Origin of the sequence: Ramlibacter sp., assembly GCF_028291745.1 — a bacterium.
Classification (GTDB): domain Bacteria; phylum Pseudomonadota; class Gammaproteobacteria; order Burkholderiales; family Burkholderiaceae_C; genus Ramlibacter.
The window spans coordinates 57,672-115,342 of the sequence record NZ_JAQGNQ010000086.1 but is presented as its reverse complement, the minus strand read 5'-3'; the positions used below and the strand labels follow the sequence as shown (position 1 = coordinate 115,342).

The following is a 57,671-nucleotide window of genomic DNA, read 5'->3' as shown; positions in this document are numbered from 1 at the left end:
TGCGGTGAGGGCCTGGCGCTGCTGGGCCTGATGAAGTTCGGCCACCAGCCGATCGCCTTCATGACCTTCGCCGCGCTCGTGTTCCTGTTCTGGGGCGAGATCTACTCGATCTTCCCCGCCCTGGTTGCCGACACCTTCGGCATCAAGTACGCAGCGGCCAACGCCGGCACGATGTACACCGCCAAGGGCACCGCCTCGCTGCTGGTGCCGCTGTCGGCCGCGCTGTCCGCCGGCGGCAACTGGGACCGCGTGTTCATCTTCTCGGCCGTGATCTCCATCGCGGCCGGCGTGCTCGCCCTGCTGGTGCTCAAGCCGATGCGCCAGAAGACGATCGACCGCGCCAACGCCGCCGGGCACCCGCTGGTCTGAGCGCGCTGCGCACCACGAGTCCGCCACACGGCCCGTCCCTCTCCCTCGCGGGAGACGGACGGGCCGAATTGTTTTCGTGAACTGCGCGATCCGATGGGTAGGGTGGGTTGCCGAAGGCAAGCCACCACGCCGGCGCCGGAACGGTGGGGTGCCTTCGGCAACCCCCCCTGCGAGGTGACCACCAGCCTCAGATCTTCCCGCGCGATTTCAACCGGCTGAGCGTTTCGGCCGAAAGGTTGAGATAGGACGCGAGCTCCTTCTTCGGCAGGCGCTCTTCCAGTTCCGGGTGCTTGCGCAGGAAACGCTTCACGCGGCCGGGCGCATCCAGCAGGTGCAGCGTGATGGTGTGCGCCATGATTTCGCTCATCACGTGCATCACGTCGTACTCGAACGCCTGCTTCATCCCCGGATGGCACTCGATGAAAGCCACCCAGTCGCGCAAGGACAGCTTGGCCACCCGGGCGCGCGTGACACACACGATGCTGTAGGGAGCGGGCGTGCCCAGCCGCCATGCGGCATAGCTGGTTTCCATCTGCCCTTCTTCGGCGAAGCGCAGGATCATCTCCTTGGCCTCGCGGTCGGAGACCACGCGCTTGAGGATGCCTTCGAGGATGAAGTACTGCTCCATCTCATGCACGCCCTGGTTCAGCAGCGCCTCGCCCTTCTGGCAATCCACCACCTGCAGCATGGGTTCGAGTTCCTCCATCTGCGCCAGCGTGATTCCCTTCAGCCCCACGTTATGTGCAAGCTGCACACGGATGACGTTGCGTTCGGGATGCTGGGCTATCGAGGACATGAGCAGGGGGATCCGGGGAATTGCGCTGACGGCAGCCGGCAATTCTTCGAAAATTGACTACGGTCAAGAGGGTTTGCCGAGAGCGGCTCCTACCATTCTCGCACTCCGCAACCAGGACCCTGACCCATGACCACCGGAACCCACGATAGCGAACAGACCGACGGCTTCCACCTCGTCATCGATGCCCTGAAGCTGAACGAGATCGACACGATCTTCGCCCTTCCCGGGATTCCGATCACCGACTTCCTGCGCATGGCGCAAGCCGATGGCCTGAAGGTCATCTCCTTCCGCCACGAGCAGCACGCCGGCAATGCCGCCGCCGCCGCCGGCTTCATCACGGGCAAGCCGGGCATCTGCTTCACGGTCTCCGCGCCTGGCTTCCTGAACGGCCTGACCGCGGTGGCCAACGCCACCACCAACTGCTTCCCCATGATCCTGATCTCCGGCTCGAGCGAGCGCGAGATCGTCGACCTGCAGCAGGGCGACTACGAGGAGATGGACCAGCTCGCCATCGCCAAGCCGCTGTGCAAGGCCGCCTTCCGCGTGCTGCACGCCGAAGACATCGGCGTGGGCATTGCGCGTGCCATTCGCGCTGCCGTCTCGGGCCGTCCGGGCGGCGTGTACCTCGACCTGCCGGCGAAGCTGTTCGCGCAGAGCATGGACAAGGAAGCGGGCCGGAAGTCGCTGATCAAGGTGGTCGATGCGGCTCCGAAGCAGATCCCCGCTCCCGATGCCGTCAAGCGCGCCGTCGACCTGCTCAAGGGCGCCAAGAAGCCCCTCGTGATCCTGGGCAAGGGCGCCGCGTACGCGCAGGCCGATGCCGAGATCAAGAACTTCATCGAGAAGAGCGGCATCCCCTACCTGCCGATGTCCATGGCCAAGGGCCTGCTGCCGGACAACCACACCCAGTCCGCCTCCGCCGCACGCTCCTACGTGCTGGCCGAAGCCGACGTGGTGATGCTGGTGGGCGCGCGCCTGAACTGGCTGCTGTCGCACGGCAAGGGCAAGACCTGGGGCGGCGCTTCGTCCAAGGACGCGGGCAAGCAGCAGTTCATCCAGGTCGACATCTCGCCGACCGAAGCGGACAGCAACGTCGCCATTGCCGCCCCGGTGATCGGTGACATCGGCTCCTGCATCTCCGCCTTCAACCAGGCGATGGGCTCCGGCTGGAACAAGCCGCCGGCCGACTGGACGGGCGCGATCGCCGAGCGCAAGGACAAGAACCTCACCAAGATGGCGGAAACGCTCGGCAAGAACCCGCCGGTGATGAACTTCCACAGCGCGCTGAACGTGATCCGCAACACGGTCAAGGAGAACCCGAAGGCCTACCTGGTGAACGAGGGCGCCAACGCGCTGGACTTCACCCGTTCGATCGTCGACATGTACGAGCCGCGCCGTCGCCTCGACGTGGGCACGTGGGGCATCATGGGCATCGGCATGGGCTTTGCCGTCGCCGCCGCCGTCGTGACCGGCGAGCAGGTGATCGCGGTGGAAGGCGACAGCGCCTTCGGCTTCAGCGGCATGGAAGTGGAAACGATCTGCCGCTACAACCTGCCGATCGCCATCGTGGTGATGAACAACAACGGCATCTACAAGGGCACCGACGTCAACCCGCGCGGCGACGCGATGGCCCCGACGCAGTTCGTCAAGAAGGCGCGCTACGACCTGATGATGCAGGCCTTCGGCGGCGTGGGCGTCACGGCCAACAACCCCGAGGAACTGAAGAAAGCTCTCGACGAGGCAGTCGCCAGCCGCCGGCCGACGCTGATCAACGCGCTGATCGACGAGAACGCGGGCACCGAGTCGGGCCGCATCACGTTGCTCAATCCGGCGGCGGCGAAGAAGAAGACGGCGTAAGGACCCCTGGATGTTCCGGATGTCATTGCGGGCCTGACCCGCAATCCATGCGGCGCGCAAACCACCGCCGCGTGGATCCCGGGGCAAGCCCGGGATGACATCCAAAGGCAGGGGCAAGAGTTTCCACATTCAAATCGATAGGAAGACAAATGGGCAAAGCACTCGACGGCGTCAAGATCCTCGATTTCACCCACGTGCAATCCGGGCCCACCTGCACCCAGCTGCTGGCGTGGTTCGGCGCCGACGTGATCAAGGTGGAGAAAGCCGGTGAAGGCGATGCGACGCGCGGCCAGCTGCGCGACATCCCCGACGTGGACAGCCTCTACTTCACGATGCTGAACCACAACAAGCGCTCCATCACCCTGGACACCAAGAATCCCAAGGGCAAGGAAGTGCTGATCGAGCTGATCAAGCAATGTGACGTGCTGGTCGAGAACTTTGCCCCCGGTGCGCTCGATCGCATGGGCTTCTCCTGGGAACGCATCCAGGAGATCAACCCGCGCATGATCATGGCCTCGGTCAAGGGTTTCGGCCCCGGCCCGTACGAGGACTGCAAGGTGTACGAGAACGTCGCCCAGTGCGCGGGCGGCGCGGCCTCCACCACCGGCTTCGACGACGGCCCGCCGCTGGTGACCGGCGCCCAGATCGGCGATTCGGGCACCGGCGTGCACCTGGCCCTGGGCATCGTCACCGCCCTGTTCCAGCGCGAGCAGACCGGCCGCGGCCAGAAGGTGCTGACCGCCATGCAGGACGCCGTGCTGAACCTGTGCCGCGTGAAGCTGCGCGACCAGCAGCGCCTGGCGCGCACGGGCGTCATGCAGGAGTACCCGCAGTACCCCGACAAGGAATTCGGCGATGCCGTGCCGCGCGCGGGCAACGCCTCGGGCGGTGGCCAGCCGGGCTGGATCCTCAAGTGCAAGGGCTGGCAAACCGACCCCAACGCCTACATCTACTTCATCACGCAGGCCCCGGTGTGGGCGAGCATCTGCAAGGTGATCGGCGAGGAGACGTGGATCACCGATCCCGGCTACGCCACGCCCAAGGCGCGCCTGCCGCACCTGAAGACCATCTTCTCGCGCATCGAGGAGTGGACCAAGACCAAGACCAAGTTCGAGGCGATGGAGATCCTGAACAAGTACGACATCCCCTGCGGCCCGATCCTGTCGATGAAGGAAATCGCCGAGGAGCCCGCGCTGCGCGCCACCGGCACCGTGGTCGAAGTGGACCACCCCAAGCGCGGCAAGTACCTGTCCGTCGGCAACCCGATCAAGATGTCCGACAGCGAGACCGAGGTGACCCGCTCTCCCCTGCTGGGCGAGCACACCGAGGAAGTGCTGGCCATGCTCGGGTATGGCAAGGACCAGATCGAAGAACTGCGCACGGCCAAGGTCATCTGACCCGCCACGTTCCGCAAAACCATCACAAGACATTTCAAGGGGCACCACATGGCCAAGTTCCAAGGCGACAAGCAAAAAGTCCGCGCGATCCTCGACGCGGTGAGAAAAGACGGTCGTGACTCGCTCACCGCCCCCGAAGGCAAGCTGATCTGCGACGCCTATGGCATCAACGTGCCCAAGGAAGGCGTCGTGGCGAGCGCCAAGGAGGCCTCCACCCTCGCCGCTTCCATGGGCTTCCCGGTGGTGATGAAGATCGTCTCGCCGGACATCCTGCACAAGACCGAAGCCGGCGGCGTGATCGTCGGCGTCAAGAGCGCCGACGAGGCCTCGAGCGCGTATGAGCAGATCATCGGCAACGCCAAGAAGTACAAGGCCGACGCCAAGATCGTCGGCGTGCAGATCCAGCAGATGATCAAGGGCGGCCTGGAAACCATCATCGGCGCGATGACCGACGACAGCTTCGGCAAGCTGGTCGCCTTCGGCATGGGCGGCGTGCTGGTCGAAGTGCTCAAGGACGTGACCTTCCGCCTGGCTCCCGCCACCGCGGAAGAAGCCGGCTCGATGCTCGATGGCATCCAGGCCGCCGAAGTGCTCAAGGGTGTGCGCGGTGCCAAGCCGGTGAACCGCGAGGCGCTGCAGGACACCATCGTGCGCGTGTCGCAACTGGTCTCCGACTTCCCGGAAATCTCCGAGCTGGATCTGAACCCGGTGTTCGCCTCGGAACACGGCGCGATCGCCGCCGACGTGCGCATCGTGCTGAACTTCAACCAGAAGCCGGCGCGCTTCCGTCCGGAAGAAAAGGACGTCGTCGCGTCCATGAACCGGATCATGAAGCCGAAGGCGGTGGCGGTGATCGGTGCATCGAACGAGGCCGGCAAGATCGGCAACTCGGTGATGAAGAACCTGATCAACGGCGGCTACAAGGGCCAGATCTACCCGATCCACCCGAAGGAAGCCGAGGTCATGGGGATCAAGGCCTTCAAGAGCGTCAAGGACGTCCCCGGCGAGATCGACACCGCGGTGTTCGCCATCCCCGCCAAGCTGGTGGCCGGCGCGCTGAAGGAATGCGGCGAGAAGAAGATCGCCGGCGCGATCCTGATCCCCTCGGGCTTCGGTGAAACGGGCAACGTCGAAGGCCAGGAAGAACTGCAGCGCATCGGCCGCGAGTACAACATCCGCCTGATGGGGCCGAACATCTACGGCTTCTACTACACGCCCGCCGACCTGTGCGCCACCTTCTGCACGGCCTACGACGTCAAGGGCTCCACCGCCCTGTCCTCGCAGTCCGGCGGCATCGGCATGGCCATCATCGGCTTCTCGCGCTCCGCCAAGATGGGCGTGTCCGCGATCGTGGGCCTGGGCAACAAGTCGGACATCGACGAAGACGACCTGCTCCTGTTCTTCGAACAGGACGACAACACCAAGGTGATCGCGCAGCACTGCGAAGACCTGAAGGACGGCCGCGCCTTCGCCGAAGTCGCCAAGCGCGTCTCGAAGAAGAAGCCGGTGATCATGCTCAAGGCCGGCCGCACCGAGATGGGCGCCGCCGCCGCCGCGTCGCACACCGGCGCCGTCGCCGGCACCGACAAGATCTATGACGACATCCTGCGCAGCGCCGGCGTGATCCGCGCCAACAGCCTGCGCCAGATGCTGGAACTGTCGCGTGGCGTGCCGATCCTGCCGACGCCCAAGGGCGAGAACGTGGTGATCATCACCGGCGCCGGCGGCTCCGGCGTGCTGCTGTCCGACTCCTGCGTCGACAACGGCCTGAAGCTGCTCAAGCCGATGCCCGACGACCTGGACGCGGCCTTCCGCAAGTTCATCCCGCCGTTCGGCGCGGCCGGCAACCCGGTGGACATCACCGGTGGCGAGCCCCCGATCACGTACGTGAACACCGTGCGCCTGGGCCTGGAGGACGACCGCATCCACGCGCTGATCCTGGGCTACTGGCACACGATCGTGACGCCGCCCATGGTCTTCGCGCGCAACATGGTCGAGGTCGTCAAGGAGATGAAGGCCAAGGGCAAGTCCAAGCCGGTGGTGGTCTCCCTCGCCGGCGACGTCGAAGTCGAAGAGGCCGCCCAGTACCTGTACGAGAACGGCATCCCCGCCTATGCCTACTCCACCGAACTGCCGGTGGAAGTGCTGGGCGCCAAGTACAAGTGGGCCCGCGCGGCCGGCCTGCTGTAAGGAGAGCAAGAAGCATGTCCGGACCACGCGTCATTCCGATCGTTGCGGCTTCCTCGCCCGCCATGCGCGAGCGCAGGCGCCAGGGTCCCCGCGGCCGCAAGCCGGGGGAACAGGCCCTGGCGGAAGTGCGGCAGTTGCTCGGGGACGCGTCGCGCCAGAGCGACCTGCTGATCGAGCACCTGCACAAGCTGCAGGACCACTTCGGCCACCTCTCCGCCGCCCATCTCGCCGCGCTTGCGCAGGAGATGCGGCTGGCGCAGTCCGAGGTGTACGAGGTGGCGTCCTTCTATCACCACTTCGACATCGTCAAGGAAGGCGAGGACGCGCCGCAGGCGCTGACCGTGCGCGTCTGCGACGGCCTCTCGTGCGAACTGGCGGGCGCGCAGCAACTGCTGGAGAAGCTGCCCGCCCTCCTGGGGCGCGAGGTACGGGTGATCCCCGCCCCTTGCATCGGCCGGTGCGAACAGGCGCCGGCAGCAGTGGTCGGGCAAAACCCGGTGCCCTGCGCCACCCCCGAGAAGGTCGCCGAGAAGGTCAGGGAAGGCGCCGTCGTCCACGAACCCGAGGGCTACACGGGCCTGTCGCAGTACCGGGCCGCCGGCGGCTACCAGCTGCTGGAACAGTGCCTCTCGGGCGAGCGCGACGTCGAATCCATCATCAAGGTCATGGAGGCTTCGGGCCTGCGTGGCCTGGGCGGCGCCGGCTTTCCGGCCGGCCGCAAGTGGCGCATCGTGCGGGCCGAAGCGGCTCCGCGCCTGATGGCCGTCAACATCGACGAGGGCGAGCCCGGCACCTTCAAGGACCGGGTCTACCTCGAACGCGATCCGCACCGTTTCCTCGAAGGCATGCTGATTGCCGCGTGGGCGGTGGGCATCGCCAAGATCTTCATCTACCTGCGCGACGAGTACCACGGCTGCCGCACGCTGCTGCAGCAGGAACTCGCGCGCCTGAAGGCCGACCGCCTGGGCACCAAGCTGCCGGAGATCGAACTGCGCCGCGGCGCCGGGGCCTACATCTGCGGCGAAGAGTCCGCGATGATCGAGTCGATCGAAGGCAAGCGCGGCATGCCGCGGCTGCGGCCGCCCTACGTGGCGCAGGTGGGCCTGTTCGGCCGGCCGACGCTGGAACACAATTTCGAGACGCTGTACTGGGTGCGCGACCTCGTCGACCATGGCCCCGAGTGGTTCGCCTCCAAGGGCGCCAACGGCCGCAAGGGCCTGCGCTCGTTCTCGGTGTCGGGCCGCGTGCGCGAGCCGGGCGTGAAGCTGGCACCGGCCGGCGTCACGATCCAGGAGTTGATCGATGAACACTGCGGCGGCATGGCCGAAGGGCACCAGTTCTACGCCTACCTGCCGGGTGGCGCCTCGGGCGGCATCCTGCCGGCCAGCATGAACCACATCCCGCTGGATTTCGACACGCTGCAGCCCTATGGGTGCTTCATCGGTTCGGCCGCCGTGATGGTGCTGTCCGAGCACGACACGGCCATGGGCGCGGCACGCAACCTGATGCGCTTCTTCCGTGACGAATCGTGCGGCCAGTGCACGCCGTGCCGGGCCGGAACCGCCAAGGCGCTCGCGCTGATCGCGCAACCGAAGTGGGACGTGCCGCTGCTGGCGGAGCTTTCCCAGGTGATGCGCGATGCCTCTATCTGCGGCCTGGGGCAGGCGGCGCCGAATCCGGTAGATTGCGTGGTCAAGTATTTCCCGCATGAACTGGGCTAGTGCCAAAACGCTGGGGTGGCCTGCGGCCAGCCCAGCCTACCAATGCGCGCGCCCTGTAGGCTGGGCTGCGCGCAGCGCACCCCAGCGATGTCCGCACCGCTTCCGGAGAACAATGCAATGAACGCCGTCACCCGCGCCGAACTGGCGCAGCTCGAAAGCCCCGTCGTCAGCTTCACGCTGAACGGCAAGCCGGTCGAGGCGCGCGCCGACGAGACCGTCCTGCAGGTCGCAGACCGCGAGGGCGTGGAGATCCCGCGGCTTTGCTACAAGCCCGGCCTGGACACCGCGGGCAACTGCCGCGCCTGCATGGTGGAGATCAAGGGCGAGCGCGTGCTCGCTCCGAGCTGCTGCCGCACGCCCACCGCCGGCATGGAAGTCACCAGCGACAGCGAACGCGCCGTCGCGGCGCAGAAGATGGTGCTGGAGCTGCTGCAGGCCGACATGCCGGAGACCGAGTACACCCGGCACAACGAGGTGGACCAGTGGTCCGCCAAGCTGAATGTCGGCAAGCCCCGCTTCGCCTCGCGCGGCCAGGTCAGCGCCGACGTCTCGCATCCCGCCATCGCCGTCAACCTCGACGCCTGCATCCAGTGCACGCGGTGTCTCCGCGCCTGCCGCGACGAACAGGTCAACGACGTGATCGGCCTGGCCTTCCGCGGCGAGCACGCCAAGATCGTGTTCGACATGGACGACGCCATGGGCGTGTCCACCTGCGTGGCCTGCGGCGAATGCGTGCAGGCCTGCCCCACGGGCGCGCTGATGCCCGCGCGGGGCGCCGCCCTGCCGGTGCCCGACAAGAAGGTCGAATCGGTGTGCCCGTACTGCGGCGTCGGCTGCCAGCTCACATACAACGTCAAGGACAACAAGATCCTCTACGTCGAGGGACGCGACGGCCCGGCCAACCACGGCCGCCTGTGCGTCAAGGGCCGCTACGGCTTCGACTACGCCAACCACCCGCAGCGCCTGACCGTGCCGCTGATCCGCCGCGCCGATGCGCCCAAGCTGCCGCACGCCACGCTCGATCCGGACCGCGTGTACGAGACCTTCCGCGAAGCGACCTGGGAAGAAGCGCTGGCGCTGGCCGCCGGCAAGCTCACGCAGATCCGCGACAGCTCCGGCCCGAATTCGCTGGTGGGCTTCGGCTCCGCCAAGGGCAGCAACGAAGAGGCCTACCTGTTCCAGAAGCTGGTGCGCACCGGCTTCCGGACCAACAACGTCGACCATTGCACCCGCCTGTGCCACGCCTCGTCGGTGTCGGCGCTGCTGGAAGGCATCGGTTCGGGCGCCGTGTCGAACCCCGTGATGGACGTGACCAAGGCCGAAGTGGTCGTGATCATCGGCTCGAATCCGACGGTCAACCACCCGGTCGCAGCGACCTGGATGAAGAACGCGGCGAAGAACGGCGCCAAGCTGATCGTGATGGATCCGCGCCAGTCGGACCTCACGCGCCTGGCCTACCGCCACGTGCAGTTCAAGCCCGATACCGACGTGGCGATGCTCAACGCGCTGATGCACGTGATCGTCCACGAAGGGCTGGTCGACCAGGCCTTCATCGAGGACCGCACCACCGGCTACGAGGAGCTGAAGAAGAACCTCGTGGGCTACAGCCCCGAGGAGATGGCGCCCATCTGCGGCGTCGACGCCGAGACCCTGCGTGACGTGGCCCGCATGTACGCCACCTCGAGCGCCTCGATGATCCTGTGGGGCATGGGCATCTCGCAGCACGTGCACGGCACCGACAACGCGCGCTGCCTGATCGCGCTGTCGCTGATGACGGGCCAGATCGGCCGTCCCGGCACCGGCCTGCATCCGCTGCGCGGCCAGAACAACGTGCAGGGTGCGTCCGATGCGGGCCTGATCCCGATGATGTATCCCGACTACCAGAAGGTCGTCGACCCGGAAGCGCGCGCCCGCTTCGAGAAGCACTGGAAGCTCGCACCCGGCACGCTGGACGATCAGCCCGGCCTGACCGTCGTCGAGGTGATGCACGCCATCGGCGAAGGCAAGGTCAAGGGCATGTACATCATGGGCGAGAACCCCGCGATGTCCGACCCCGATGCCAACCACGCCCGCGAGATGCTGGCGCAGCTCGATCACCTGGTGGTGCAGGACATCTTCCTGACCGAAACGGCCTGCCTGGCGGACGTCGTGCTGCCGGCCAGCGCGTTCGCCGAGAAGAGCGGCACCTTCACCAACACCGACCGCCTGGTGCAGCTCGGACGGCAGGCGATCGACCCGCCCGGCGACGCGCGCCAGGACCTGTGGATCATCCACGAGATCGGCCAGCGCCTGGGCCTGCCCTGGAACTACGGCCACGTTTCCGAGGTGTTCGACGAGATGCGGCACAGCATGCCCAGCATCGCCGGCATCACCTGGGACCGGCTCGAGCGCGAGGACTCGGTCACCTACCCTTGCACCAAGGAAGGCGACCCGGGCGAGTCGGTGGTGTTCGTCGAGGACTTCCCGCGCGAGAACGGCAAGGCGCGCTTCGTGCCGGCCGACATCATCCCCGCGGCCGAGCGTCCCGACGAAGAGTTCCCGATGGTGCTGATCACCGGCCGCCAACTGGAACACTGGCATACGGGCAGCATGACGCGCCGCGCCACGATCCTCGATGCCATCGAGCCCGATCCGGTGGCCCTGGTGCACCCGCTCGACCTGGAGGCGATGGGCGTGAAGCCGGGCGAGGTGCTGACCATCGAGTCGCGCCGCGGCAAGGTGACGCTGTACGGCCGCGCCGACGACACGTCGCCGCGCGGCGCCGTGTTCGTGCCCTTCTGCTACTACGAGGCGGCGATCAACCGCGTGACCAACGACAAGCTCGATCCGGTGGCCAAGATCCCCGAGCTCAAGTACTGCGCCGTCCGCGTGACCGCGGGCGGGGTGGTAGCGGAGCAGATCAGCTTCGGCGGCGGCCAGTTGCTGCGGCGGATCGAGGAGTCCCGGGCCTGAGCGCCACGGGCATGCTCCCTGCTTCGAGAAAGGCGCCGGAAACGGCGCCTTTCTCATTTCCACCATTAAATCCACTACAAGGGGGACTCATTCACCATGAACTACGCGAAAGCGCTCTGCCTGGCCGCTGTCACGCTTGCATCCGCAGCCCACGCCGACTTCACCCTTGACGTGAAGTCCCCCCAATTCCGGGTCATTGTCCCCAGCCTTCCCCAGGTGAAGATGGACCCGCACCCCGGGGCCAAGGAGCATCCCAACCTGCGCCTGATGGGCGTCGAGGGTCCGTGGCTGCTGACGCTGAACACCCCCGATTCCGACGCCGGCATGAAGCCGCAGGACTGCGCCAACGTGATCGCCAGCGCGCTGCCCACTCGCCCGGGCGTGCCGCCGCAGGACCAGATCTACAAGAACAAGCTGGACCCCAACACCTTCATCGCGGCCTACGTGGCGCCGCGCAGCCACGGCAACATGCAGCTGAACGCGCACCTGATCTCCCAGGTCGGCAAGAACTGCGTGGAGTTCCACATCGCCAAGGTCACGGACGACAAGAAGGAAGCCGAGACCTGGTTCAAGAGCTTCAAGGGCGCGAAAATCCAGGCTGAATAAGCGAGCGGGACGGACCGGCCGGCGAGAAGCAATCCGGGGCCGGAGAATAGGACATGCGCACCGAACTCGCCTTGCGCCTGGCCACTCCCGCGGACGCGCCGGAGATCGCCCTCATGTCGCGCGACACCATCGAGCAGGGCCTGCCTTGGAGCTGGCGGCCCCAGCGCGTGGCGCGCGCGATCCGCGACGCCAACACCAACGTGGTGGTCGCCGGCCCGCCCGGCGCGCTCGCCGGCTTCGGGATCATGTCGTACCTGGACACCGACGCCCACCTGCTGCTGCTGGCCGTGCATCCGCTGTGCCGGCGCGAAGGCCTGGGCAGCGCGATCCTCGAATGGCTGGAAGACGTCGCGCGCACCGCCGGCGCCAAGCGGATCCGCGTCGAGGCGCGGCGCGACAACGTGGCAGCGCGCACCTTCTACAACGAGCACGCGTATCATGAACGCGCGATTCGCGCGGCGATGTACAGCGGCCTCGCGGACGGGGTGCGAATGGAGAAGTGGCTGCGCGTGGGGGATGATGACTTACCCCCCGCGGGCGCATGACCGTCACGCTTGCATCGCCAGCTCGACGCTCCTGACCAACTCCCCGAGCACCTGCAACACGAGCTCCGGTTCGGTCAACTGCGGAAAGTGCCCGCTCTTGTGCGCGATCACCTGCTCGCCCATTGGCGAGAGCCGCGCCAGCGCCTGCTGATTGGCGCGTTTGGCCCCCAGCGCGCCCGGTGACAGCAGCGCGGCCCTGGGCGTGAGGCCGCCGGTGATCACGCGCACGGGCACCTCCGGAAAGGGACCGGCCGACGCGATCTCCCGCACGGTGTCACCGACGGTCTTCAGCTCGCGGTGCAGGTTCGGCTTGAAGAAGACCTCGGGCAGCGTCAGCACCTTGGCCAGCGCACGCGCCAGCTGGTCCTCGTGCTTGCCCAACGCCTCGTGGTCGTCGGGATGCGTCGCTTCGAGCAACAGCACGCCCGCGACCTCCTGCGGATACAGGCGTGCATACAGGTTGGCGAACAGGCCGCCCAGCGAGTGCGCGACCAGGACGTAGGGCGGCGCCAGGCCCGCATATCCCAGCAATTCCCGCAGCGAGCCGACGACGGTGGTGCCGGTCTGCCGGGCGGGCGGCGGGTCGCTGCCCTGCAGGCCGAAGCGGTTCCAGCCGAATACGGCACCGAGCTGCTCGATGCGCGGATACAGCGGCTCCCATCCCTGCAGGCTGACACCGGCCCCGCTGAACAACACGATGGTCGGCGGCCCCTGCCCCGAGAGCAGGTAGCTCAATCGGCCGCTGCGCGTCTGCAGCGCCTGGATGGGAGGAAGAACGCCGATGCGGCCGGAGGCGGACAGCTGCATGCGTCCGGGCGGGATCAGGCCCCGCCGATGCCGACGTTGATCTTGCCGGTGCCTTGGCACATCGGACAGGCCGAGGCCCCGAGCCGGCCGCTGCCGCCGCATTGGGGGCACACGTTCTCGCCGGTGCCCGGCGTGCCGACGGGAGCCTCGTCGCCCGGGCTCATGGGCCGCTGCGCGCCGGAGGGCTGGCCCGGCGCCTGGCCGGCGGGCTGGTCGGAGCGGCCTTCGTTGCCGCCGGGGGTGGCGAGATCGATAGCCGCGCCGGGGTCCTCTTCACCCGCGACCGAGGTCAGCAGGTCGAGCGGTTCGCCCGGACGCGCCGGCATGTTGGAACCCAACAGGGAATCGTTCCTGGCCATGATGCGCCTTCTCCTGAATGGCCTCCATCCTAGGCAGCGCCCGCGGGAGGCTGCGTAGGACGGTGGCTTCGGCAAGACGCGGTCAGCGGCCTTTCCAAACCGGCGGGCGCTTGGCCACGAAAGCCTCCACGCCCTCGCGGAAATCCTCGCTGCCGTAGGTGCGGCGGATCAGGTCTTCGGTTTCCGGCAGGTCGTGGCGCAGCAGCCGCGCGAGCGCCTCCTTGCTGACCTGCTGCGTCACCGGTGCCAGCGATGCGAGCCGCCCGCACAGCTTCTGCGCGACGGCCTCGATGCCTTCGGCCGCGACCACTTCGGTGACGTAGCCGCAGCTCGCCCCCTCTTCCGCGCCGATCACATCGGCCAGCAACAGCAGGCGCTGCACGCGCGGCCGCCCGAAGGCAGCCACGAGCCCCGCGACGTTGGCGATCGACAGGCAGTTGCCCAGCGTGCGCGCGATCGGGACGCCGAACTTCGCGGCAGGCGTGGCGATGCGGAAGTCGCAGGTGCTGGCGATCGCCAGGCCACCGCCTATGCACCAGCCTTGCACCACCGCCACGGTGGGCATGGGCAGGCCGGCCAGCAGCTGCATGGTGTGGTCGATCTGCAGTTCGTACTCGACGCCGCGCTGGCCGTCGAAGCCGACGAACTGCGAGATGTCGGTGCCGGCCACGAAGGCCTCGCCGCCCGCCCCCTGGAAGCGCACCGCGCGCACGGAGTGGTCGTCGCGCAGCTGCTCGCAGATGGCGCGCAGCCGCTGGTACATCGCCCAGGTCATCGCGTTGCGCGCCTCGGGCCGGTCGAAGGTGACCGAGGCGATGCCGCCAGCGACCTCGAGGTGCACGGCTCCTTCGTTGCTGCTCATGATCCGAACGCTCCTGCCGCACGCAATTGCGCGATCTGCTCGCTGCCGATGCCGGCTTCGGCCAGCACTTCCTCGGTGTGTTCCCCCAGCAGCGGCGGATGCCGGCGCACCTGCTGCGGCGTGCCGGAAAGCTTCACCGCGAAGCCGATGTTGGGCACCTTGCCTTCGACCGGGTGGTCGATCTCCATGCGCATGTTGCGCACCTTCGCATGCTCGCTGCCGAAGGCTTCCGGGTACGACAGGATGGGGCCGGCGGGAATGCCGTTGGCCAGCAGCGTCTCGACCCAGTAGTCCTTGCCCTTGACGCTGAAGCTTTGCTCGAGTTCATCCTGCAGTTCGGCGCGATGCGCGAGGCGCTGCGAGATGGTGGTGAAGCGCGGATCCGCGATCAGCTCCTCACGGCCCATCAGCTTGCAGAGTTGCACCCACAACTTCTGGTTGTTGGCGCCCATCACGAAGTAGCCGTCGGCGCAGGCCATCGCCTGGTAGGGCGCCGTCATCTTGTTGGAGGTGCCCAGGGGCTGCGGCTCCTTGCCGGTGCCCCACCAGTCGCAGGTGTCCCACACCGAGAAGGCCATCGCCGTGTCGAACAGCGCAGCGTCGATGTACTGGCCCTGGCCCGTGTTCTTGGCGCCGATGTAGGCGGCAAGCGTGGCGTAGATCGCGAACAGCGCGCAGCCGATGTCGGCCACCGGCACGCCGGCCTTCACCGGCGGCGAGTCGGGATAGCCCGTCACGCTCATCACGCCGGACATCGCCTGCGCCATCAGGTCGAAGCCGGGGCGATCGGCCCAGGGGCCGGTCTGGCCGAAGCCCGAGATGCTGGTGTAGACCAGGCGCGGGTTGATCTCCTTGATCACCTCGTAGCCGAGGCCGAGGCGCTTGAGCGCGCCGGGGCGGTAGTTCTCGACCAGGATGTCCGCCTCGGCGGCCAGCGTCTTCAGCACTTCCTTGCCGGCCTCGGACTTGAGGTCGAGCGTGACGCTGCGCTTGTTGCGGTTCATGTTGAGGAAGCCGAGCGAATCGGCGCCCTTCATCTTGAAACCCATGGAGCCGCGGGTCTGGTCCCCGGTGCCCGGCGGCTCGATCTTGATCACGTCGGCGCCGAGGTCTCCCAGCAGCATGCAGGCATACGGGCCCGCCATCACCTGGCTGATGTCCAGGACGCGCACCCCGGCCAGCGGCAGGGGTCGTGTTGTTTCATTCATCCAATGCTCTCCAATTCAACCCCCAACATCCGGACGCAGAAGACGCAAAAACGACGCAGAAGCCGCAAAAGAGCCAAAGAAAAACCTGAAGCTTTTCTTCTGCGTCTTCTGCGTCTTCTGCGAAACTTCCGCGCCTTCTGCGTCCGGTTGTTGGGTTTTCTCCCTCGGCCTCAGCCTCGGCCGCCGCGGATCAGGTATCCGCCTTCACGTTCGCGTCCTTGATCACCTTGGCCCACTTGACCTGCTCGACGCGCATGAACTGCGAGAACTTCTCGGGCGAGCCGCCGCCGTCCTCGGCGCCGGAGATTTCCAGCTTCTCCATCACGTCGGGCATCAACAGGATCTTGTTGACGTCCTCGTTGATGCGATGGGCCAGTGCCACCGGCAGCTTGGCCGGGCCCACCAGGCCGTACCAGGTCGTGGCCTCGAAGCCGGGGAAGCCGGACTCGTTCATCGTCGGCACGTTGGGGTGGCCGCTGGCGCGCTTGAGGCGCGTCTGGGCGATGGCGACGGCCTTGCCGCTCTTCACGTGCGGCGTGGCGGCCGTCATCGTGTCGAAGCTGTATTGCACCTGGCCGCCGATCAGGTCGGTCAGCATCGGGCCGGAGCCCTTGTACGGCACGTGGATCGCCTTCACGCCGGCCTGCAGCATGAACATCTCCAGGGCCAGGTGCTGGGCGGAGCCGGTGCCGGCCGAGCCGAAGCTGATCTTGCCGGGGTTGGCCTTGCACAGGGCGACCAGGTCATGCACGGTCTTGGCCGGCTGCATCTGGCCACAGATCAGCAGGTTGGGCGTCACGCCCACCAGCACGATCGGCTGGAAGTCCCTGATCGGGTCGTAGCTCACCTTCTGCAGGTTGGGCACGATCGCATGGCTGTTGATGTGCGCCATGTGCAGCACCGTGCCGTCGCCCGGCTGCCTGGCAACGTAGTCGGCGGCGATGGCGCCGGAGGCACCGGCGCGGTTTTCCACCAGCACCGTCGTCTTCCACATTTCCCCGAGTTTCTGGCCGATCACGCGGGCCAGCAGGTCGGTGCCACCACCGGGCGCGAAGCCCACGATGATGCGGACCGTTTGCGTGGGCAGGCTCTGGGCGCGGGCCATCGGCAGGGCGATGGTCGCGGCGGTGCCTGCGACGCCGGTGATGAAGGTTCTGCGTTGCATCTCTGATCTCTCTCCTGAAAAGTGGTGGGGGCGGCGGCTCTCAGGCCGCCTTCTTCATGGGCAGCTGCACAGGGTGTCCGGCGAAATAGTCCATCGCCGCGGCAACGCCCGAGCCGGCGAGCTTCACGCCCGAGAGCTTCATGCCCATCTCGCAGCCCGAGAGGGCGGCCATCAGCGTCAGGTCGTTGCAGTCGCCGAGGTGGCCGATGCGGAACATGCGGCCCTTGACCTTGCCCAGGCCCGTGCCCAGCGACAGGTCGAAGCGTTCGTAGATCAGCTTGCGCACGGCGTCGGCGTCGATGCCCTCGGGCATCATCACGCCGGTCAGCACCGGCGACTGGCTGGCGACCTCGGTGCACTGCAGCTCCAGGCCCCAGGCCTTGACGCCGGCGCGCACGCCCTCGCCCCAGCGCTGGTGGCGCGCGAACACGCCCTGCAGGCCGCCGAAGGTGGGATCGAGCAGCATGTCGATCGCCTCGGCCAGCCCGTACAGCAGGTTGGTGTTGGGCGTGTAGGGCCAGTAGCCCGACTTGTTCATCTCGATGATCTCGTCCCAGGCCCAGAAGGCCTTGGGCAGCCTCGCGCTCTTGCTGGCTTCGATCGCCTTGGGCGACAGCGCGTTGAAGCTGATGCCCGGGGGCAGCATCAGCCCCTTCTGCGAGCCGCTGACGGTGACGTCGACGCCCCACTCGTCATGCTTGTATTCGGCCGACGCCAGGCCGGAGATCGAGTCGACCAGCAGCAGCGCGGGATGCTTTGCCGCATCGATGGCGCGGCGCACGGCGAGGATGTTGCTCGTGGCACCGGTGGAGGTCTCGTTGTGCACCACGCACACCGCCTTGATGCTGTGGCCGGTATCGGCCTTCAGGCGCTCCTCGATCAGGTGCGCCTGCACGCCGCGGCGCCAGCCCTCGATGCCGGGCAGGCCGAGGAATTCGGTCTTGATGCCCATGCGGGTGGCCATCTTCTGCCACAGGCTGGCGAAGTGCCCCGTCTCGTACATCACCACCTGGTCGCCGGGACTCAGCGTGTTGGCCAGCGCCGCCTCCCAGGCGCCGGTGCCCGAGGCCGGATAGATCACGACCGGATGCTTGGTCTGGAAGATCTGCTGCATGCCCTTGAGCACGCGCAGCCCCAGCACGCCGAACTCGGGGCCGCGGTGGTCGATCGTCGGCAGGCTCATGGCCCGCAGGATGCGGTCCGGAACCGGGGACGGACCCGGGATTTGCAGGAAGTGGCGGCCGGTGGGGTGAAAGTCGAGGGTGACCATGGTGGGGGGGTTCGTTGAAAGTGTCGCCATTTTTTGCATACAAAATTCTGTTGTCAATAGCGACTCTTCTTAGTGTGGCATTTGCCCCCGGACTATTTTGCATACAAAATGACGCCCATGACGGCAGAAATCATCGCCATTCCCCGCGCCGCCCTGCACGAGCAGGCGGCGCAACGCCTGCGCCAGATGCTGGTCGAAGGCCGCATCCGCCCGGGCGCCAAGCTCAACGAGCGCGAGCTCTCCGAACTCCTGAAGGTCTCCCGCACGCCACTGCGCGAGGGCATCAAGATGCTCGCCGCCGAAGGCCTGGTCGAGCTGCTGCCGCACCGCGGCGCGGTCGCCGTGTCGCTGACCGAAGCCGACGTGATGAACACCTTCGAGGTCATGGCCGGGCTGGAAGGCCAGTCGGGCGAGCTGGCGGCGCAGCGCATTACGCCGCACGAGCTGGCCGAGATCCAGGCCATGCATTTCGAGATGCTGGCCGCCTACACGCGGCGCGACCTCTCGGCGTACTACGCCCTCAATTCGCGCATCCACAACGCGATCAGCGCCGCGGCCAAGAACCCGGTGCTGGCGCAGGTCTACAACCAGGTGAACGCGCGCCTGCAGGCGCTGCGTTTCCGCTCCAACCAGGACGGCGAAAAATGGAAGCGCGCCGTCAAGGAACACGAAAAGATGATCGAGGCCCTGGCCACCCATGACGCGGTCGCGATGCGCGACGTCCTGCTTGCCCACCTGCGCAACAAGCGCGACGTGGTGCTGGAACAGCTGCGCGAGGCGCAGCCCGCGGGAGCCGCCAAATGAACGCGCCCCTGCCCCTCGAAGTCACGCGCGACAACGCCGGCCGCGCCTACGACCGCGTGGCCAAGGCCAGCAACGAAGTCGCCGGCCGCCTCGCCCAGCGCCTGGCCAGCGAGACCCAAGGCGAAGTGCTGTTCTCGCCGGCGGACCGCGGCCGCTATGCCACCGATGCCTCGATCTACCAGGTGATGCCGGTGGGCGTGTTCCTGCCGCGCAGCAGCGAGGACGCACGCATCGCGCTGGACATCTGCCGCGACCTGAAGGTGCCCATCGTGCCGCGCGGCGGCGGCACCAGCCAGTGCGGGCAGACGGTAGGCGCGGGCCTGGTGGTCGACTTCTCCAAGCATGTGCGCAACGTGCTGGAGGTCGATGCCGACAAGCGCACCGTGACGGTGGAAGCCGGCATCGTCCTGGACCACCTGAACGCACAGCTGAAAAAGACCGGCCTCTGGTATCCCGTGGACGTGTCGACCGCAGCCCAGGCCACCCTCGGCGGCATGGCCGGCAACAACTCCTGCGGCAGCCGCAGCATCGCCTACGGCAACATGGTGCACAACGTGCTGCGGGCGGAGGCCTGGACGTCCGACGGCGCGCTGCACACCTTCGGCCGCTTCGACCAGAGCTCGGGCGCGGCGCGCGACATGGGCGAGCGCGTGCGCGAACTGGCGTGGACGCTGCGCCCCGAGATCGAGGCGCGCTGGCCCAAGGTGCTGCGCCGGGTGGGCGGCTACAACCTCGACATCTTCCACAACCAGAACGAGAAGCCGTATACCCAGGACGGCAGCGTCAACCTGGCGCACCTGTTGATCGGCAGCGAGGGCACGCTGGCCCTCACGCGCAGCCTGAAGCTGCAGCTGTCTCACTTGCCCAAGCACAAGGTGCTGGGCGTGGTGAACTTCCCCACCTTCTACCAGGCGATGGACTCGGCGCAGCACATCGTCAAGCTCGGTGGCGACGGCACGCTGACGGCGGTGGAACTGGTCGATCGCACGATGATCGAGCTGTCGCTGCAGAACCCGGCGTTCGCATCGACCGTGCGCACGGCCCTGATCGGCCAGCCCGATGCCGTGCTGCTGGTGGAATTCGCTGGTGCCGACCGCACCGCGCTGCTGCGCAAGCTCACCGAACTCGAACAGTTGATGGGCGACCTCGGCCTGCCGAAGTCGGTGGTGCTGATGCCCGACGAAGCCCCGCAGAAGGCGCTGTGGGAAGTGCGCAAGGCCGGCCTCAACATCATGATGAGCTTGAAGGGCGACGGCAAGCCGGTCTCCTTCATCGAGGACTGCGCGGTGCCGCTTGCGCACCTGGCCGAATACACCGATGCGCTGACGCAGGTGTTCCGCAAGCACGGCACCAAGGGCACCTGGTATGCGCACGCCTCGGTCGGCACGCTGCACGTGCGGCCGATTCTCGACATGCGTCGCAATGGCGCCCCCGAGATGCGCCACATCGCCGAGGAAGCATCGGAGCTGGTGCGCAAGTACAAGGGCGCCTATTCCGGCGAGCACGGCGACGGCCTGTGCCGCGGCGAGTGGATCCGCTGGCAGTTCGGCCCGGCGATCGATTCGGCCTTTGCCGAGATCAAGCGCATGTTCGACCCGATCGGGCTGCTCTCGCCCAATCGCATGGTCAATCCGCCGCGCATGGACGACACGCGGCTGATGCGCTTCCCGCCCACCTACAAGGTGATCCCGCTCACGCCCGCCCTCGACTGGAGCGCCTGGAACGTGCAGAACGATCCGGCCACCGAGAAGACCACGGCGCCCGGCACCGGCGGCGACCCGGCCCAGGGTTTCGCCAAGGCGGTGGAGATGTGCAACAACAACGGGCACTGCCGCAAGTTCGATGCGGGCACGATGTGTCCCAGCTACCGCGTCACGCGCGACGAGCAGCACCTCACGCGCGGCCGCGCCAACACGCTGCGCCTGGCGATGAGCGGCCAACTCGGTCCCGACGGCCTCGCCAGCGATGCCGTGCGCGACGCGATGGAGCTGTGCGTCAGCTGCAAGGGCTGCAAGCGCGACTGCCCCACCGGCGTCGACATGGCCCGCATGAAGATCGAATTCAAGCAGGCCGATGGCAAAAAGAACGGCTGGTCGCTCAAGGACAAGTTGATCGCGCGCCTGCCCGACTACGCCGCGACGGCGAGCCGCTTCGCGGGCCTGCTGAACCTGCGCAATCGCAGCGGCGCGCTGGCCGCGGTCGGCGAAAAGCTCCTGGGCTTTTCGGCCAGGCGCAGCCTGCCCGAATGGCAGGCACGGCATTTCTTCAACAGCGGCACGGTGGGCGCGACGCGCGCCGAGCTGCTTGCCGCGGCGAAGCCGGTGGTGCTGTTCGTCGACACCTTCAACGGCTTCTTCGAATCCGAGAACGCGCGTGCCGCCTTCGCGGTGCTGCAGGCCGCCGGCTACACCGTGCACGTCGCCAGCAAGGAAAAGCCGGACGGCAAGCATCTTTGTTGCGGCCGCACCTATCTGGCCACCGGCATGGTGGAGCAAGCCAAGGCCAAGGCCGCCGAGATGCTCGATGCACTGCATCCGCTGGCCGCGAAAGGCATTGCCATCGTGGGCCTGGAGCCCTCGTGCCTGCTCTCGCTGCGCGACGAAGTCACGGCGATGGGCTTCGGCGAGCGCGCGCAGGTGCTGGCCGGGCAGTCGCTGCTGCTCGAGGAGTTCCTGGCCCGCGAAGCCGCAGCCGGCCAGCTCGAAGCGCTGAAACAGCGCCTGAAGCCGCTGGCCGGCCCGGTACTGGTGCACGGCCACTGCCACCAGAAGGCTTTCGGTGCGGTCTCACCGGTGCTGGACGTGCTCAAGCTGATCCCGGGCGTGCAGCCGCAGCTGATCGAATCGAGCTGCTGCGGCATGGCCGGCAGCTTCGGCTACGAGGCGAAGCACCATGCGGTCTCGCTGCAGATGGCCGAACTGAGCCTGCTGCCCGCGGTGCGCTCGGCCCCCGACGCCATCGTGGTCGCCGACGGCACCAGCTGCCGCCACCAGATCCACGACGGTGCGCAGCGCAAGGCGATCCACGCTGCGGTGCTGCTGGCTCGGCAGCTCTGAGGGCCGAAAGCCGAAAAGCCAACATCCGGACGCAGAAGGCGCAGAAGTTGCGCGGAAGACGCAAAAGGGAGAGATACGCGAACAGGCCCGGGGACAAGCGAAAGAACCTTCAAAACTTTTTCGGATGTCCTTCTGCGGCTTCTGCGTAACTTCCGCGTCTTCTGCGTCCGGCAGTCCGCTTCCTGCCCGCCCCGCCGGCACGCCACCCACGGCACAATGGATTGGTGACCCCACCGCCGTCCTGCACCATCCGCGCCGCCCTGCCCGCTGACGAAGCTGCATGGCGCCAGTTGTGGCGCGGCTATTGCGACTTCTACCGCGTGCAGCTTCCCGACGAAGTCACCGACCGCACCTGGAAGCGCATCCTCGATCCCGATTCGCAGATCATGTGCATCGTGGCCGAGGTCGACGGCCAGGTCTACGGGCTCGCCAACTGCGTGGTGCACGAGAACACCTTCGAGACCCAGGCCGTGTGCTACCTCGAAGACCTGTTCGTCGCGCCCGGCGCGCGCGGGCACGGCATCGGCAGCGCCCTGATCGAATGGCTGCGCAACGCCATGCGCGCCGAAGGCTGGGCCCGCCTCTACTGGGTGACCCGCTCCGACAATCACGCGGCACGCCGCGTCTACGACCGCTTCACGCGGGCCGACGGTTTCGTGCGCTACGTGGTCCGCCAGAAATGACGGCGGGGGCCCAAGGCCGGCCGCTGCGCTTCCGGCTGTTCCTGCTGGCCGCGAGCGGGCTGCTGCCGCTGGCGATCGTCGCCGCCATCGTGCTGGCCTACATGGCCGGTGAGCGCGAGCGCGAGGCGCAGCAGAATGCGCTGGCAGTGTCCCGCGCCCTGGGCACCGCCATCGACGCCGAACTGCGCGCGTCCTTCGGCGTGCTGCAAACCCTGGCCGTGTCCGACGAACTCGCGGCGCAGCGCCTGCCCGAATTCCATGCGCTGGTGGCGCGCGTCGCCGCCGACCAGGGCTGGCGCGCGGTGGTGCTGGCCGATGCGCAGGGTCAGGTTCTGCTCAGCTCCTCGCTGCAGCTGAATACGCCGCGGCCCGGCCCGGTCGACCCCGAAAGCATGCAGCGCGTGCTCAGTACGAAGCAGCCGGTGGTCGGTAACGTGGCGGTCGGCCCGCGCAATGCCGGTCCGGCCTTTGCCGTGCGAGTGCCCGTGCTGCGGCAGGGGACGCTGCAGTACGTGCTGTCGGCGGTGATCTCCGTCGACGAGATCCAGGCGGTGCTGAACCGGCAGGTGATGCCCAGCACCTCCGTGGTGGCAGTGTTCGACCGCAAGCTCACGCGCGTGGCCCGCACCCGCAGCGGCGGCGGCTCGCACCCCAGCGCGTCCCTGCAGGCGCTGCTGGAAAGGCCCGCGCCGGAAGGCACCGGCACCACCATCACCGTGGAAGGCACGCGCAGCCACACCGGCTACAGCCGCCTGCCGCAGTCGGGCTGGGTGGTGGCCACCGGCATCTCCGCGATCAACGCCAGCAGCGGCTACTACGGCGGGCTCGGCGCCGTGATCGCGGGCCTGATCGCCTCGCTGGCGCTGGCGGCCTTCCTGGCCTGGTACTACTCGCGCGACCTCATCGATCCCATCGAGGCGCTCAAGGCGGCTGCCGGCGCGCTCGGTCGCGGCGAGCCGGTGCACTTGCCGCCCCTGGGGATCGCGGAACTGCAGGACGTCGGGGCTGCCCTGGAACTGGCGTCGGCCGAACGCGACCGGGCGGCGCAGGAGCGGCGCGCCGGCGAGGCCGAGCGCGAGACGCTGCTGGCGCGCGCCACCGACGCGCTGCACCGCGGCGAGGAGGCCGGCCGCAGCAAGGACGAATTCCTGGCCATGCTGGGGCACGAGCTGCGCAATCCGCTCGCGCCCATGGCCACCGCGCTGCACCTGATGGCGCGCAAGGGCGATCCCGGCACGCGCAGCGAGCGCGAAGTGATGGAGCGCCAGGTCGCGCACATGAAGCGGCTCGTGGACGACCTGCTGGACGTCTCGCGCATCACCGGCGGCCGGCTGGAAATGCGCATGCAGCCGCTGCGGCTGGCCGAGCTGGTGCGCCATGCCGGCCAGGTCGTGCAGCCGGTGCTGGGGCTGCGGCAATTGGAACTGGCCATCGCCCCCGAAGCCGCGAACCTGTGGGTCTCGGGCGACGAGGTGCGGCTGGCCCAGGTGCTGCACAACCTGCTGGGCAACGCGGTGAAGTTCACCGGCCCGGAAGAGGCGATCCGGCTGGCGCTGCAGCCGGGCCCGGCCGGTGCGGAGATCGTCGTCGCCGACAGCGGCGTGGGCATGCCGCCCGCGGTGCTGGGGCGCGTGTTCGACCTGTTCTTCCAGGCGCCGCAGGGCGCGGACCGCTCGCGCGGCGGCCTCGGGCTGGGCCTGGCCATCGTGCGCAACCTGGTCGAGATGCATGGCGGCACCGTGCGCGCCGAGAGCGGCGGCGTCGGCCAGGGCAGCCGCTTCATCGTCCACCTGCCCACCGTCGCCGCGTCGCGGCCGGCGCCGGAGCAGCAGGCGCCCGGCAGCAGGGCCGGGGGCCAGGGCCGCGTGCTGCTGGTCGACGACAACCAGGACGCGGCCGATACCGCAGCCACGCTGCTGGAGCTCTCGGGCTACGAAGTGCAGGTTGCCTACGACCCGGGCGTGGCGCTGACGGTGCTGGACCGCTTCGCGCCGGACGTCGCCGTGCTCGACGTGGGCCTGCCCGGCCTGAGCGGCTACGAGCTCGCCGAGCGCCTGCGCAGCCACCGCAACGGCGGCCGCTGCTACCTGGTCGCGCTCACGGGCTATGGCACCACCAGCGACATCAGCAAGGCGCACGACGCGGGATTCGACCAACATCTGGTAAAACCCGCTCGGCCCGAAGCCCTGCTGGAAGCGGTCCGGCAGGGGATGCAGGACCATGGAGAAAAAGCATGAACCCCACACGTCGCGAACTCCTGAGGGCTGCCGTCCTGGCCGCCGCCCTTCCCACCCTCCCCCACCTGGCCAGCGCACAGCAGCCAGCCACCGTACGCATCCGCGGCACCATCACGGCGCTGTCGGATTCGCGGGTCACCGTGAAGCAGCGCAATGGCGACACCATCGACGTCGCCATCGCCCCGGATGTGCGCCTGACCGAGGTCTACCCCGTGACGTTCGCCGACGTGAAGCCCGGCACCTTCGTCGGCGTGGGCGGCATGCCGCAAGCCGATGGCAGCCAGCGCGCCATCGCCGTGGTGCTGTTCCCCGAGGCCATGCGCGGCACCGGCGAGGGCCACTATCCCTTCGACTTCCTGCCGGACAGCACGATGACCAATGCCACGGTCGCCGATGTCGCCTCGTCCGCCGACGGTCGCCGGCTCGAGCTGAAATACAAGGACGGCCAGAAGACCATCGTGGTGCCGCCCGATGCCCCGGTCGTGAGCCTGCGCCCGGCTGACCGCGCGCTGCTGCACGTGGGCAGCGGCGTGTCGATGACCGTGCAGGAGATGGCCGGCAAGCCGGTGGCCACGCGCATCAACGCCGGCCGCAACGGCTTCAATCCGCCTTACTGACGCATGGCGCGCCAACTGCTTCTGGGCTGCATCGCCGACGACTTCACCGGCGCCACCGACCTCGCGAACAATCTCGTGCGCGCGGGCATGCAGGTGGTGCAGAGCATCGGCGTGCCCGCCGCGCCGGTGGCCAACGTCGATGCGGTGGTGGTGGCGCTCAAGTCGCGCACCGTCCCCGCGGCGCAGGCTGTGGAGCAGTCGCTGGCAGCGCTGCGCTGGCTGCAATCGCAAGGCTGCGGCCAGTTCTACTTCAAGGTCTGTTCGACCTTCGACTCCACGCCGGCCGGCAACATCGGTTCGGTGGCCGAAGCGCTGCTCGCTGCGCTCGGTGCCGACTTCTGCTGCGTGACACCGGCGTTTCCGGAGAACGCCCGCACCGTGTACCAGGGCTACCTGTTCGTGGGCGACGTGCTGCTCGATGAATCGGGCATGCGCAACCATCCCCTCACGCCGATGACCGACCCCAGCCTGGTGCGCGTGCTGCAGGCGCAGTCGCGCGGCAAGGTCGGCCTGGTCGCCCATGCCGTGGTGCGCGCGGGCAGCGAAGCAATCCGCGCGCGCATCGCGCAGCTGCGCGGCGAGGGCGTGCGCCTGGCCATCGTCGATGCGGTGGCCAACGAAGACCTGATGGCGCTCGGACGCGCGCTTGCCGATGCGAAGCTGGTGGTCGCCGGTTCCGGCGTGGCCATCGGCCTGCCGCAGAACCACGGCCTGGCGCCCTCGCCCGCGGCCGCGGCGCTGCCGCCTGCGCATGGCCTGCAGGCGATCGTCTCGGGCAGCTGCTCGCAGGCGACGCAGGCGCAGGTGAAGGATTTCATCGCTGCGGGCGGCGCGGCTTATCCGCTCGACGCACTGCAGCTGGTGGCAGACCGCGAAGCGGTCGTGGACGCGGTGCTCGCGTGGGCGCAGCCGCGGCTGGCGCAAGGGCCCGTGCTGGTCTACTCCACGGCCGCGCCAGACGCCGTGCAGGCGGTGCAGCAGCGCCTGGGCGCGCACGATGCCGGCGCGCTGGTCGAAGAGGCGCTGGCGGCCATCGGCCGCGGCCTGGTCACGCTGGGGGTGCGACAGCTCGTGGTGGCCGGCGGCGAAACCTCCGGCGCCGTCGTGCAGGCACTGGGCGTGCGGCAATTGCGCATCGGCAGGCAGATCGATCCTGGTGTGCCCTGGTGCTTTGCCCAGGCGACCGCCTGCGACGCCGATCTGCACCTGGCGCTGAAGTCCGGCAACTTCGGCACGCCCGATTTCTTTCGCAAGTCCTTCGGCCTGCTCGCATGACGGAGAGCCAGGCCCGCGAAGAGATCTGCCGCGTCGGCCGCAGCCTGTTCGAGCGCGGCTATGTGCACGCGACGGCGGGCAACATCAGCGTGCGGCTCGACGACGGCTTCCTGATCACGCCCACCGACGCCTGCCTCGGCTTCCTCGACCCGGCTGCGTTGGCGAAGGTGGATCTGCAAGGCCGCCAGGTCGGCGGCGCCACGGCCAGCAAGACGCTGGTGCTGCATCGGCGCATCTACGAGGCGCACGCGCCGCTGGCCAGCACGCCGCGCTGCGTGATCCACAGCCACAGCACGCATTGCGTGGCCCTGACGCTGGGCGATCCGCAGGGCGAGCTGCTGCCGCCCATCACGCCCTATTTCGTGATGAAGGTCGGGCATGTGCCCGTCGTCCCGTATCGCCGGCCCGGCGCCCCGGAAGTGGCGGATCTGGTCGCGGCGCTGATCGCGCGCTATGCCGAAGCCGGCACGCCCTTGCGCGCGGTGATGCTCACGCGCCTCGGCCCGAACGTCTGGCACGACACGCCGGCACAGGCGATGGCGGTGCTGGAGGAGCTGGAGGAGACGGCGAAGCTGTGGCTGCTGGCCGCGGCCAAGCCGCAGGCTCTGTCGAAGCAAGCGCTGGAGGAGTTGCGCCTGGCGTTCGGGGTGTATTGGTAGGGTGGGATGCGGCGCAGCCGCACCCCACGTCAGCCACGCGCCGCGCCGCAACGCTGGGGTTCGCTTGCGCGAATCCCACCCTACATCGACGGTAGGCTGGGCTGCGCGCAGCGCACCCCAGCGGGTTTGCGCGGGCGCCAAAGCTGGGGTCGCTGCGCGAGCCCAGCCTACGAGAGAACCGCGATCTTCTTGCGCTCGACGAGATCCAAATCGATCTGCGCTCCCAGCCCGGGCCCCTGCGGCGCATGCACGAGGCCGTCTGCGTCGATCTCGATGTCCTGCACCAACCCGTACTTCTGCGAAGCCGCCGGCAGCAGCACCTCGAACAGCTCGGTGTTCGCCAGGGCCATGATCACATGCAGGTTCGCGAAGTTGTTCAGCGAGTTGCCGCCGTGGTGCACCTCGAAGTTCAGGCGAAAGGCTTCGGCCAGGTGCGCCGCCTTCATGCAGCCGGTGATGCCGCCCTTGACGGCCACGTCGCCGCGCAGGAAGTCGGTGGCGCGCTCCTTCACCCACGGCGTGTAGGCATCGAGCCCCGCCGCCGGGTACTCGGTGGCCATGATCGGGATGTGCAGGTGCTTCTTCAACTCCACGTAGTTGTAGATGTCGGCGTCGGCCAGCGGGTCCTCGTACCAGTAGAAGCCCAGCGCCTCGATGGCCTGGCCCACGCGCAGCGCCGCGGGATAGTCGTAGCTCCAGACCGAGTCGAGCATCAGCAGGTATTCGTCGCCGACCGCCATGCGCACGGCCTCGCACACGCGGATGTCCTCGCGCCATTGCTGCGGCGGGTGGATCTTGTACGCGGCGAGCTTGCGCGAGCGATAGTGCAGCGCCTCTTCGGCATACGCCTGCGGACTGGCCAGCACCGCCGAACTGATGTAGGCCGGCACCTGCGTGCGGTACGTCCCGAGCAGCTGGTGGATCGGCAGGCCCGCGGCCCGGCCCGCGATGTCCCACAGCGCGATGTCGATCGCACCGATCGCCCGCACGGTGGTGGTCCGCACGCGCTTCCACATGGCCTTGTTCAGGCGCTCGCGCTCCAGCGGGTCCTGGCCCATGAGAATCGGCTTCAGGTAGCGGATCAGGCCCGGCCCGTCCATGTCCGCCGCGTGGAACGCGGAGCCGAGGAAGGCGTGGCCGGTGAGGCCCTGGTCGGTCACGACCGACAGCAGCCCGAGCTGGCTGGCGCCCGAGAACTTGCCGGTGTGCGCGCCGTAGCTGGTCGCGGGGATGTCGTCCCACGCGAACAGCGTGAGGCTCACGTCGGTGATCTTCATTCGATGCGGATGTTGGCGTCCTTGATCAGCGCGCTCCACTTGGAGACCTCGCTGGCCACCAGCTTGCTGAATTCGCCCGGCGTGCTGGCCACCACCTCCACGCCCTGCGCGCGAAAGCGCTGGATCACGTCCGGCTCCTTGAGGAGCGTCACCATGTCGCGATTCAGGCGCTCCACCACCGGCTGCGGCGTGCCGGCCGGCAGCTGCATGCCGAACCACACGTTCACCTCGTAGCCCGGCACGCCCGACTCGGCGACCGTCGGCACCTCCGGCAACAGCACGGAGCGCTGCACGCCGCTGACGCCGATCGCGCGCATCTTGCCGGCCTTGATGTGCGGCAGCACGTTGGGCACGTTGTCGAACAACGCGTCGATCTCGCCGCCGATCAGCGCAGTGACGGCCGGCGCGCTGCCCTTGTACGGGATGTGCGCCAGCTTCACGTTGGCCATCTTCATCAGCAGTTCCATCGACAGATGGTTCGACGAGCCCGAGCCGGTGGAGCCGTAATTGAGCTTGCCGGGCTTGCTGCGCGCGAGCTCGAGGAACTCCTGCACGCTGCGCGCCGGCAGGTCGTTGCGCACGACCAGTGCGTTCTGCGTGCTGCCGGCCCACACCAGCGGCGTGAAGTCCTTGATCGCGTCATACGGCAGCTTGGCGCCATACAGTCCGGGCAGCGCCGAGAACGGCAGCGGCGTGATCAGGATCGTGTAGCCATCGGCCGGTGCCTTGGCCACCGCGAGGTTGCCCACCGTGGTGTTGCCGCCGGGCCGGTTCTCCACCACCACGGGCTGGTTCCACATGCGACCGAGCTTGTCGGCCGACACGCGCGCCAGCGTGTCGTTGAAGCCGCCCGGCGGATACGGCACCACGATGCGCACGCTGCGATCGGGGAACTGCTGCGCGCGGGCGCCGGCGGCGGCCAGCAGCGCGAGGCCACCAGCGGTGAAGTGTCTTCTGCTCAGGCTGCGCATTTCGGTCTCTCCTCGGGAACGGGCGGACTTCAGAACTTGACGACGTAGCCGGGGCCGTCGATCAGCGGGTACTGGTCGAACAGCGACTCGTCCACTTCGATGCCGATGCCCGGGCCCGAGGGAGGCTCCACGCAGCCGTCGGTACCAATCTCGAAGCAGCTGCCGAACAGGTCGCGGAAGGGATTGAACTTCGACACGCACGCTTCGAAGTAGCCCGCGTTCTCGCAGGCCGCGAGGAAGTGCAGCGTGGCCGCGTGATTGAGGCCGGTCGCCGAGCTGTGCGCGTTCATCGGGATGCGCCAGGCCGAGGCGATGGCGGCGATGCGCAGGCCCTCGGTGATGCCGCCGCACTTGGACAGGTCGGGCTGCCAGATCCGCACCGCACCGGCTTCGAGCAACTGCGCGAACTCGAAGCGCGTGTAGTGGTTCTCGCCGGCAGCGATCGGCACCAGCGGCGTGATCTTCGCGGCTTCGCGATAGGACGCGAAGTCGTTGCAGGCGAACGGCTCCTCCAGCCAGCCGGCGCGGATGTCCGCCAGCACCGGCAGCACGCGGCGCACGTCGGCGATCGTGTACGCGGTATTGGCGTCGCTCAGGATGTCGATGCGATCGCCGAGCGCCTCGCGCACGTGCACGACGCGCGCGATGTCGTCGCGCACGTTATCGCCCAGCCGCAGCTTGAGCGCCTTGTAGCCGCGCGCGACGTACTCCTTCGCCTCCTCGGCCAGCGACTCCTTGGGCTGGTAGCCCAGCGCGATGCCGCCGGCGTACGCGGGCACGCGGCGGCGCGTGCCACCGAGCAGTTCGTACAGCGGCATGTTGGCCGCCTTGCCGCGGATGTCCCACAGCGCCATGTCGATGCCCGAGAGCGCCAGCGAAGCGCCGGAGCCGACGCCATGGCTGGACAGCTGCATGCGATGCACGCGCTGGGCAACGCCGACCACGTCGGTGGCGGCCATGCCGACCAGCATCGGTGCCAGCGTGTTGTGGATCAGGCTGACGATCGCGCCGGGGCTGCGGCCGGGATGCGCTTCGCCGTAGCCGGTGATGCCTTCGGAGGTCTCGACGCGCACGATGATGGCGTCGCGCTTGACGGTGCTGCCCACTCCCATCGTGACCGTCTTGCCCTCGGGCAGGCGGAAGGACAGCGGAATGGCCGATATGCCGGTGATCTTCAATGCAGGCTCCCTCGGCAATGCGCCGCTGGGAGCGAGCATACGGAGAGAGAGGGCGCGCGCTTAGCGGAAAAACTCGGGGTTGACGGCGACCTGGCCCCACCCGACACCGTGCGCCAGATTCACGCGGTCGTGGATTGCGGGTCGAGCCCGCAATGACATCGAAGGGATGTCATCCCCGGCTCGACCCGGGATCCATGCGGCGCTTGCACCAGGGCCGCGTGGATTGCGGGTAAGCCCGCAATGACATGGACCGACTCAGGGCTTGGGCTCGCCCTTCTCCTGCACCAGCAGCCCCAGCATGTTCCAGTCCATCTCCGCGCGCCCGCTGTCGCACAGCTCGCCGACCAATCGCTCGACGAGTTCCGCGCCTTGCAGGTTGGCGCCGGCGCTGCGCGCCGTCGCGAGGGCAATGCCCAGGTCCTTGCGCATCAGGCGGGCACGGAAGCCGGGCTGGAAGTCGCAGTCGATGATCCGTTGGCCGTGACGCTCCAGCGCGAAGCTGCGGCCGCTGCCACCCAGCACCACCTCGCGCATCACCTTGGGATCCACGCCCTGCGACTTGGCCAGGGCGATCGCATCCGCCACGCCGAGCATCGCACCGGCCACGGCCACCTGGTTGCAGGCCTTCACGGTCTGCCCGGCGCCCACGTCGCCGACATGCGTGATGGTCTTGCCGAAGGCTTCCATCGCCTCGCGGCAGGCGGCGACCACATCGGCCGCGCCGCCCACCATCACCGCCAGCGTGCCCGCCTCGGCGCCCTGCTGGCCGCCGGAGATCGGCGCGTCGACGAAGGCGACGCCGCCTTGCGCCAGGCGCTGCGCGAAGCTGCGCGCCGAGGTCGCGGAGATGGTGCTCGTGTCCACCACCACGCTGCCTTTGGCGAGGCCGCGCGCGAGCCCCTGCTCGCCGAACAGCACCTGCTCCACGGCCGCGTCGTCGGACAGGCACAGGAACACCAGGCGACAGGCGCGCCCCACTGCCTCGGGCGAGGCCGCGCGCTGCGCGCCGGCCTGCACCAGCGGCTGCGCGGCAGCGTCGCGGCGCGCGTACACGTGCAGCGAATAGCCTTTGTGCAGCAGGTTGCGCGCCATGCCGGCGCCCATCACGCCCAGGCCGATGAAGCCGACTTGCGTGTCCTTGCCGAAAGCTGCGGTCATTTGGCGATAGCCTTTCCGATCAGGTCATAGGCGTCGACGATTTCCTTCTGGAAGGCAGGACCGTCGGCGTAGTCTTCGGTCAGCCCGGACTTTGCGGCGTATTCCCTCCAGCTCGCCGTCTGCATGGCGCGGTGGAAGTGGTCGTGCAGGTAGCGCACCACCGGCGCCGGCATGCCCGCCGGACCCATCAGGCCCTTCATGTTATCGAGCACGATGGGCACGCCCAGGTCCGTCATGGTCGGCACGTTGGGCAGGCCCGGCAGCCGGCTGCGCGAGAACAGCGCCAGCGGGCGGATGCGGCCCGCGTCGATCATGCCCTTGAGTTCCTCATAGGCGCCGAAGGAGCAATCCACCTGGCCCGCCAGCAGCGAGTTCATCGCTTCGGCCGCGCCCTTGAAAGGGATGTGCAGCAGCTGCACGCCGGTCTGCTTTTGCAGCACCAGCGCCGTGGCGTGGAAGATGCCGCCCTCGCCCGTGGAGCCATAGGACACCTTGTCGGGCGCCTGCTTCGCCTCAGCGAGCAGCGCCTTCATGTCCTTGAAGCGCGAATCCGTGCGCACGGCCAGGATGCTGGGCGCGCGCGAGATCTTGATGATGGGCGTGAAGGACTTGCGCGGATCGTAGGGCAGCGACTTGAAGTTGCCCACCGAGGTGGTCTCGCTGCCACCGCCCACGAACAACGTGTAGCCGTCCGGCTTGGCATCGGCAGCCTGCTGCGCCGCGATGGCACCGGCAGCACCGGGCTTGTTGACGGCGACGACGGGCACCGGGATCACGCCCTTGGCCGCATAGGACAGCTGGCGCGCGATCTGGTCGGCCGAGCCGCCGGGTGCGAAGCCCACCAGGATGGTGATCGGCTGGGAGGGCGTCCACTCCTGCGCCCACGCGGGCGCGGCGGCAGTGGCAAGCAGGCCAAGCGCGGCCTGGCGGCGCGTGAGGCCAGCGTAAATCGGGGGCATGGAGTCTCCTGGGGCTATTCGGCTTGGGCCGCAGTGTCGGCCTTGCGCGCGCCGCAGTCCAATACATAATTCCGTGTTCAGTGATGCCCGGGCGGCATCAGACTGGCCACCACCTCCAGCGTCACCTTGCGGAAGGACCGGATCGCCGGCGTCTCGTGGCCGCGCCGCCAGCCCAGGGCGACGTGCACCGGCTCGGCCTTGTCGGCGATCTCCACGAAGCGCACCTGGCGCGGCCGCAGGTTGCGCCCCGAGGCCGGCACCACGGCCACTCCCAGCCCCGCGCCCACCAGGCCGATCACGGTGTGGATCTGCGTCGCATGCTGCACCACCAGCGGACTGAAGCCGGCCTGCTCGCACATCGCCTGCACCCGCGCGTGGAAGAGCGGCGCCTCGCCCTTGGAGAACATCACGAAGGGTTCGGTGGCCAGCTGCTTGAGCCGCACCTTGCTCGCTTGCGCCAGCGGGTGCTTCGCGGGAAGGGCCAGCACGAAGGGATCCGGCATCACCGGCACCACCTCGATCTCGGCCGGCGCGGCCTGCACCCGCAGCAGGCCGAGATCGATGGTCCCGCGCAGCAGCGCCGCATGCTGCGCGGTGATGGGCAGCTCGTGCAGCTGCAGCTCGATGGCGGGGTACTGCTGGCGAAAGCGGCCGATGATCGACGGCAGCAGGCCATACGTGGACGAGTGGATGAAGCCCAGCGACAGCCGCCCGAGCTCACCCGCCCCGGTGCGGCGGACGTCGCTGAGCGTGCGGGCCAGTTCCTGCTGCAGGGCGCGGCTGCGTTCGAGCAGCAAGGCCCCGGCGGGCAACAGCTCGACCCGGCGCTGCGTGCGGCGCAGCAGGGGCGTGCCGAGCTCCTGTTCCAGCTGCTGGATCTGCCGCGACAGCGCCGGCTGCGCAATGGCCAGCCGCGCGGCGGCGCGCCCGAAGTGCAATTCCTCGGCCACGGCCTGGAAGTAGCGGAGCTGACGGATGTCGGTCATTCTTCGTCTGGCGAAATTGCGCGTGGGCGTTGGTCGAAAGAATTTCGAACGCTTGAACTCGTTGATACCGTCCTGGCATCAATGAGGAAGCTATTATGTATTGGACGCGAGTAAGCTCCCGCGCGACACTGCCGCTTCCATGCAGATCGAATCCTCCTCGGGCGGCGCTGCTGCTGCCCAGCCTCCTGCCTCGGCTGCGGTGCCCAGCGAGCCCATCACCCTCCCCGCCCGCCTCGGCCATATCCTGTGCCTCGACGACTTCGAGCGTGCGGCGCGCAGCCATCTGCCCAAGCCCGTGTTCGCCTACATCTCGGGCGCGGTCGAGCGCAATCACTCGCTGCGCGCCAACGTGCTGTCCTTCCAGCAGTACGAGTTCCTGCCGCGCATGCTGGTCGACATGTCGCGCCGCGTCACCGCCGCCACGCTGTTCGGCAAGCGCTGGTCGGCGCCCTTCGGCATGGCGCCCATGGGGATCAGCGCGCTCTCGGCTTACCGCGGTGACCTGGTGCTCACGCAGGGCGCACGCGCCGAGGGCGTGCCGATGATCATGAGCGGCTCCTCGCTGATCCGCATGGAGGACGTGGCGCAGGCCAATCCCGACGCCTGGTTCCAGGCCTACGTGCCCGGCAGCGAGCCCGAGATCGTCGCCCTGATCGAGCGCGTGCAGGCGGCGGGCTTTCGCACCCTCGTGGTCACCGTCGATGCCTCCATCGCCTCGAACCGCGAGAACAACATCCGCGCCGGCTTCTCGACGCCGCTGCGCCCGAGCCTGGCGCTCGCGTGGCAGGGCATCACGCATCCGCGCTGGACCTTCGGCACCTTCCTGAAGACCATCGCATGCCACGGCATGCCGCACTTCGAGAACAACTACGCGCGGCGTGGCGCGCCCATCCTGTCGGCCAACGTGCAGCGGGATTTTTCCGATCGCGGCCACCTGAACTGGGACCACTTCCGGATGATCCGCCGCCTGTGGCCCGGCACGCTGGTGATCAAGGGCATCCTCGATCCGCGCGACGCCCGCATCGCGGCCGACTGCGGCGCCGACGGCATCATCGTCTCCAACCACGGCGGCCGCCAGCTCGATGGCACCGTCGCACCGCTGCGCATGCTGCCGCAGGTGGTGGCGGCCTGCCCCGACCTGCCGGTGATGATCGACAGCGGCTTTCGCCGCGGCACCGACGTGCTCAAGGCGATCGCCCTGGGTGCGAAGTTCGTGTTCATCGGCCGCCCCTTCAACTACGCCGCCGCCGTGGCCGGCGAGCCGGGCGTGCGCAAGGCGGTCGCGCTGCTGCGCGAGGAGGTCTCGCGCAACATGGCCATGCTCGGCGTGAACGCGCTCTCCGAACTCGACGCCAGCTACCTGGTGCCGGCGCGGGCCGGCGCCTGAGATTCCCGTACATTCACCCCTTCTTTTGTCAGCACAGAGAGAACAGCACATGGTCGGTCTCCAGATCCGCAAGCGCCAGCGCCAGGTCGACGCGAAATACGTCCAGGCCTTCGCCGACATTCCGGTCGCGAACATCAGCGACGTCATGACCCGCATGACCGCCGGCGGCTCCCGCCTGCGGCCCTACCACAAGGGCGCCCGCCTCGGCGGCCCCGCGCTCACCGTCAAGGCGCGCCCCGGCGACAACCTGATGATCCACAAGGCGCTGGACATGGCCGTGCCCGGCGACGTGATCGTCGTCGACGCCGGCGGCGACCTGACCAACTCGCTGTTCGGCGAAATCATGGTGAGCTACGCCATCAGCCGCAAGCTGGCGGGCGTGGTGCTCAATGGCGCCGTGCGCGACGTCGACTTCATCGGCGAAGGCGACTTCCCCATCTACGCCGCCGGCGTCACCCACCGCGGCCCCTACAAGGACGGCCCCGGCGAGATCAACGTGCCCATCGCCATCGACGGCATGGTGATCCACCCCGGCGACCTGATCCTCGGCGACGCCGACGGGCTGTTGTGCGTGCCTTTCGACGACGTCGAGCAGGTGCTGGCCGCCGCGCGCGAAAAGGTCGCGCAGGAGAAGGTGACGCTGGCCAACATCGCTGCCGGCAAGCACGACACCTCCTGGATCGATGCGCGCCTGAAGGCGATCGGCTGCGATCCCACGGCGATCTGAACGCGATGGCCAACGCGCTGCGCGTGGTCCGCTCGGACCTGTGGATCGATCCGGCCTTCGACCAGGGCCTCGATGGCCAGACTGGCCTCTCGCTCGCCGTGTTCCCGGCCCGCACGAACCCGGCCGCGGCCTGGGACCTGCTGGCCTCGGCGCACGTGTACCACGTCTCCGCCGCGAAGGACGAACTGCCGCGCCAGTGGTTCGTCAGCCCGGAGCTGATCGCCCGCTGCCCGAACCTGCTGTGCGTTTCGTCCTCGGGCGCCGGCTATGACACCGTGGACGTGCCCGCCTGCACCGCGGCCGGCATCGCCGTGGTCAACCAGTCCGGCGGCAATGCCGACTCGGTGGCCGAACACACGTTGGCGATGATGCTGGCGATCTCGCGCCGGATGATCGAGTGCGACCGGCGCCTGCGCCGCGAGACCGGCTTCACCCGCGAAAACGTGATGGGCCACGAGCTGCACGGCCGCACGGTGGGCATCGTCGGGATCGGCGAGGTCGGCCGCCGCGTTGCAGCGCTGTGCAAGGCCTTTGGCCTGCCGGTGATCGCGCACGATCCGCTGTTGCCGGCGCAAGAGATCGCCCGCCGCGGCGCCCGCGCCGTGACGCTGGACGAACTGCTGGCGCAAGCCGACGTCGTCTCGCTGCATTGCCCGCGCGATGCCAGCACGCTGAAGATGATCGGCGCGGCCGCCTTCGCCAGCATGAAGAAGGGCGCGATCTTCATCACCACCGCCCGCGGTGGCATCCACGACGAGAACGCGCTGGTCGAGGCGCTGCGCTCCGGCCACCTGTACGGCGCCGGCATCGACGTGTGGGACCAGGAACCGCCGCCGCTGGACCACCCGCTGCTCGCCATGGACAACGTGTTCGCCAGCTTCCACATCGCCGGTGTGACGCACGAGGCGCGCCGCAACGTGGCACGCATCGCCGCCGAACAGATCCGCGGCCTCGCCGCCGGCGAGCGGCCGCCGCGCCTCGTGAACCCCGAGGTGTGGCCAGCCTTCCAGCAGCGGCGCGCGCGCCTGCTCGCCTGAGAACGCATCAAGAAAAACGGAGACAAGACAAACATGCAAGGTATCTCTTCCCTGCTGCGGCGCATCCTGCCGGGCCTGCTGCTGGCGACGGCCGCCGCCGTGGCGCCGATGGCGGCGCAAGCCGCCTATCCCGAGCAGCCGATCAAGATGATCGTGGCCTACGCTCCTGGGGGCGGCACCGACATCATCGCCCGTGTGATCGCGCCCTACCTCGAGAAGTACCTCGGCAACGGCGCGCAGATCGTGGTGAGCAACCGCGGCGGCGCCGGCGGCGGCATCGGCTTCGCCGAACTCGCGAAGGCGCCGCCCGATGGCTACACGATCGGCTTCATCAACACGCCCAACGTGCTGACCATCCCGATCGAGCGCAAGACGATGTTCCACTGGCAGCAGTACGACCTGCTCGGCAACGTGATCGATGATCCGGGCAACTTCTCGGTGCACCAGGATTCGCCGATCAAGAACCTGGCGGAGCTCGCGGCCTTTGCCAAGGCCAACCCGGGCAAGGTGAGTTATGGCACCACCGGCATCGGCTCCGACGACCACCTCGCCGCCATGCTGTTCGAGCGCGCGGCGGGCGTGAAGCTCACGCACGTGCCCTTCAAGGGCGCGGCGGAAGTGCATACAGCCGTGGTCGGCAAGCAGGTCTATATGGCGTCGATGAACATCGGCGAGGCGCTGCAATACGAAAAGGGCGGCTCGCCCATGCGCAACCTCGGGCAGATGGCGACCAGCCGCACCAACCTCGCGCCCGGCGTGCCCACCTTCCGCGAACAGGGTTACGACATCGTGCTGGCCTCGCTGCGCGGCATCGCCGCGCCCAAGGGCCTGCCGCCGGCGATCCGCGATCAGCTCGTGAAGGCCGTGGAGAAGGCCGCCGCCGACCCCGAGTTCCAGGCCCAGGCCGCGCGCTATTTCGCGCCGCTGCGCTACCTGCCGCCGGCGAAGTACGAGGCGGAGTTGCGGGAGTCGGAAGCCGGCTTCAAGCAGTTGTGGAAGGACATGCCCTGGGGGGAGAACGTGAAGTAGCGTTCCCGCCTACCTGCCCACCAGGCCTGCCACCAGGAGGATGAGTTCCGCCACGTCGAACGGTTTGGCCAGGTGGGCCTGGTAGCCGGCCAGGAGCGACCTCTTGCGGTCCTCGGCGCGAGCGAATGCGGTCAGCGCCAGTGCCGGAATCCGCTCGTTGCGGGTTTCGTCCGCCCGCAAGCTGCGGATGAACTGGTAGCCGTCCATCATGGGCATGCCGATGTCGCTGACGATCACCGCGGGCCTGACGGTTCGCAGAGCCAGGAGCGCCTCCTCCGCGGAGGCAAAGCTCGTCACCTGCGCGCCCTGTTGCTCGAAGACCCGCGTGAGCAGTTCGCGGGCATCGGGTTCATCGTCGATGACGAACGCGTGCACGCCGGCCAGTCCGGGCAATTCGACCAGTTCGCCCGGACCGAGCTGCGCCGTCGGATGGGCACGCTGCGCTCCCTCATCTTCCAACTGAATGATCGAGACCGGCAGTTCCACGAAGAACGTGGAACCCTTTCCCTCTCCCTCACTGGACGCCCGGATCGAGCCGCCTTGCAGTTCCACCAGTTGCTTGCAAATGGCGAGTCCCAGGCCCAGCCCGCCATAAGCCCTCGTGGTCGAACTGTCGCTCTGCGAGAAGCGGTCGAACACGTGAGGAAGAAAACCTGGCGCGATGCCGATGCCGGTGTCGCTGACGCTCAGTTCGATGTGCGAATTGATTCTCTGGAGCAGCACCTGCACCTGCCCCCCCTTGGGAGTGAACTTGATCGCGTTGGTGAGCAGATTCCACACCACCTGCTGGAGGCGGCCCGTGTCTGCGTTGACCAGCGACCGCACCGGGTCCAACAGGGCACGCAGCCGAATGTTCTTTGCCTCCGCCGCGGGCATGGCGGAATCGATGGCGTTCTGGACAACGCCCAGGATCGGGATCTGCTGGAGATCGAGACGGATCTTGCCGGTCATGATCCTGCTGAGATCCAGCAGGTCGTCGATCAGTTGTACTTGCGCCCTCGCATTGCGGTCGATCACTTCGATCGCCCGCCTCAGGTCTTTCGGTTCGGGCGTCGCATGGCTGCGCATCAGCACTTGCGTCCAGCCCAGAATCGCGCTCAGGGGCGTCCTGAGTTCGTGCGAAAGCGTCGCCAGGAACTCGTCCTTGACGCGGGTCGCGCGTTGCGCCGACATGCGGGCGCTTCGCTCGGCTTCCAGTATCTCTTCGCGGTGCTGCCCCGCTTCCTCGACCGCCTCGACGCGCTTGCGTTCTGTCAGGTCGCGGGTCAGCTTCGCGAATCCGAGCAAATGACCCGAGTCGTCCCGCAGCGCGGTGATCGTGACAGTGGCCCAGAGGGTGGTCCCGTCCTTGCGCAGCCGCCATCCCTCGTCCAGGAAACTGCCCCTCTCCTCGGCGACCTGCAACTCGTGCGCGGGCCAGCCGGCCTCCCTCACCTCAGGGGGGTAGAAGATCGAAAAATGCTGGCCGATGATTTCTTCGGCTGCATAGCCGTTGATACGCTGGGCACCCATGTTCCAGGTGATCACCACGCCGTTGGGATCGAGCATGAAGATGGCGTAGTCGGACACGCCTTCGACCAGCAAGCGGAATCGTTCTTCGCTGCGACGCAATGCTTCTTCATGGCCGCGGCGCAGGGTGAGGTCGCGCGTGACTTTGGCGTAGCCGACGAGTCGCCCGGCGGAATCACGCATCGCGGTGATGACGACATTGGCCCAGAACTGCGATCCGTCCTTCCTCACCCGCCAGCCTTCGTCTTCGAACGAGCCGGCGGACGCGGCCACCTCGAGCTCGTGTTCGGGCAGCTTTCTTTCAAGGGCTTCCGGCGGATAGAAGCGCGAGAAATGCTGGCCGATGATTTCTTCAGCGCGATAGCCCTTGAAGCGCTCGGCGCCAGCGTTCCAGGTGAGAACGTGCCCTTGCGGGTCGAGCATGAAGATGGCGTAATCCCGCACGCTCTCGACGAGCAGACGGAAGCGTTCTTCGCTCTGCCGAAACTCTCCCGACTGCACCGGCGAATTCGGTTTATCGCTCATGCGTCAGGCTATCACCCGCGACCTGGCTTGGCAAACTCACCGTCCGGACCTTTTCGGGGCGCCGCCGGGCTGCTGTGCGAGCAGCGCCGGAGTTCGACTTTGCCGTGTCGGTTCACGCCGGGATCGCGCCTCCTGCCTCGTCCAGGCGACGGCGTGCCGCAGCGGCATCGACCCCGAAGCGCTGCATCACCAGCGCCGTCTTCACGTGGCCGCCCGCGGCTTCCAGCAGGCGCGCGGCCGCGGCGCGGTCGATGCCCAGCGTGTCCATCAGGATGCGCTCGCCCCGGTCCTGCAGCTTCTGGCAGGTGACCTGCAGGTCGACCATCAGGTTGCCGTACACCTTGCCCGTGCGCACCATCGCGCCGGTGCTGATCATGTTCAGCACCATCTTGGTCGCCGTGCCGGCCTTCATGCGCGTCGACCCGGTCACGACCTCGGGCCCGACCAGCGGGGCAATCACCACGTCGTGAGTCTGCAGCAATTGCTCGGAGGGATAGGTGCACAGCAGGAAGCCGGTGCGCGCGCCGCGTTCGCGCGCGCGCTGCAAGGCACCGTGCACATACGGCGTGGTGCCCGAGGCCGCGATGCCCAGCACGAAATCGTTGGCGCCGACTCCGCGCTCGTCCATCGCCGCGGCGCCGTCTTCCGGGTGATCCTCGGCGCCTTCCTGCGCCCGCAGCAGCGCCTCGAAGCCGCCGGCGATCACGCCTTGCACCATCTCCGGGTCGGTGCGGTAGGTGGGCGGCATCTCGGACGCATCCAGCACGCCGAGCCGGCCCGAGGTGCCGGCGCCGACATACACGAGGCGGCCGCCCCGGCGCAGGCCGTCGACGACGAGGTCGATGGCGCGCGCGATCCGCAGGCGCTCGTCGCTCACGGCGGCCGCGATCAGCCGGTCCTCGGCGTTGATCAGGTCGACGATCTCGAGCGCCGACATCTGGTCGATGCGCGTGCTGCGCGGATTGCGCTGTTCGGTCAGCCGCGCATCGAGCGGCGGCTTGGGCGAGGTGGGTGACGGCTTGCGCGCGGCGTCCATGGTCTGCGGTGCAACCCTGACTTCAGGCATGCGAGGTTCCCATCGTAGAAGGGACCTCATCGTGGCGCCAAGGGCGCGGACACCCTGTAGGACCGGCATGCTTTCGTCTGTGGTATCGCCGCCGCATCAGCGTGCAGCGGCCCACAACAGCGACAGCCCCGAGCACAGCATCAGCCCGTCGATCAGCGAACGGTAGGCCGCGGGCGAGAGCGCCAGCACCACGAAGCGGCCGACGAAGGAGCCGGCCATCAGCGTGGAGCCGATCAGCAGGCCCTGCATCAGCACCTCGGGCGGGAAGGCGCCCAGCACCTGGAAGGTCGCGACCTTGGCGGAGTAGACGCCGATCGAGGCGGCAGCCTCCGTGCCGAGGAAGGCGCCCCGCTCCAGGCCATGGAAGGTGAAGAGCGGAACGGTGAGCGGCCCGGTCGAAACCACGATGCCGGTCAGCAAACCCAAGGGGCCACCGAGCAGCGCCAGATGCCCCAGCGACAGCTTGATGGCGTGGTGCGCCAGCCAGCGACGCACCGGGATCAGCGCCAGGAAGAACAGGCCCAGCGCCAGTTCCGCGACACCGCTGGGGATGGCCAGCAGCAGGCGGGCGCCGAGGATGGAGCCCGGGATGGCGGTGGCGCAATAGGCGCCGCAGGCACGCCAGTTGATGTGCCGCCACCAGGCCAGCACGCGCCCCAGATTCCCCATGATGGCGGCCACGGCCATGATAGGCACGGCATGGCGGGGCCCGAACATCACGATCAGGATCGGCATCAGCACCAGCGAGGAGCCGGTACCCACGATGCCGCCGAGGGTGCCGGCGGCCAGGCCGGAGATCAGGAGCAGAAAGTAATCCACCGCGGCAGAGCATACCGGTTCACGGCCGGGTGCCGCCACCGGGGGTCGCCGGCCGCAAGGACGGTGCGGAGGGCTTTGCGCTACTGCGTCGAATCGCTCGCAGGCGAACCGCCGCCTCCGGACGACTCCGACGGCGTGAAGGCGCTGCCGCTCGCGGTGCCCGCACTGCTGCCGGACGAACTCTCGCGGGTCGGGGCGCTGTCGCGGGTCGGCGCGCTGTCGCGTGCCGCTGGCTGCTGCACGGTGATCGTGTCGCGCGGGCTGGGCGCGGCCGGCGCGCCGTCACGCGAACTGCTCGTCGTCGTCGACGAGGACGAGGCGGCGTCGCGCCCGCTGGCCGACGACGGCGACGGATTCCCGTCATAGATCGGCACCGACGGCCGACCGCTGCGGCTGGCTGCGGCGGCGCCCATGGCATCCGGCGTGCGGTACACCTGCGTGCCTGTGATCGTGTCGACCGGCCGCGTGGTTTCCAGGGGGCGCGGGAAGGAAGGCACCCGCTGCGTGTCGGCCACCACCGGCGCGTCGGCCGGCACCGGTGTCGTCTGGATCAGCGGCGGCTGCGGGTCGGTCGCGGCAGTCCGCGGCGGCGGCTCCAGCGAGGGCGGGTTCAGGTTCACCTGGGGCAGGCTCACGTCCGACGTGGCCGCCACGGCCGGCTGGCTGTCCTGGCCCTGCGAGTTGAACACGCTGTTCCACCAATCGCCCGCACGATCGATCAGCGACTTGTCCTGGTCCTGCAGGTGCGGCGCGGTGAAAGTGGACTTGGTGTCGACCACGCCGGCCTTCTGCGCCTTCTGCATCATGTCGCCCACCACCAGCAGCGCGGTGTGCGCGCCCTGCCCCCAGTAGGAACTGCGCATGCTCACGCGGTTGTCGTTGAAGCCCACCCACGCGCCGGCCACCAGCTGCGGATGCATCAGGATGAACCAGCCGTCGGTGTTGCCCTGGGTGGTGCCGGTCTTGCCGGCCAGGTCGCCCTGCAGCCCGAAGCGCGGACGCAGTCCCGCGGCGGTGCCGTAGTCGATGGTGCCGCGCATCACGTCCAGCAGCGTCATGGCCGCCTGGTTCTGCAGCGCCTGCTCCGGCGCCTTGGCCCCGAAGCTTTCCAGCACGTTGTGATCGCGGTCTTCCACCGCGGTCACGACCTGCGGCTCGATGTAGTTGCCGCCGTTGGCGATCGTGGCAAACGAAGCCACCATCTCCTTGAGCGTCACCGGGCTGGTGCCCAGGGCCAGCGAGGGCACTTCGTCCAGCTTGCTCTGGCGCACGCCCATCGCGCGGGCCAGGGCGGCAACGCGGGAGGGGCCCACCTGCATCATGAGCTGCGCCGTCACCGTGTTCTTCGACTTGGCCAGGCCATCGCGCAGCGTCATGGGCTGGTTGGTCGGGGCGCCCTCGATGTCACCGGGACGCCAGACCTGGTTCTTGTCGATCTGGATCGCCACCGGCTGGTCCATCAGCGTCTCGTTCGGCTGGTGGCCCATCTCGAAGGCGGCGCCGTACACGAAGGGCTTGAAGGTGGAACCCGGTTGCCGCCTTGCCTGCGAGACGTGGTCGAACTTGTCTTGCGCGAAGTCGCGGCTGCCGACCCAGGCCTTGATCGCGCCGGTCTGCGGCTCGATCGCCAGGAAGCCGGATTGCAGCATGGTCTTCTGCTTGCGCAGGTTGGCGATGAATTCGCGGTTGGCTTCCAGCTCCTTCATCGCCTCCTGCTCGCTCTTGCCCTGGTCGCGCGCCTGCTTGAACTCCAGCGAGTCGCGGATCCAGGATTTCACCAGGTCCGGATTGCTGTTCCAGAAGTATTCGAAGGGCGCGGACTTGCCGCGCGCCGCCACGTAGGCCGCCGGGTCGCTGCCGAGGCCGCTGACGGCGCTGCGGCTCCACTCCACATCGGCCACGGCCTGCAGCATCCTGGCCTGCCGGTCCACCGCCTCGTTGGCCGCCTGCTGCAGGCGCGAATCGATGGTGGTCTTCACCACCAGGCCGTCGGCGTAGATGTTGTAGTCGTGCTTGTCGGCCCATTCCAGCAGCCAGCGGCGCAGGTATTCGGTCAGGTGCGGGGCCATGCCGTTGAATTCGGGCAGGCGCTCGAAGTCGAGCTTCAGAGGCTGCGCCTTCAGCTGCTCGAAGCGCGCCGGATCCAGCTTGTTCTCCCTGACCATCATGGCCAGCACCGTGTTGCGCCGCTGCACGGCGCGCTCGGGATTCATCACGGGGTTGTAGTAGGAAGTGCCCTTGAGCATGCCCACCAGCGTGGCCGCTTCGAGTTCGTCCAGGTCCCTGGCGTGCTTGTCGAAATAGGTGCGCGCGGCCATCTCGATGCCCCACGCGTTGTACAGGAAGGACACGGAGTTGAGATACGACTCCAGGATCTCGTCCTTGCTGTACACCGCCTCGATCTTGAAGGCGGTGATCGCTTCCTTGATCTTGCGGTTGATGGTCTGCTCGCGGCCGATCTGCTCGGGGTACAGGTTGCGCGCGAGCTGCTGCGTCAGCGTCGAGCCGCCTTCGACGTCGCCGGTCAGCGTGTTGAACATGGCGCGCGCGGTGCGCGTGAAGTCGATGCCGTGGTGATCGTAGAAACGCTTGTCCTCGGTGGCGAGCAGCGCCTGCACCACCTTCGGCGAAATGTCCGAGAGCTTCACCCAGTCGCGGTTGGCGCGCCGGAACACCGCGAGCTCCTTGCCGTCGGCCGAGAGCACCACCGAGGGCGACTCCTGCTTGGACTTGCGGATGTTGCCGATGCTGGGCGTGAGGGGGTACAGCGCCGCGGCGTACAGCACCAGTGCCACGGGCACGATGGCAACTGCCTTGAACGGGTGGCGCCGGATCCAGCCGCCGAAGCGCCGCAACCCCTGCCCCACGCGTGCCATCGCTCCCTCGCCTGCTTGCTTCATGATTGGTGTTCCTGAGTTCTGCAGGAATCTAGAAGCTGTGCTGGTGGCGCGACTGTAGGACGGCTGCGCAAGGGACCAGCGGCTTTCCCCCTAGGCAGTCGCGCGCGCCGACTACGAACCCGGGCGGTGTAGTCGCCACGCGGACAAATCCTGCAGCCGGCGTCCCACGCGCGGACCCTCCATTGCGACTATTGCCGTCCGTGGCGCAGCCACGATGATCGCGGCCATGCAAATCGCACACCAGTCCGCCACCCTGATGTCCCGCCTGTTCGGGATGCCGATGCCCGTTCGCTCGCACGTGACGCGCCGGTTCTCCGCGACGGTGCGCAAGGGCGCCACGACCGCGATTCCGTTTCCCCCCGGACGCGTGACTCTGCATTGCCGCAAGGGCGAGGCCTGGATCACGCACGACGGCGATCCGCGCGACGTGCTGCTGCATGCGGACGAAAGCTATACCGCGGACAACCCGCGCCGCATGACCGTGCATGCGCTCAAGACTGACTGCTTCTTCGATGTACAGGTGGAAGACGCCGCTGGCGTCGTGCTGCAGGACCCGGCGCATTGAGCGGCGGCCGGCAGCAGCGAAACTCTGCAGGGACTTTGATCACATGGACCCCTTTGTCGTGCCTTCGCATGCGCGTGCAACCGGCCGCGTCCTACAGCCCGCGCTGGGTGGACCTGACATTTTCCGGGGAACCGACAGCCCAGACTTGTTTCCAACCCATACCTCACCCATAACAGTGTTGGCCATCGAAGATCCCATCATTGCCTCCAGCGGCGCCCCACCCTCGACGGCCCTGGACACCTCGCCGCAGCGCCAGCGCAGCCTCGCTCGCGCGGCGCAGCACGACATCCTGCGCCGCCTCACTCCGCCGCTGCGCCACGACATGGTGGTGCACCTGCAGTCGCTCGGCATGATGGCCGAGGCGCTCAGCGCCCGCATGGAGCGCGGCGCCGTACAGTCCGACGACCTGGCGAGTTCCGTCTCCAAGTTGAACCGCCTTTCGCGGCAGGCCGTTGCGCGCTGCCTGGAGGTGAGCACGTGGATGGAGCCGGCGGAAGACGACACCACTGCGCTGCGCGAAGCCGTGCAGGAGGTCGTGCGCCTGCTCTCCACCAGCGTCAACTTCCGCGGCTACGACCTGCGTGCCGAGCTGGGCGACGGCGAGTTCGAGGTGTCGCGCAGTGCCGCGCGCTTCCTGGTCGCGGCGGCCATCCTCACGCTGACCGACGCCGCGCCCGGCCCGGGCGAAATCGTCGTGCGCACCGAGCAGTCGTCCTCGCACGGCGTCGTCGCGGTCGAATACCAGCCTCAGCCGGAAGGCACCTTCACGCAGATGCACGAGCCCGGTGGCGATGCCCCGCTGTCGTGGATCGAGGTGCAGGCGCTGGCGTCGCAGCACGCCGTCGAATTGCTGCGCAACGGGCAGGCAATCATCCTGCGCCTGCCGCGCGCCGTCGTCACGACACCGCTGAAGATGGTTCCGGTGTGACGCGGCCGCTGCCGCCGGCAGCCTGATCCATGAAGGCCTCAAGCTGCGTCAGCGGCAGCGGCCGGCAGAACAGGTATCCCTGGTAGCGATGGCACCCCTGGCGCGCCAGGAAAGCGCGCTGCTCCTCCGTCTCCACGCCCTCCGCAATCACGTCCAGCCCCAGGCTGCGGCACAGCCCGATGATCGTGCTGGCGATCGCGGCGTCGTTGCCGTCGGTGAGGATATCCTTCACGAAGCCGCGATCGATCTTCAGTTCGTCGATCGGCAGCCGCTTGAGGTAGGAGAGCGAGGAATAGCCGATCCCGAAGTCGTCCACCGACAGGCGCACGCCCATGTCCTTGAGGTTGCGCATCTTGGCGATGGCGGCATCGAGGTTGTCGGCCAGCAGGCTTTCGGTGAGTTCCAGCTTCAGCTTGCCCGCCGGAACCCCCGAGCGCTTCACGCACTTCATCACTTCATCGATGAAGTCGGGATGGCGGAACTGGCGCACGCTCACGTTGACGGCGATGCTCAGGTGCGCGCGGTCGGGGCGGTTCGCCCACACCGCCAGCTGCGCGCACGCCGCCTCGAGCACCCAGTGGCCGATCGGGATGATCAGCGACGTCTCTTCCGCGGTGGGAATGAACTGGTCCGGCTGCACCATGCCGCGGATGGGATGCTCCCAGCGCAGCAGCGCCTCGACGCCGCTCATGCTTCCGTCCATGCCCACCTGCGGCTGGTATTCGATCTTCAGGTGGTTGTCGCGCCACGCCTGCCGCAGGTCCGAGGCGAGCGCCGCGTTCGCCGTGGCCACCGCCTGCATCTCCGGGTCGAAGAAGCGCACCGCGTTGCGGCCCGCGGCCTTGGCCTGGTACATCGCCAGGTCCGCCTGCTTCAGCAGTTCGTTCACGCTCGAAGGCAGCTTGCCGAACAGCGTGACGCCGATGCTGCAGGTGCTGTGATGCAGGTAGCCGGGCAGCACGTAGGGCTCGCCCAGTCCGTCGAGGATCCGCTGGCTCACCACCTGCGCCGCGGTCAGCGGATCGAGCGGCTTCTCCGGCGTGTTCTCCAGCAGCACGACGAACTCATCGCCCCCGAGCCGCGCCACGAGGTCGCCCTTGGCAACGCAATTGCGCAGCCGCCGCGCCACCTGCTGCAGCAGCATGTCCCCCTTCTGGTGGCCCAGCGTGTCGTTCAGCACCTTGAAGTTGTCGAGGTCTATGAACATCAGCGCGCCGTCGCGCGTGGTCCCATGCTCGCCCACCGCCTCGTTCAGGCGGTCCAGCAGCATCTGGCGATTGGGCAGTTGCGTCAGCGGATCGTAGAAGGCCAGGTACTGGATCTTCTCCTCGTCGCGCTTGCGCTCGGTGATGTCGCGACCCACCGCCACCCAGTGCGTGAGGCGGCGTGTCTCGTCCCAGACCGGGGACACATCAAGGTCGACCCAGTAAGGCTCGCCGGAGCGGGTGTAGTTGATCAGGTCGACGCGCACGCGCTCCCATTGCTCCAGCGCGGTGCGGATGCGATCGAGCTGCGGGCGCTGCGTGTCGGGACCCTGCAGGAAGCGCGGCGAATGGCCGATCACCTCGTCCCTCGTGTAGCCCGTGCGGCGCTCGAACGCCTCGTTGACGAACACGATGCGCGGACCGGGGGCGCGAAAGGGCGCGGCCTCCGTGATGATCACGATGTCGTTGAGCCGCGCGATGCTGCCTTCCAGTAAGGTGAGATGTTGTTGCGCGCGCCGTCGGCTCGACACGTCGCGCAGGTGCAAGGCCAGCCCGGCGCCGAAGGGAAAACCGCGCAGCTCCAGCCAATGGCTCACCTGCGAATCGAGTTCTTCCAGCTCGATCGGCTCGCGCTTTTCCAGGGCCTGCGTGAAGCGCTCTTCCAGCTTGAGGCGCGCGCGCTTCTGGAAGAAGCTCCACACCTTGCGTCCCAGAACGGATTCGCCGCCCGCGGCCAGCAACTGCTCCGCCTGCTCGTTGGCGTAACTGATGCGGCCCTGCCGGTCCACCGTGACGAAGGCCTCGCCGCTGCCCAGCGCGCCGCCCATGCTGACCGTGTGGCGCAGCAGCGTGCCCTCGGGGTAGCCGGCCGGCGCAATCTCCTGCACTAGGCCCTCGGCGCCGACGATCTGGCCGGCGTCATCGCGCAGCGGCTGCCCGACGCAGCGCACCCAGAGCCGGCGGCCTTGCAAGGTGTGCAACTGCACTTCGACGTCGAAGGGCTCGCCCTGCTCTTGGCAGGCGCGCAGGCGCGCCGTGATTTCGGCGCGGTGTTCGTCCGCGAAGTGCTGCAGCGCATCCTGGAAAGTGGGCGTGTAGCCAGGCGGCGCGCCGTGCAGGCGCGCCAGTTGCGCGGACCAGTACAGCGTGCTTGTGCGCGCATCGAGGCGCCAGAAGCCCACGAATGCGCTGCGTTCCACCAGCTCCAGCAGCTGCCCTGCGTTGTTCGCGATCACCGGTTCCATGGACATCCTTGTCGCTCATCTTACGTGTGCAAGCAGCCCGACGGGGTGGCCGTAGGTAGCTTCCTACATGCAAACGCGTGCCCCTCCGAATAGCGAGCGTAGCTGAGGGGCTAGAGTGCCTTACGCCTTGAAACCGACCCTTACCCATTGAGCTCCCGTGCAACTTGCAGTTTTCGTCGTGGAGGACAACGCAGAGATTCAGGAGAACCTCGTGGGGGCTCTTGAGGAGCTCACCTGCGTGAAGGTCGTGGGTGGCAGTGCCACCGAAGAAGACGCCCTGGGCTGGATCGCCGCCCGCAATCACTGGGACATGCTGATCGTCGACCTGTTCCTCAAGGGAGGCAGCGGCATGCGGCTCGTGCAGCGCGTGCAGCGCGCCCGGCCCGAACAGAAGATCATCGTGTTCAGCAATTACGTGAATGCCAGCGTGCGCAAGCGCTGCGCGCAGCTGGGCGTCGACGCCGTCTTCGACAAGTCCACGGAAATCGACACGCTGGTCGATTACTGCTCCCATCAATGCAACCAGATGGGCGCCAGCCAGTCCGCCCCGATGCCCCTGTACCCCTCCGGAGGTCCCCTATGAGCAACAACACCCTCGACTTCCCCGGCCTGACGCTGGTGGAGCAGGAGCCCGCGGTCTCCATCGGCCCCGCAGTCTCCACACCCAGGCCGGCCGCGGTAGCCACGACTGCGCCCGTGACGGGGCGACGCTGGTCCGACGGCGCCGGCACGTTCGGGCCCGTGGACCCCAATGCCCCCTGGTCGATGTCGCAGCAATGGCCCAACCTGGTCGCGGCCTTGTCCGAGCAGGCGGTGGAAAGCAGCAACCTGCTGCTGCGCGCGCTGAACTACCTGGTGGGCGCGGGGCGCCTGCGCCGCAGCGAGGCGAAGGCCCTCAGCGACGCGATGCACCAGTTGCGCGGCACCAGCCTGCGCGCGCAGCAGATCACGCGACTCGCGGGCGGCCGCATCCGCCAGGCGCGCGAGCGCGTCGACCTCTCCGAGCTGGTGCGCCACGTGATCGATGAACGCAGCACCGAGATCGAGGCGACCGGCGCCGCCGTCAGCTCCGAGCTGCAGGCGGTCGACGTGCTGCTGGATCCGCCGGTGGCGATCAGCCTGATCAACGCGATCCTCGATTGGGCGATGAGTTTCAGCAAGCAGCTGCACTTCATGCTGGTGCCCGCCGAGTGGCCGGGCCCCGCGCAACTGAAGGTGCGCGTCACCACGCCCGCGCCTTCCAGCGCACCGGTCGGTGGTGGCGTGAGCTGGACGGTGCGCCCGCGTGGCCGCCGCCTGAACGACGGCCTGCACTGGATGCTGCTGCGGCAGATCGCGTCCTCTTCCAACCTGCAGGTGGCGCGCTCGCGCGAAGACGGCGCGGCCGTGCTGACGATCGAATTCCCGAAGACCTTCCTGAGCACCGAGGGCATTTCGTGCCTCGATCTGTCGGAGTCGGTCGACGGCCAGCCGGCGCCGCTGCGCGAGACCTGGGTGCTGGTGCTGGCGCGCGATCCCAAGCTGCGCGGTGAGGCGCTGGACGCGCTGCGCAAGATGGGCATCGAGGCCCGCGCCGCGGCCGACACACGCGAAGCCGGAACGGTGATGGCCGATGGGCGCCCGAACGTGCTGGTCGCGGCCTACGACGTGCCGGCCGACGAGGTCGCGGCCTTCCGGCACGACGTGCTGGGTGGCGAGGAGCGTTGCCCGATGGTGGAGATCACGCGCGAGCTGCCGTCGTTCCACCTGAGCGGCTTCGATCGCTTCGAGACGCCCAAGGTCGGACGGGAACAACTCATGGCCGAACTGCCCCCGACGGTGCTGTTCGAACTGGTGAAGGTTGTGTGAGGGCGATGATGGTGACGGTGGTGTGAAAGGGGAGAAGCCCGGCGCAAGCCGGGCTTCTTTTTTGGGGCTGAGGAGTTTTGGGCTTTGCTGCCAAGGCGCTGCGGCGATTCAGGCATTCTTGAACGCAGAAATCGCAGAAGTGACGCAGAAGTCGCAGAAGAAAAGTTGATGCATTCTTCTGCGTGTTCTGCGTTGCCTCTGCGACTTCTGCGTTCAAAATGCCGCACACGACACGGCGTCGCAATCTGCGGCGAACCAGCTAGCCCGGAATCGCCAGCGGCCCGCGCTTCAACATCCGCACCAGCTGGTCGGCCGGCACCGGCGGGCTGTAGAGGAAGCCCTGGGCCTGGTCGCACTGCAGCTCCTGCAGCTTCAGCGCCTGCGCCTCGGTCTCGACGCCCTCGGCCACCACCTTGAGGTTCAGGCCGCGCGCCAGCGACACGCAGGTGCGCACGATGCCTTCGTAGGCGGGGTCGGCAGTGATCTTCTTGACGAAGGCGCGGTCGATCTTCAGTTCGTCGATCGGCAGCGTCACGATGTACGCCAGCGACGAATAGCCGGTGCCGAAGTCGTCGATCGCCACCGGGATGCCGAGCTTGCGCACCTGCGTCAGCACCTCGATCGCGCGCTCCATGTTCGAGATCAGGATGCTTTCCGTGATCTCGATGCCGATGGCCGAGGGATCGCCCTGCAGCACCTCCAGGGCGCGCTGCAACGCCGGAACGAAATCCTCGTCGCGCAATTGCGCCGAGGCCACGTTCACCGCGATGCGAGGCGCCATCAGGCCGGCATCGCGCCAGCTGCGCCAGTCGGCGATCGCCCGCTCCATGATCTTCTGCGCCACGGCGCCGATCAGGCCCGTGGTTTCCAGCGCCGGCACGAACTCACCCGGCGGCACCAGGCCGCGCGCAGGATCCATCCAGCGCACCAGCGCCTCGACGCCGACGATGCGGCCGGTGGCGAGCTCCACCTTCGGCTGGTAGTAGTTGACGAACTCGCTCTTGGCCAGCGCGCGCCGCAATTGCGGCTCCAGCCGGTAATGCATGCTCTGCACGTTGTCGACGGAGCGGTCGAAGAAGGCCATCGACTGTTCGCGCTCGATGGCCACCGCCAGTGCCGTGTCCGCCGCATTGACCACTTCGTCCAGCGTCTTGCCGTCGTCCGGGAAGGAGGCGAAGCCCAGGTTCACCGGGCAGACCATCGAGAGATTGTTCACCTCGTAAGGCTGGCTCAGGGACTGCGCGAGCTCCGGCGCCACCTTCTGCGCGAACTCCGCCGGCCTGGCATCCGGGAAGAACAGCACGAACAGCCCGCGCTTGATGCGGCCGATGATGGCGCCGTGCTCACCGAACACGCGCAGGCGATCGGCCGTCTGCTGGATCAAGGCGTCGGCCACGCGGAAGCCGTGCGCCGAATTGATCTGGTTGATCGTCTTCAGGCGCACGAAGCACACCATGCCGCAGGCCGGCTTGTAGTGGTCGAACTCCGCCTCGAAATGGAACCAGTTCGGCAGCCCCGTGAGCCGGTCGGTTTCGGTGGCGATGCGCAGTTGCCGGCGCAGGCGCAGCAGGCTGGCCACGGCCTTGGCCAGCTTGACCAGGCCATCGCGCTGGCTCTCGGTCATGCGGCGCGGCACCTGGTCCATCACGCACAGCGTGCCGATGGCGCTGCCGTCGCGCGTGCGCAAGGGCACGCCGGCGTAGTAGCGAAGCAGCGGGCCCTGCGGACCCCACGGCTGCGAGTCGGCCCAACCGAGCTTGGCGACGTCGGGGATCTCCAGCACGCGGTCGGCATCGAGGATGGCGTGCGCGCAGAACGACTTCTCGCGCGGGATCTGCTGCACCGGCAGCCCGACGCTGGACTTGTACCACTGGCGCTGGCCCTCCACGAAGGTCAGCGCGCACATGGGCGTGCCGCACAGCACGGCGGCCAGCTGCACCAGGCGGTCGTAGTCCTCGTCGGGTTCGGTGTCGAGGATGCCGAAGCCACGGAGTTCGACCAGCCGCTGCGGTTCGTCCGCGGGTTGCAGTGCCGCCGTGTACAGCCAGGAGGATCGCAGCGGGGCGGGACGTTGCGTGGTCGGATCGAAGTCGTCCAGGACCGCGCCGGGCCGGTCGCCGGGAGCGGGTCGTTGCTGCACCAGGTCCATCGGCTTCCTTCGTTCTAGTAGCGGCTCGCGGGGGCGCGTTCCAGGGCGACGGCGGCACTGAAGGCGTCCTCCGCCTCGGCCTGCGCGCGAGCCGTGGCATTGCGTTCGGCGGCCGCGTGCAACTCGGCGAGCAGCGGGGCGAGTTCGAGATCCACTTCGGGTTCGGGCGGCGCTTCCGGTTCCTGCTGCTGCGGCAGCGGCTCGGGCGCGGCGTTCAGGTCGACGTCGAGTGCGAAGTGATGGCCGCCATCGGCATCGGCAAGCGCCTGGGTCGCGGCCTGCGCCGCCGCCGGATCGTCGCTGTACGCCCAGGGGGCGAGCGGCTGCGATTCGGCGTCGGCCTGCGTTGCGCCTTCGGTGACCAGCGCCAGCGCCAGCTCGTGCAGGCAGATCAGGTCGCGCCCCGCCTGCAGCGTCAGCGCGGCGCCGGGGGCCGGCACGTTGAACAGCGTGTCCTCGATCAGGTCGAGGACCTCTGCGCTTTCCCAGGTCCGGCTGATGCGCTCGCTGAGGTCGGCCATGCTTTCCAGGCCGCGGCCGGCGGTGACCTGCTGCAGCGAAGGCGCCTCGACCCGGAACACCTGCGCATACCGGCGACGCACGGCCGTCACCGCGGCCGGGTCTTCGTCCTGGTCGCACAGGCGCATCAGCTCGAAGTAGGCCAGCGGCGCCGGGCTGCTGCTGTCATGCAGATAGGTCTTGAGCACTTCCATCGCATCGGTGGCCAGGCCGAGCGAGGACAGGAACTCCACCTCCTGGAAGGTCGCGCCCAGTGTCTCGACCCGCAGCACACCACTGGCGGGCCGGCGCGGCGTGGCCGGCAGCGTGAAGTCGATCGGCCCGGGGCCGCTCGGCGCAGCAGATACGACAGCGACCTGGGGCACCGCAAGCGGCACAACGGGCGGGACCGGCCTGGCTTCGCGGACAGCGCTTGCCGGCACGGGCTCGGCGCGCAGCGGGCGAACGGCGAACGGCGCCGCCTGCACCTCGGTCGCTGCAACGGGTGCGTGCACCGGCTCGAAGGGCTCCGCGGCTGTCGCATACCAGGGGCCACGGGTCAGATCGAGGTGGCGCGTGCGGAACCACAGCAGGCCGGCGGCAGCGGCAGCCGCCAGCACCAGCAGGCTGAGCACCTGGATGGCGGCCGGCGAGGCGTACCAGGGCTGCGGTTCCTCGAACCGGCGGCGCAGGTCCGCCATGTCGCTGTGGGTCTGGGCGGCGCTGCGGCGCAGTTGCGCCATCTCGCTTTCCAGCTTCTGCAGCATGGCGCTGGTGCGCAGCAGGTCCTGCGGATCGGCGTTGATCGCCTGCCACATCAGGGCCGCAGTGGCGCGTCGGGCGGCGTCGCCCTGGGGATCGGCCAGGGTGGCGGTCACGCGCAGGAACGCTTGCGGATCGGGCGTCAGGGGCTCGAGCCGCAGACGGGCGCCCTGCCCCGGGACGGCTCGGCGCAGCGCGCGACCGATGCGGGGCGCCGCCAGTGGGGCTGCATCGGCGGTCGTTGTGTCCGCAACCGTGGTGCCGGGGTTGGCCGGGCTCACAGAGGGCCTGCGCGGCGCACGAACGAGGGGCGAGCGCTGCGGCGCCAGCGTGGTGGCGGCCGTCAGGAGCGGCGGCGCCTGCGGCCGCATCAGGGCGGCCAGCACCGTCTCGGACGGGATGTCCGGCAGCAGCGTGTAGCTGCGCGTAACGAAGTTGCGGCAGCCGGCGCGCAGCGACACGGTCACGACCGGCTCGTCGATGGCGGTGTCGGTCTCGATGCGCACGCGGCGGTTGGCCTCGGTGCCGATGACGGTGGCGCGCACGCCGCGCAGCTGCTGCTTGTCGCCGTAAAAGACGTCGGCATGCACGCACTGGTCGTCGGCCTCGTTGGAGGCGAAGCGGGCAGGCACGGACATGTCCAGGGGCTGGCCGATCCATACGTCGGCCGCCGGGGCGCCCAGCGACTGCGCCACCGCGCAGGTGCAATACGCCACCAGCAGCGGTACTGCCAATGTCCGGCTAGGCGTAAGCAGGTTTTTCATGTGCTTACGGACTGTGGAAGCTCGGCAGAAGCTGGTGGGTAGGAAACCCCGACTTTGCCATGTAGGACGGAGACTACCGCTGGCCCTGTGCCGAAGACAGCCCCTGCACCAGTGCCGGGGGCACGTAACGGGGCCCTTCGAACAGGTAGATCGGCAAGCCCTCGTACCTGGCCAGTTGCGGGCGCAACTCTTCCAGCGTCGCCGGCCGGAAGCCGCCGCCGACCTGCGGCCGGAACGCTTCGGCGATCACCCTCACCCGCTCCCGCCCGAGCCGGCGCACCAGCACGTCGATGTAGTGCTTGGCCACGAAAGGCGTGCGCGCATAGACGCCCACGCCGTCCTGGAAGAACACGCCCACATCGGGCGGCAGCCATTCGACGAGGCTCTGGGCGAGTTCCTCCGGGCCCACGTTGGCGCTGTCGTAGACGCTGATCCACAGCGGTCGCGGCAGCTGCGTCAACAGCGTCTTCAGGCGGAAGGCCTCCATCCAGGTCGGGTCGATCTCGATCGGGAAGTAGTAGCCCGCCACCTTCACCGGCGGCGGGGTCCTGGCCACCCGCGCCGACAGCGCGACCAGGTTGTCGAGGTCGGTGCGGGCGCCGTGCTCGTCGAAACGGCCGGCGAGGCCGACGATCACCTCCTGCGCCCACGGCTCGCGCGCGATGCGCTGCCAGTCGGGCATCTTCGCGGCGGGCGGGATATCGGTGCCGGGCGTGAAGGCCAGGTTGTCGACCACGGTCCACTGGACCAGCAGGCGACGCACGCCGAGCCGTTCCCAGTCGCCCTTGGGCTCGGTGTGCTCGTTGTCGATCTGCCAGACCACGCCCTCGATCGGCGGAACCGTCACGTTGGCGCAGCCGCCCAGCATGGCAGCGGCTGCCATCAGCCCCAGGATTGCACGTCGCATTTCAATAGGACAGCAGTCCGTTGAGGTAGAGGCCCTTCATGCGGTCGTCGCCCGTGAGGCGCGCGCGGTACTGCACCGTGAGGTCGAAGTACGAGCGCGGCGCGTCGTACACATCCTCGCGGAACCAGCGGCGCAGGCTCACGCCGGGGCCGATGCCGGCGGCCGTCTTCGCCACCGGATCGTTGGACGTGTACTCCACCCCCGCGAACAGGTGCGGGAAGGCCACCGTGCGGCCGTCGGCGCTGACCACGTAGCTGCGGCCCACCATCGCCGAGGCGATGCCGTAGTCGATGCCCTGGCTGAGGTAGCGGCCGATCTCGGCGTAGAAGCGCGACGTCCACCAGCTTGGCTGCTCCACCAGCAGGTCGGAGCCGTAGTCCCACGACCAGCCGAGCTGTGCTAGCCAGTCGCCGGTGACATTGGGGCCGAACGTGCGGCTGAGGGACAGCACCAGGTTCTGCGCGGTCAGCGGCTTCCAGCGCACCCCGACGCCGCCCTGGAAACTGTCGCTGCCGGTGTTGCCGCCGCCCTGGGTGTCCAGGGTGGTGAAGCCGCGCGCGAACAGTTCGACGAACTGGCCGTTGCGGAAGCCCCAGGGCCGGTAGTACGCCTCCACGCCCGCTTGCGTGGTGCGCGCACCGGGGCTGCCACCGGCACCGACTCCGACGGCGCCGAAGGTCGGGGACACGCCGGCGCCATTGCGCACGGTCAGCGAGGCCAGCACGCCCCACTTGCGCGACACCTCCGCGATCGTGCGGCGGGTGTCGTACAGCATCTGCGGATCCATCTTCAGCTGCAGGCCGTTGGCCGCATCGACGGCGCGCTTGAAGTACGCCACGGCCTCGTCGTCGTGCTTGCTGCGCATCGCGGCATAACCGGCATCGAGCAGCGAGGTGGGCGGCAGGCCGCCGGCGGCATCGGCCTGGGCGAAGGCCTGGCGTGCGGCTTCGTCGTCGCCGATGCGATTGGAGAGGTAGGCCGCGTCGAGGCGTGTCTGCGGCGTGGCCGAATCCGCCGGCACGCTCGCCAGGCGCTCGCGCGCCTCGCGCTTGCGGCCCAGGTCGGCCAGCAGGCTCGCTTCGGTGGTCGGCGGCAACTGGCCCGAGGCCAGTGCGGCTTCGGCGTCTTCGTTGGCGCCGCCTATGTTGCCCAGCTTGCGGCGGATCGTGGAGCGCTGCGCCAGCGTCTGCGGGTCGGAGCGCAGGGCCAGCGCCGCGGTCGCGGCCTGCTCCGCTTCCGGCAGTTCGTTGGCGGCCAGCGCCGCGTTCATGTGCATCAACTGCCAGTCCCGCTGGCCGGGCGCGGCGGTGGTGGCCAGGCGCGCCTGGTCGAGCGCCCGCTGCACGTCGCGCTCTTCGAGGGCACGGTAGGCGGCGGTGGCGTTCGCGAATCCGGGCAGGGGCGGCAAGGCCGCGGCCTGCAGCGTGCAGGTCTGCGAGGCATCGACGTTCGAGCAATCGATGCCGGGCGACCGCAGCGCGAAGGGGGCGGGCGCGGAGCCGCCGGCGCGCTGGCGGGCGAGCTCGCGCCGGCCGGCCGCGTCGACGTCGTCGGCCGGCAGCGGTGCCAGCCATTCGATCGCGCGCTGCCCGTTGCCCTGTGCCAGCGCGAGGTCGGCGGCCAGCAGGCGCAGCTGGCGCTGCGCGGCCGGCTGCAGGTTGCGTTGCGCCAGGGCGCGCTCGAGGTCGGCGCTCGCATCCGCGGGGCGATCCAGTCCTTGGCGCGCGTAGCCCCGCAATGCCAGTGGAGCGGCGCTGTCGGGCAGCAGCGCGATCGTTTCGCCCGCCAGCCGATCGGCGTCGGCGAAGCGGCCGTCGCGCAGCAGCGCGTGCACCAGC

45 protein-coding genes (2 of these 45 cut by a window edge) are annotated in these 57,671 nt (G+C 68.3%); 23 read left to right on the top strand and 22 right to left on the bottom strand.

Going from position 1 to position 57,671, the window contains the following annotated elements; all coding sequences use genetic code 11:
• Window positions 1-369, top strand: partial view of an oxalate/formate MFS antiporter gene (gene oxlT, locus JWP60_RS16145; RefSeq protein ID WP_299793459.1) — the 3' end only. 933 nt of this gene lie to the left of the window's left edge; the window shows 369 of its 1,302 coding nt (coding positions 934-1,302); its start codon lies beyond the left edge, outside the window; its stop codon occupies window positions 367-369.
• A gap of 187 nt (window positions 370-556) precedes the next feature.
• Here the strand turns inward: oxlT and JWP60_RS16140 are convergent, their stop codons facing one another.
• Window positions 557-1,165, bottom strand: coding sequence for a Crp/Fnr family transcriptional regulator (locus JWP60_RS16140; protein WP_299793456.1), 609 nt, complete (start codon window positions 1,163-1,165; stop codon window positions 557-559).
• 126 nt (window positions 1,166-1,291) lie between these two features.
• Between JWP60_RS16140 and oxc the strand changes: the two genes are divergently transcribed.
• From oxc to JWP60_RS16105, 7 genes are all read left to right on the top strand, one after another.
• A complete protein-coding gene (oxc, locus tag JWP60_RS16135; RefSeq protein ID WP_299793453.1) occupies window positions 1,292-3,022 on the top strand; it encodes an oxalyl-CoA decarboxylase in 1,731 nt (576 codons plus the stop codon).
• A 149-nt stretch (window positions 3,023-3,171) separates the two neighbouring features.
• A complete protein-coding gene (frc, locus tag JWP60_RS16130; RefSeq protein ID WP_299793450.1) occupies window positions 3,172-4,419 on the top strand; it encodes a formyl-CoA transferase in 1,248 nt (415 codons plus the stop codon).
• Window positions 4,420-4,467: 48 nt separating this feature from the next.
• Entirely contained in the window at window positions 4,468-6,609 is a 2,142-nt protein-coding gene (locus JWP60_RS16125) for an acetate--CoA ligase family protein (protein ID WP_299793448.1), read from the top strand.
• Window positions 6,610-6,623: 14 nt separating this feature from the next.
• Window positions 6,624-8,330: an NAD(P)H-dependent oxidoreductase subunit E gene (locus JWP60_RS16120; protein ID WP_299793446.1), complete on the top strand. Its 1,707-nt coding sequence runs from the start codon at window positions 6,624-6,626 to the stop codon at window positions 8,328-8,330.
• A 117-nt stretch (window positions 8,331-8,447) separates the two neighbouring features.
• Complete coding sequence (gene fdhF, locus JWP60_RS16115) at window positions 8,448-11,282, top strand: formate dehydrogenase subunit alpha (protein ID WP_299793444.1); 2,835 nt, start codon at window positions 8,448-8,450, stop codon at window positions 11,280-11,282.
• Between the two features lie 96 nt (window positions 11,283-11,378).
• On the top strand, window positions 11,379-11,888 hold the full coding sequence (locus JWP60_RS16110; RefSeq protein WP_299793442.1) for a hypothetical protein: 510 nt from the start codon (window positions 11,379-11,381) through the stop codon (window positions 11,886-11,888).
• A gap of 53 nt (window positions 11,889-11,941) precedes the next feature.
• Window positions 11,942-12,433, top strand: a complete 492-nt coding sequence (locus tag JWP60_RS16105; RefSeq protein ID WP_299793440.1) for a GNAT family N-acetyltransferase — start codon at window positions 11,942-11,944, stop codon at window positions 12,431-12,433.
• Between the two features lie 3 nt (window positions 12,434-12,436).
• On the opposite strand, the gene JWP60_RS16100 is transcribed toward JWP60_RS16105, so the two are convergent.
• From JWP60_RS16100 to JWP60_RS16075, 6 genes are all read right to left on the bottom strand, one after another.
• Complete coding sequence (locus JWP60_RS16100; RefSeq protein ID WP_299793439.1) at window positions 12,437-13,240, bottom strand: alpha/beta hydrolase; 804 nt, start codon at window positions 13,238-13,240, stop codon at window positions 12,437-12,439.
• Window positions 13,241-13,254: 14 nt separating this feature from the next.
• Window positions 13,255-13,599, bottom strand: a complete 345-nt coding sequence (locus tag JWP60_RS16095) for a hypothetical protein (protein WP_299793438.1) — start codon at window positions 13,597-13,599, stop codon at window positions 13,255-13,257.
• A gap of 82 nt (window positions 13,600-13,681) precedes the next feature.
• A complete protein-coding gene (locus tag JWP60_RS16090; protein WP_299793437.1) occupies window positions 13,682-14,461 on the bottom strand; it encodes an enoyl-CoA hydratase/isomerase family protein in 780 nt (259 codons plus the stop codon).
• A complete protein-coding gene (locus JWP60_RS16085) occupies window positions 14,458-15,669 on the bottom strand; it encodes a CoA transferase (RefSeq protein WP_299793435.1) in 1,212 nt (403 codons plus the stop codon). Before JWP60_RS16085 ends, JWP60_RS16090 begins: the two co-directional genes overlap by 4 nt.
• Before the next feature lie 190 nt (window positions 15,670-15,859).
• Window positions 15,860-16,834 (bottom strand): tripartite tricarboxylate transporter substrate binding protein, encoded by a 975-nt coding sequence (locus tag JWP60_RS16080; RefSeq protein ID WP_299793433.1) that lies wholly within the window; start codon window positions 16,832-16,834, stop codon window positions 15,860-15,862.
• 40 nt (window positions 16,835-16,874) lie between these two features.
• The gene (locus tag JWP60_RS16075) at window positions 16,875-18,104 is read right to left on the bottom strand and encodes an aminotransferase class V-fold PLP-dependent enzyme (protein WP_299793432.1); all 1,230 of its coding nucleotides are present in this window, start codon (window positions 18,102-18,104) and stop codon (window positions 16,875-16,877) included.
• Between the two features lie 117 nt (window positions 18,105-18,221).
• Between JWP60_RS16075 and JWP60_RS16070 the strand changes: the two genes are divergently transcribed.
• The 7 genes from JWP60_RS16070 to JWP60_RS16040 all read left to right on the top strand — a co-directional run bounded on the left by JWP60_RS16070 (window position 18,222) and on the right by JWP60_RS16040 (window position 27,435).
• A complete protein-coding gene (locus JWP60_RS16070) occupies window positions 18,222-18,908 on the top strand; it encodes a GntR family transcriptional regulator (RefSeq protein WP_299793429.1) in 687 nt (228 codons plus the stop codon).
• The gene (locus JWP60_RS16065) at window positions 18,905-21,964 is read left to right on the top strand and encodes an FAD-binding and (Fe-S)-binding domain-containing protein (RefSeq protein ID WP_299793427.1); all 3,060 of its coding nucleotides are present in this window, start codon (window positions 18,905-18,907) and stop codon (window positions 21,962-21,964) included. Before JWP60_RS16070 ends, JWP60_RS16065 begins: the two co-directional genes overlap by 4 nt.
• A 224-nt stretch (window positions 21,965-22,188) precedes the next feature.
• A complete protein-coding gene (locus JWP60_RS16060) occupies window positions 22,189-22,647 on the top strand; it encodes a GNAT family N-acetyltransferase (protein WP_299793426.1) in 459 nt (152 codons plus the stop codon).
• On the top strand, window positions 22,644-24,884 hold the full coding sequence (locus JWP60_RS16055; protein ID WP_299793425.1) for an ATP-binding protein: 2,241 nt from the start codon (window positions 22,644-22,646) through the stop codon (window positions 24,882-24,884). The genes JWP60_RS16060 and JWP60_RS16055 overlap by 4 nt, the downstream gene beginning before the upstream one ends.
• On the top strand, window positions 24,881-25,501 hold the full coding sequence (locus JWP60_RS16050; RefSeq protein ID WP_299793423.1) for a hypothetical protein: 621 nt from the start codon (window positions 24,881-24,883) through the stop codon (window positions 25,499-25,501). The genes JWP60_RS16055 and JWP60_RS16050 overlap by 4 nt, the downstream gene beginning before the upstream one ends.
• A 3-nt stretch (window positions 25,502-25,504) precedes the next feature.
• Window positions 25,505-26,776 (top strand): 3-oxo-tetronate kinase, encoded by a 1,272-nt coding sequence (gene otnK / locus JWP60_RS16045; RefSeq protein WP_299793421.1) that lies wholly within the window; start codon window positions 25,505-25,507, stop codon window positions 26,774-26,776.
• The gene (locus tag JWP60_RS16040) at window positions 26,773-27,435 is read left to right on the top strand and encodes an aldolase (RefSeq protein WP_299793419.1); all 663 of its coding nucleotides are present in this window, start codon (window positions 26,773-26,775) and stop codon (window positions 27,433-27,435) included. Before otnK ends, JWP60_RS16040 begins: the two co-directional genes overlap by 4 nt.
• Window positions 27,436-27,602: 167 nt before the next feature.
• On the opposite strand, the gene JWP60_RS16035 is transcribed toward JWP60_RS16040, so the two are convergent.
• The 6 genes from JWP60_RS16035 to JWP60_RS16010 form a co-directional block, all read right to left on the bottom strand.
• Complete coding sequence (locus JWP60_RS16035; RefSeq protein ID WP_299793417.1) at window positions 27,603-28,712, bottom strand: enolase C-terminal domain-like protein; 1,110 nt, start codon at window positions 28,710-28,712, stop codon at window positions 27,603-27,605.
• The gene (locus JWP60_RS16030) at window positions 28,709-29,683 is read right to left on the bottom strand and encodes a tripartite tricarboxylate transporter substrate binding protein (protein WP_299793415.1); all 975 of its coding nucleotides are present in this window, start codon (window positions 29,681-29,683) and stop codon (window positions 28,709-28,711) included. The genes JWP60_RS16035 and JWP60_RS16030 overlap by 4 nt, the downstream gene beginning before the upstream one ends.
• A gap of 29 nt (window positions 29,684-29,712) precedes the next feature.
• Window positions 29,713-30,861 carry a mandelate racemase/muconate lactonizing enzyme family protein gene (locus JWP60_RS16025; protein ID WP_299793413.1) on the bottom strand — a complete coding sequence of 383 codons (1,149 nt, stop codon included), beginning with the start codon at window positions 30,859-30,861 and terminating at the stop codon, window positions 29,713-29,715.
• A gap of 255 nt (window positions 30,862-31,116) precedes the next feature.
• Window positions 31,117-32,019 (bottom strand): NAD(P)-dependent oxidoreductase, encoded by a 903-nt coding sequence (locus tag JWP60_RS16020; protein WP_299793411.1) that lies wholly within the window; start codon window positions 32,017-32,019, stop codon window positions 31,117-31,119.
• On the bottom strand, window positions 32,016-32,978 hold the full coding sequence (locus JWP60_RS16015) for a tripartite tricarboxylate transporter substrate binding protein (protein ID WP_299793408.1): 963 nt from the start codon (window positions 32,976-32,978) through the stop codon (window positions 32,016-32,018). Before JWP60_RS16015 ends, JWP60_RS16020 begins: the two co-directional genes overlap by 4 nt.
• Before the next feature lie 77 nt (window positions 32,979-33,055).
• Window positions 33,056-33,964, bottom strand: a complete 909-nt coding sequence (locus tag JWP60_RS16010; protein ID WP_299793406.1) for a LysR family transcriptional regulator — start codon at window positions 33,962-33,964, stop codon at window positions 33,056-33,058.
• Between the two features lie 139 nt (window positions 33,965-34,103).
• On the opposite strand from JWP60_RS16010, the gene JWP60_RS16005 reads away from it, so the two are divergent.
• Genes JWP60_RS16005 through JWP60_RS15990 form a run of 4 tightly spaced genes read left to right on the top strand, consistent with a single transcriptional unit; the run spans window position 34,104 to window position 38,144 of the window.
• Window positions 34,104-35,351 carry an alpha-hydroxy acid oxidase gene (locus tag JWP60_RS16005; protein ID WP_299793403.1) on the top strand — a complete coding sequence of 416 codons (1,248 nt, stop codon included), beginning with the start codon at window positions 34,104-34,106 and terminating at the stop codon, window positions 35,349-35,351.
• 49 nt (window positions 35,352-35,400) lie between these two features.
• Window positions 35,401-36,078 carry an RraA family protein gene (locus JWP60_RS16000; RefSeq protein WP_299793400.1) on the top strand — a complete coding sequence of 226 codons (678 nt, stop codon included), beginning with the start codon at window positions 35,401-35,403 and terminating at the stop codon, window positions 36,076-36,078.
• A gap of 5 nt (window positions 36,079-36,083) precedes the next feature.
• Window positions 36,084-37,115, top strand: coding sequence for a hydroxyacid dehydrogenase (locus JWP60_RS15995; protein WP_299793397.1), 1,032 nt, complete (start codon window positions 36,084-36,086; stop codon window positions 37,113-37,115).
• Between the two features lie 33 nt (window positions 37,116-37,148).
• Window positions 37,149-38,144 (top strand): tripartite tricarboxylate transporter substrate binding protein, encoded by a 996-nt coding sequence (locus JWP60_RS15990; protein WP_299793394.1) that lies wholly within the window; start codon window positions 37,149-37,151, stop codon window positions 38,142-38,144.
• A gap of 9 nt (window positions 38,145-38,153) precedes the next feature.
• On the opposite strand, the gene JWP60_RS15985 is transcribed toward JWP60_RS15990, so the two are convergent.
• From JWP60_RS15985 to JWP60_RS15970, 4 genes are all read right to left on the bottom strand, one after another.
• The gene (locus tag JWP60_RS15985) at window positions 38,154-40,178 is read right to left on the bottom strand and encodes a PAS domain S-box protein (RefSeq protein WP_299793391.1); all 2,025 of its coding nucleotides are present in this window, start codon (window positions 40,176-40,178) and stop codon (window positions 38,154-38,156) included.
• Window positions 40,179-40,290: 112 nt separating this feature from the next.
• On the bottom strand, window positions 40,291-41,244 hold the full coding sequence (murQ, locus tag JWP60_RS15980; RefSeq protein ID WP_299793388.1) for an N-acetylmuramic acid 6-phosphate etherase: 954 nt from the start codon (window positions 41,242-41,244) through the stop codon (window positions 40,291-40,293).
• A gap of 96 nt (window positions 41,245-41,340) precedes the next feature.
• Window positions 41,341-42,063: a sulfite exporter TauE/SafE family protein gene (locus tag JWP60_RS15975; protein WP_299793385.1), complete on the bottom strand. Its 723-nt coding sequence runs from the start codon at window positions 42,061-42,063 to the stop codon at window positions 41,341-41,343.
• Between the two features lie 80 nt (window positions 42,064-42,143).
• Window positions 42,144-44,963 carry a transglycosylase domain-containing protein gene (locus tag JWP60_RS15970; protein ID WP_299793382.1) on the bottom strand — a complete coding sequence of 940 codons (2,820 nt, stop codon included), beginning with the start codon at window positions 44,961-44,963 and terminating at the stop codon, window positions 42,144-42,146.
• Between the two features lie 226 nt (window positions 44,964-45,189).
• Here JWP60_RS15970 and JWP60_RS15965 point away from each other — a divergent pair, with 226 nt between their 5' ends.
• Together JWP60_RS15965 and JWP60_RS15960 are read left to right on the top strand one after the other, a co-directional pair.
• Window positions 45,190-45,528 (top strand): DUF2917 domain-containing protein, encoded by a 339-nt coding sequence (locus JWP60_RS15965; RefSeq protein WP_299793379.1) that lies wholly within the window; start codon window positions 45,190-45,192, stop codon window positions 45,526-45,528.
• A gap of 178 nt (window positions 45,529-45,706) precedes the next feature.
• Window positions 45,707-46,456, top strand: a complete 750-nt coding sequence (locus JWP60_RS15960) for a hypothetical protein (RefSeq protein WP_299793376.1) — start codon at window positions 45,707-45,709, stop codon at window positions 46,454-46,456.
• Here the strand turns inward: JWP60_RS15960 and JWP60_RS15955 are convergent.
• Complete coding sequence (locus tag JWP60_RS15955; protein WP_299793373.1) at window positions 46,425-48,911, bottom strand: EAL domain-containing protein; 2,487 nt, start codon at window positions 48,909-48,911, stop codon at window positions 46,425-46,427. The genes JWP60_RS15960 and JWP60_RS15955 overlap by 32 nt on opposite strands.
• Window positions 48,912-49,062: 151 nt before the next feature.
• Between JWP60_RS15955 and JWP60_RS15950 the strand changes: the two genes are divergently transcribed.
• Both JWP60_RS15950 and JWP60_RS15945 read left to right on the top strand, forming a co-directional pair.
• Window positions 49,063-49,488 carry a response regulator gene (locus JWP60_RS15950; RefSeq protein ID WP_299793370.1) on the top strand — a complete coding sequence of 142 codons (426 nt, stop codon included), beginning with the start codon at window positions 49,063-49,065 and terminating at the stop codon, window positions 49,486-49,488.
• Entirely contained in the window at window positions 49,485-50,753 is a 1,269-nt protein-coding gene (locus tag JWP60_RS15945) for a hypothetical protein (protein ID WP_299793367.1), read from the top strand. Before JWP60_RS15950 ends, JWP60_RS15945 begins: the two co-directional genes overlap by 4 nt.
• 259 nt (window positions 50,754-51,012) lie before the next feature.
• Here JWP60_RS15945 and JWP60_RS15940 read toward each other — a convergent pair whose 3' ends face one another.
• The 4 genes from JWP60_RS15940 to JWP60_RS15925 form a co-directional block, all read right to left on the bottom strand.
• Window positions 51,013-52,902, bottom strand: coding sequence for a GGDEF domain-containing phosphodiesterase (locus tag JWP60_RS15940; protein ID WP_299793364.1), 1,890 nt, complete (start codon window positions 52,900-52,902; stop codon window positions 51,013-51,015).
• A gap of 14 nt (window positions 52,903-52,916) precedes the next feature.
• Window positions 52,917-54,926, bottom strand: coding sequence for a hypothetical protein (locus tag JWP60_RS15935; protein ID WP_299793361.1), 2,010 nt, complete (start codon window positions 54,924-54,926; stop codon window positions 52,917-52,919).
• Window positions 54,927-54,999: 73 nt separating this feature from the next.
• A complete protein-coding gene (locus JWP60_RS15930; RefSeq protein ID WP_299793359.1) occupies window positions 55,000-55,833 on the bottom strand; it encodes a hypothetical protein in 834 nt (277 codons plus the stop codon).
• 1 nt (window position 55,834) lies between these two features.
• Window positions 55,835-57,671 carry the 3' portion of a hypothetical protein gene (locus JWP60_RS15925; RefSeq protein WP_299793356.1) on the bottom strand. The gene runs 503 nt beyond the window's last position, so only the last 1,837 of its 2,340 coding nucleotides appear in the window; the start codon falls outside the window, past its right edge — the gene reads right to left on this strand; its stop codon occupies window positions 55,835-55,837.

Bases quoted from the DNA above. Each gene is read 5' to 3' on its own strand.
- JWP60_RS16095 (WP_299793438.1), bottom strand. From the start codon at position 13,599: ATGGCCAGGAACGATTCCCTGTTGGGTTCCAACATGCCGGCGCGTCCG.
- JWP60_RS16065 (WP_299793427.1), top strand. From the start codon at position 18,905: ATGAACGCGCCCCTGCCCCTCGAAGTCACGCGCGACAACGCCGGCCGC.
- JWP60_RS16100 (WP_299793439.1), bottom strand. From the start codon at position 13,240: ATGCAGCTGTCCGCCTCCGGCCGCATCGGCGTTCTTCCTCCCATCCAG.
- JWP60_RS15995 (WP_299793397.1), top strand. From the start codon at position 36,084: ATGGCCAACGCGCTGCGCGTGGTCCGCTCGGACCTGTGGATCGATCCG.
- oxc (WP_299793453.1), top strand. From the start codon at position 1,292: ATGACCACCGGAACCCACGATAGCGAACAGACCGACGGCTTCCACCTC.
- JWP60_RS16035 (WP_299793417.1), bottom strand. From the start codon at position 28,712: ATGAAGATCACCGACGTGAGCCTCACGCTGTTCGCGTGGGACGACATC.
- JWP60_RS16085 (WP_299793435.1), bottom strand. From the start codon at position 15,669: ATGAATGAAACAACACGACCCCTGCCGCTGGCCGGGGTGCGCGTCCTG.
- JWP60_RS16030 (WP_299793415.1), bottom strand. From the start codon at position 29,683: ATGCGCAGCCTGAGCAGAAGACACTTCACCGCTGGTGGCCTCGCGCTG.
- JWP60_RS16050 (WP_299793423.1), top strand. From the start codon at position 24,881: ATGAACCCCACACGTCGCGAACTCCTGAGGGCTGCCGTCCTGGCCGCC.
- murQ (WP_299793388.1), bottom strand. From the start codon at position 41,244: ATGCCTGAAGTCAGGGTTGCACCGCAGACCATGGACGCCGCGCGCAAG.
- otnK (WP_299793421.1), top strand. From the start codon at position 25,505: ATGGCGCGCCAACTGCTTCTGGGCTGCATCGCCGACGACTTCACCGGC.
- JWP60_RS15970 (WP_299793382.1), bottom strand. From the start codon at position 44,963: ATGAAGCAAGCAGGCGAGGGAGCGATGGCACGCGTGGGGCAGGGGTTG.
- JWP60_RS16120 (WP_299793446.1), top strand. From the start codon at position 6,624: ATGTCCGGACCACGCGTCATTCCGATCGTTGCGGCTTCCTCGCCCGCC.
- JWP60_RS16040 (WP_299793419.1), top strand. From the start codon at position 26,773: ATGACGGAGAGCCAGGCCCGCGAAGAGATCTGCCGCGTCGGCCGCAGC.
- JWP60_RS15985 (WP_299793391.1), bottom strand. From the start codon at position 40,178: ATGAGCGATAAACCGAATTCGCCGGTGCAGTCGGGAGAGTTTCGGCAG.
- JWP60_RS15930 (WP_299793359.1), bottom strand. From the start codon at position 55,833: ATGCGACGTGCAATCCTGGGGCTGATGGCAGCCGCTGCCATGCTGGGC.
- JWP60_RS16140 (WP_299793456.1), bottom strand. From the start codon at position 1,165: ATGTCCTCGATAGCCCAGCATCCCGAACGCAACGTCATCCGTGTGCAG.
- JWP60_RS16055 (WP_299793425.1), top strand. From the start codon at position 22,644: ATGACGGCGGGGGCCCAAGGCCGGCCGCTGCGCTTCCGGCTGTTCCTG.
- JWP60_RS16125 (WP_299793448.1), top strand. From the start codon at position 4,468: ATGGCCAAGTTCCAAGGCGACAAGCAAAAAGTCCGCGCGATCCTCGAC.
- JWP60_RS16110 (WP_299793442.1), top strand. From the start codon at position 11,379: ATGAACTACGCGAAAGCGCTCTGCCTGGCCGCTGTCACGCTTGCATCC.
- JWP60_RS16020 (WP_299793411.1), bottom strand. From the start codon at position 32,019: ATGACCGCAGCTTTCGGCAAGGACACGCAAGTCGGCTTCATCGGCCTG.
- fdhF (WP_299793444.1), top strand. From the start codon at position 8,448: ATGAACGCCGTCACCCGCGCCGAACTGGCGCAGCTCGAAAGCCCCGTC.
- JWP60_RS15965 (WP_299793379.1), top strand. From the start codon at position 45,190: ATGCAAATCGCACACCAGTCCGCCACCCTGATGTCCCGCCTGTTCGGG.
- JWP60_RS16075 (WP_299793432.1), bottom strand. From the start codon at position 18,104: ATGGTCACCCTCGACTTTCACCCCACCGGCCGCCACTTCCTGCAAATC.
- JWP60_RS15990 (WP_299793394.1), top strand. From the start codon at position 37,149: ATGCAAGGTATCTCTTCCCTGCTGCGGCGCATCCTGCCGGGCCTGCTG.
- JWP60_RS16105 (WP_299793440.1), top strand. From the start codon at position 11,942: ATGCGCACCGAACTCGCCTTGCGCCTGGCCACTCCCGCGGACGCGCCG.
- JWP60_RS15955 (WP_299793373.1), bottom strand. From the start codon at position 48,911: ATGTCCATGGAACCGGTGATCGCGAACAACGCAGGGCAGCTGCTGGAG.
- JWP60_RS16000 (WP_299793400.1), top strand. From the start codon at position 35,401: ATGGTCGGTCTCCAGATCCGCAAGCGCCAGCGCCAGGTCGACGCGAAA.
- JWP60_RS16015 (WP_299793408.1), bottom strand. From the start codon at position 32,978: ATGCCCCCGATTTACGCTGGCCTCACGCGCCGCCAGGCCGCGCTTGGC.
- JWP60_RS15940 (WP_299793364.1), bottom strand. From the start codon at position 52,902: ATGGACCTGGTGCAGCAACGACCCGCTCCCGGCGACCGGCCCGGCGCG.
- JWP60_RS16080 (WP_299793433.1), bottom strand. From the start codon at position 16,834: ATGCAACGCAGAACCTTCATCACCGGCGTCGCAGGCACCGCCGCGACC.
- JWP60_RS15935 (WP_299793361.1), bottom strand. From the start codon at position 54,926: ATGAAAAACCTGCTTACGCCTAGCCGGACATTGGCAGTACCGCTGCTG.
- JWP60_RS16005 (WP_299793403.1), top strand. From the start codon at position 34,104: ATGCAGATCGAATCCTCCTCGGGCGGCGCTGCTGCTGCCCAGCCTCCT.
- frc (WP_299793450.1), top strand. From the start codon at position 3,172: ATGGGCAAAGCACTCGACGGCGTCAAGATCCTCGATTTCACCCACGTG.
- JWP60_RS16090 (WP_299793437.1), bottom strand. From the start codon at position 14,461: ATGAGCAGCAACGAAGGAGCCGTGCACCTCGAGGTCGCTGGCGGCATC.
- JWP60_RS15945 (WP_299793367.1), top strand. From the start codon at position 49,485: ATGAGCAACAACACCCTCGACTTCCCCGGCCTGACGCTGGTGGAGCAG.
- JWP60_RS16010 (WP_299793406.1), bottom strand. From the start codon at position 33,964: ATGACCGACATCCGTCAGCTCCGCTACTTCCAGGCCGTGGCCGAGGAA.
- JWP60_RS16070 (WP_299793429.1), top strand. From the start codon at position 18,222: ATGACGGCAGAAATCATCGCCATTCCCCGCGCCGCCCTGCACGAGCAG.